Annotated in this window: 58 protein-coding genes (2 of these 58 only partly in view); 48 read left to right on the top strand and 10 right to left on the bottom strand. The window is 62.7% G+C overall.

Translation table 11 applies throughout. The features are described from left to right. Positions 1-393, bottom strand: partial view of an OmpW/AlkL family protein gene (locus M3484_RS10365; RefSeq protein ID WP_249496796.1) — the 5' portion only. It extends 204 nt beyond the left edge of the window; 393 of the gene's 597 nt are visible here — the first part of the coding sequence; the start codon lies at positions 391-393; its stop codon lies off the left edge, out of view. Positions 394-603: 210 nt separating this feature from the next. Here M3484_RS10365 and murD point away from each other — a divergent pair, with 210 nt between their 5' ends. After that, a complete protein-coding gene (gene murD, locus M3484_RS10360; protein ID WP_249496795.1) occupies positions 604-2,010 on the top strand; it encodes a UDP-N-acetylmuramoyl-L-alanine--D-glutamate ligase in 1,407 nt (468 codons plus the stop codon). Between the two features lie 21 nt (positions 2,011-2,031). Here murD and M3484_RS10355 read toward each other — a convergent pair whose 3' ends face one another. Together M3484_RS10355 and tldD are read right to left on the bottom strand one after the other, a co-directional pair. Further along, positions 2,032-2,472, bottom strand: a complete 441-nt coding sequence (locus tag M3484_RS10355; protein ID WP_249496794.1) for a hypothetical protein — start codon at positions 2,470-2,472, stop codon at positions 2,032-2,034. A 159-nt stretch (positions 2,473-2,631) separates the two neighbouring features. Next, positions 2,632-4,056 carry a metalloprotease TldD gene (gene tldD / locus M3484_RS10350; RefSeq protein WP_092896215.1) on the bottom strand — a complete coding sequence of 475 codons (1,425 nt, stop codon included), beginning with the start codon at positions 4,054-4,056 and terminating at the stop codon, positions 2,632-2,634. Between the two features lie 184 nt (positions 4,057-4,240). Here tldD and coxB point away from each other — a divergent pair, with 184 nt between their 5' ends. The 10 genes from coxB (at position 4,241) to M3484_RS10300 (ending at position 13,722) form a co-directional block, all read left to right on the top strand. Next, a complete protein-coding gene (gene coxB / locus M3484_RS10345) occupies positions 4,241-5,200 on the top strand; it encodes a cytochrome c oxidase subunit II (RefSeq protein WP_092896217.1) in 960 nt (319 codons plus the stop codon). Between the two features lie 81 nt (positions 5,201-5,281). Beyond that, positions 5,282-6,226 carry a heme o synthase gene (gene cyoE / locus M3484_RS10340; protein WP_249496793.1) on the top strand — a complete coding sequence of 315 codons (945 nt, stop codon included), beginning with the start codon at positions 5,282-5,284 and terminating at the stop codon, positions 6,224-6,226. Positions 6,227-6,229: 3 nt separating this feature from the next. Further along, on the top strand, positions 6,230-6,442 hold the full coding sequence (locus tag M3484_RS10335; RefSeq protein WP_249496792.1) for a cytochrome c oxidase system small membrane protein: 213 nt from the start codon (positions 6,230-6,232) through the stop codon (positions 6,440-6,442). Further along, entirely contained in the window at positions 6,439-7,047 is a 609-nt protein-coding gene (locus tag M3484_RS10330; protein ID WP_249496791.1) for a cytochrome c oxidase assembly protein, read from the top strand. The genes M3484_RS10335 and M3484_RS10330 overlap by 4 nt, the downstream gene beginning before the upstream one ends. A 96-nt stretch (positions 7,048-7,143) precedes the next feature. Continuing rightward, positions 7,144-8,010: a cytochrome c oxidase subunit 3 gene (locus tag M3484_RS10325; protein WP_092896225.1), complete on the top strand. Its 867-nt coding sequence runs from the start codon at positions 7,144-7,146 to the stop codon at positions 8,008-8,010. Between the two features lie 83 nt (positions 8,011-8,093). Next, positions 8,094-8,759 (top strand): SURF1 family protein, encoded by a 666-nt coding sequence (locus M3484_RS10320; RefSeq protein WP_249496790.1) that lies wholly within the window; start codon positions 8,094-8,096, stop codon positions 8,757-8,759. A 12-nt stretch (positions 8,760-8,771) separates the two neighbouring features. Next, positions 8,772-10,166: a threonine synthase gene (gene thrC / locus M3484_RS10315; protein WP_092896229.1), complete on the top strand. Its 1,395-nt coding sequence runs from the start codon at positions 8,772-8,774 to the stop codon at positions 10,164-10,166. Between the two features lie 171 nt (positions 10,167-10,337). Beyond that, the gene (locus M3484_RS10310) at positions 10,338-11,597 is read left to right on the top strand and encodes a M16 family metallopeptidase (RefSeq protein ID WP_249496789.1); all 1,260 of its coding nucleotides are present in this window, start codon (positions 10,338-10,340) and stop codon (positions 11,595-11,597) included. Further along, positions 11,597-12,187 carry a GNAT family N-acetyltransferase gene (locus M3484_RS10305; RefSeq protein ID WP_092896233.1) on the top strand — a complete coding sequence of 197 codons (591 nt, stop codon included), beginning with the start codon at positions 11,597-11,599 and terminating at the stop codon, positions 12,185-12,187. The genes M3484_RS10310 and M3484_RS10305 overlap by 1 nt, the downstream gene beginning before the upstream one ends. Before the next feature lie 122 nt (positions 12,188-12,309). Then, positions 12,310-13,722 carry an FAD-binding oxidoreductase gene (locus M3484_RS10300; protein ID WP_249496788.1) on the top strand — a complete coding sequence of 471 codons (1,413 nt, stop codon included), beginning with the start codon at positions 12,310-12,312 and terminating at the stop codon, positions 13,720-13,722. 17 nt (positions 13,723-13,739) lie between these two features. On the opposite strand, the gene M3484_RS10295 is transcribed toward M3484_RS10300, so the two are convergent. Together M3484_RS10295 and M3484_RS10290 are read right to left on the bottom strand one after the other, a co-directional pair. Further along, positions 13,740-14,273 carry an adenine phosphoribosyltransferase gene (locus tag M3484_RS10295; protein WP_092896237.1) on the bottom strand — a complete coding sequence of 178 codons (534 nt, stop codon included), beginning with the start codon at positions 14,271-14,273 and terminating at the stop codon, positions 13,740-13,742. Positions 14,274-14,305: 32 nt separating this feature from the next. Next, positions 14,306-15,202, bottom strand: a complete 897-nt coding sequence (locus tag M3484_RS10290; RefSeq protein WP_249496787.1) for an S-methyl-5'-thioadenosine phosphorylase — start codon at positions 15,200-15,202, stop codon at positions 14,306-14,308. A 273-nt stretch (positions 15,203-15,475) separates the two neighbouring features. Here M3484_RS10290 and M3484_RS10285 point away from each other — a divergent pair, with 273 nt between their 5' ends. From M3484_RS10285 to M3484_RS10270, 4 genes are all read left to right on the top strand, one after another. After that, positions 15,476-16,735, top strand: a complete 1,260-nt coding sequence (locus M3484_RS10285; RefSeq protein ID WP_092896239.1) for an aspartate kinase — start codon at positions 15,476-15,478, stop codon at positions 16,733-16,735. 69 nt (positions 16,736-16,804) lie between these two features. After that, a complete protein-coding gene (locus tag M3484_RS10280) occupies positions 16,805-17,224 on the top strand; it encodes a hypothetical protein (protein ID WP_249496786.1) in 420 nt (139 codons plus the stop codon). 176 nt (positions 17,225-17,400) lie between these two features. Then, on the top strand, positions 17,401-19,644 hold the full coding sequence (ptsP, locus tag M3484_RS10275; RefSeq protein ID WP_092896243.1) for a phosphoenolpyruvate--protein phosphotransferase: 2,244 nt from the start codon (positions 17,401-17,403) through the stop codon (positions 19,642-19,644). Positions 19,645-20,619: 975 nt separating this feature from the next. Then, the gene (locus tag M3484_RS10270; protein ID WP_249496785.1) at positions 20,620-21,030 is read left to right on the top strand and encodes a hypothetical protein; all 411 of its coding nucleotides are present in this window, start codon (positions 20,620-20,622) and stop codon (positions 21,028-21,030) included. A gap of 589 nt (positions 21,031-21,619) precedes the next feature. Here M3484_RS10270 and M3484_RS10265 read toward each other — a convergent pair. Then, positions 21,620-21,835, bottom strand: coding sequence for a hypothetical protein (locus M3484_RS10265; RefSeq protein ID WP_249496784.1), 216 nt, complete (start codon positions 21,833-21,835; stop codon positions 21,620-21,622). A gap of 169 nt (positions 21,836-22,004) precedes the next feature. On the opposite strand from M3484_RS10265, the gene M3484_RS10260 reads away from it, so the two are divergent. From M3484_RS10260 to M3484_RS10250, 3 genes are read left to right on the top strand one after another with little or no spacing between them, the layout of a single operon-like run. After that, on the top strand, positions 22,005-23,309 hold the full coding sequence (locus M3484_RS10260; protein WP_249496783.1) for a TCR/Tet family MFS transporter: 1,305 nt from the start codon (positions 22,005-22,007) through the stop codon (positions 23,307-23,309). Continuing rightward, positions 23,306-24,538 (top strand): DegT/DnrJ/EryC1/StrS family aminotransferase, encoded by a 1,233-nt coding sequence (locus M3484_RS10255; RefSeq protein ID WP_249496782.1) that lies wholly within the window; start codon positions 23,306-23,308, stop codon positions 24,536-24,538. The genes M3484_RS10260 and M3484_RS10255 overlap by 4 nt, the downstream gene beginning before the upstream one ends. Next, positions 24,535-24,858 carry an immunity 53 family protein gene (locus tag M3484_RS10250; RefSeq protein WP_249496781.1) on the top strand — a complete coding sequence of 108 codons (324 nt, stop codon included), beginning with the start codon at positions 24,535-24,537 and terminating at the stop codon, positions 24,856-24,858. Before M3484_RS10255 ends, M3484_RS10250 begins: the two co-directional genes overlap by 4 nt. Before the next feature lie 45 nt (positions 24,859-24,903). Here M3484_RS10250 and M3484_RS10245 read toward each other — a convergent pair whose 3' ends face one another. Next, positions 24,904-25,368, bottom strand: coding sequence for a hypothetical protein (locus M3484_RS10245; protein WP_249496780.1), 465 nt, complete (start codon positions 25,366-25,368; stop codon positions 24,904-24,906). Between the two features lie 374 nt (positions 25,369-25,742). On the opposite strand from M3484_RS10245, the gene M3484_RS10240 reads away from it, so the two are divergent. The 28 genes from M3484_RS10240 to M3484_RS10105 all read left to right on the top strand — a co-directional run bounded on the left by M3484_RS10240 (position 25,743) and on the right by M3484_RS10105 (position 48,750). Continuing rightward, a complete protein-coding gene (locus tag M3484_RS10240) occupies positions 25,743-26,108 on the top strand; it encodes an NADH-quinone oxidoreductase subunit A (protein WP_092896257.1) in 366 nt (121 codons plus the stop codon). Continuing rightward, complete coding sequence (locus M3484_RS10235) at positions 26,099-26,632, top strand: NuoB/complex I 20 kDa subunit family protein (protein WP_092896259.1); 534 nt, start codon at positions 26,099-26,101, stop codon at positions 26,630-26,632. Before M3484_RS10240 ends, M3484_RS10235 begins: the two co-directional genes overlap by 10 nt. A 5-nt stretch (positions 26,633-26,637) precedes the next feature. After that, positions 26,638-27,246 (top strand): NADH-quinone oxidoreductase subunit C, encoded by a 609-nt coding sequence (locus M3484_RS10230; RefSeq protein WP_092896261.1) that lies wholly within the window; start codon positions 26,638-26,640, stop codon positions 27,244-27,246. After that, a complete protein-coding gene (locus M3484_RS10225) occupies positions 27,243-28,499 on the top strand; it encodes an NADH-quinone oxidoreductase subunit D (RefSeq protein ID WP_249496779.1) in 1,257 nt (418 codons plus the stop codon). Before M3484_RS10230 ends, M3484_RS10225 begins: the two co-directional genes overlap by 4 nt. Beyond that, a complete protein-coding gene (locus M3484_RS10220) occupies positions 28,499-28,771 on the top strand; it encodes a hypothetical protein (protein WP_092896265.1) in 273 nt (90 codons plus the stop codon). Before M3484_RS10225 ends, M3484_RS10220 begins: the two co-directional genes overlap by 1 nt. Next, complete coding sequence (locus M3484_RS10215; protein ID WP_249496778.1) at positions 28,771-29,064, top strand: hypothetical protein; 294 nt, start codon at positions 28,771-28,773, stop codon at positions 29,062-29,064. The genes M3484_RS10220 and M3484_RS10215 overlap by 1 nt, the downstream gene beginning before the upstream one ends. Positions 29,065-29,175: 111 nt before the next feature. Continuing rightward, positions 29,176-30,246 (top strand): NADH-quinone oxidoreductase subunit NuoE, encoded by a 1,071-nt coding sequence (nuoE, locus tag M3484_RS10210; protein WP_249496777.1) that lies wholly within the window; start codon positions 29,176-29,178, stop codon positions 30,244-30,246. A gap of 10 nt (positions 30,247-30,256) precedes the next feature. Continuing rightward, positions 30,257-30,478, top strand: coding sequence for a DUF5337 domain-containing protein (locus M3484_RS10205; RefSeq protein WP_198837547.1), 222 nt, complete (start codon positions 30,257-30,259; stop codon positions 30,476-30,478). Positions 30,479-30,490: 12 nt separating this feature from the next. After that, entirely contained in the window at positions 30,491-31,789 is a 1,299-nt protein-coding gene (nuoF, locus tag M3484_RS10200; RefSeq protein ID WP_249496776.1) for an NADH-quinone oxidoreductase subunit NuoF, read from the top strand. A gap of 2 nt (positions 31,790-31,791) precedes the next feature. Then, the gene (locus M3484_RS10195) at positions 31,792-32,187 is read left to right on the top strand and encodes a hypothetical protein (RefSeq protein ID WP_249496775.1); all 396 of its coding nucleotides are present in this window, start codon (positions 31,792-31,794) and stop codon (positions 32,185-32,187) included. Positions 32,188-32,312: 125 nt separating this feature from the next. Beyond that, positions 32,313-32,723, top strand: a complete 411-nt coding sequence (locus M3484_RS10190; protein ID WP_249496774.1) for a DUF5333 domain-containing protein — start codon at positions 32,313-32,315, stop codon at positions 32,721-32,723. Continuing rightward, entirely contained in the window at positions 32,720-33,103 is a 384-nt protein-coding gene (locus M3484_RS10185) for a DUF3291 domain-containing protein (protein ID WP_249496773.1), read from the top strand. The genes M3484_RS10190 and M3484_RS10185 overlap by 4 nt, the downstream gene beginning before the upstream one ends. Positions 33,104-33,109: 6 nt before the next feature. Continuing rightward, entirely contained in the window at positions 33,110-35,152 is a 2,043-nt protein-coding gene (nuoG, locus tag M3484_RS10180) for an NADH-quinone oxidoreductase subunit NuoG (protein ID WP_249496772.1), read from the top strand. Between the two features lie 4 nt (positions 35,153-35,156). Then, positions 35,157-35,558: a YNQ4 family lipoprotein gene (locus M3484_RS10175; RefSeq protein WP_092896283.1), complete on the top strand. Its 402-nt coding sequence runs from the start codon at positions 35,157-35,159 to the stop codon at positions 35,556-35,558. 68 nt (positions 35,559-35,626) lie between these two features. After that, complete coding sequence (gene nuoH, locus M3484_RS10170) at positions 35,627-36,664, top strand: NADH-quinone oxidoreductase subunit NuoH (RefSeq protein ID WP_092896285.1); 1,038 nt, start codon at positions 35,627-35,629, stop codon at positions 36,662-36,664. Positions 36,665-36,669: 5 nt separating this feature from the next. Beyond that, entirely contained in the window at positions 36,670-37,164 is a 495-nt protein-coding gene (gene nuoI / locus M3484_RS10165) for an NADH-quinone oxidoreductase subunit NuoI (RefSeq protein ID WP_092896287.1), read from the top strand. Between the two features lie 35 nt (positions 37,165-37,199). Beyond that, entirely contained in the window at positions 37,200-37,730 is a 531-nt protein-coding gene (locus M3484_RS10160) for a collagen-like domain-containing protein (protein WP_249496771.1), read from the top strand. Further along, positions 37,727-38,176, top strand: coding sequence for a carboxymuconolactone decarboxylase family protein (locus tag M3484_RS10155; protein ID WP_092896291.1), 450 nt, complete (start codon positions 37,727-37,729; stop codon positions 38,174-38,176). Before M3484_RS10160 ends, M3484_RS10155 begins: the two co-directional genes overlap by 4 nt. After that, on the top strand, positions 38,173-38,775 hold the full coding sequence (locus tag M3484_RS10150; protein ID WP_092896293.1) for an NADH-quinone oxidoreductase subunit J: 603 nt from the start codon (positions 38,173-38,175) through the stop codon (positions 38,773-38,775). Before M3484_RS10155 ends, M3484_RS10150 begins: the two co-directional genes overlap by 4 nt. A 3-nt stretch (positions 38,776-38,778) precedes the next feature. After that, complete coding sequence (locus tag M3484_RS10145; RefSeq protein ID WP_249496770.1) at positions 38,779-39,309, top strand: hypothetical protein; 531 nt, start codon at positions 38,779-38,781, stop codon at positions 39,307-39,309. Further along, positions 39,306-39,818, top strand: a complete 513-nt coding sequence (locus M3484_RS10140; RefSeq protein ID WP_249496769.1) for a hypothetical protein — start codon at positions 39,306-39,308, stop codon at positions 39,816-39,818. The genes M3484_RS10145 and M3484_RS10140 overlap by 4 nt, the downstream gene beginning before the upstream one ends. A gap of 29 nt (positions 39,819-39,847) precedes the next feature. Then, entirely contained in the window at positions 39,848-40,156 is a 309-nt protein-coding gene (gene nuoK, locus M3484_RS10135) for an NADH-quinone oxidoreductase subunit NuoK (protein WP_092896299.1), read from the top strand. A gap of 4 nt (positions 40,157-40,160) precedes the next feature. After that, positions 40,161-42,518 (top strand): NADH-quinone oxidoreductase subunit L, encoded by a 2,358-nt coding sequence (gene nuoL, locus M3484_RS10130; protein ID WP_249496768.1) that lies wholly within the window; start codon positions 40,161-40,163, stop codon positions 42,516-42,518. Positions 42,519-42,533: 15 nt separating this feature from the next. Further along, entirely contained in the window at positions 42,534-44,093 is a 1,560-nt protein-coding gene (locus M3484_RS10125) for an NADH-quinone oxidoreductase subunit M (RefSeq protein ID WP_092896303.1), read from the top strand. A gap of 12 nt (positions 44,094-44,105) precedes the next feature. Further along, positions 44,106-45,563, top strand: a complete 1,458-nt coding sequence (gene nuoN / locus M3484_RS10120) for an NADH-quinone oxidoreductase subunit NuoN (protein WP_092896305.1) — start codon at positions 44,106-44,108, stop codon at positions 45,561-45,563. Beyond that, positions 45,553-46,281, top strand: a complete 729-nt coding sequence (locus M3484_RS10115) for a biotin--[acetyl-CoA-carboxylase] ligase (RefSeq protein WP_249496767.1) — start codon at positions 45,553-45,555, stop codon at positions 46,279-46,281. Before nuoN ends, M3484_RS10115 begins: the two co-directional genes overlap by 11 nt. A 22-nt stretch (positions 46,282-46,303) precedes the next feature. Further along, positions 46,304-47,077, top strand: a complete 774-nt coding sequence (locus tag M3484_RS10110; protein ID WP_092896309.1) for a type III pantothenate kinase — start codon at positions 46,304-46,306, stop codon at positions 47,075-47,077. After that, a complete protein-coding gene (locus M3484_RS10105; protein ID WP_092896311.1) occupies positions 47,074-48,750 on the top strand; it encodes a ribonuclease J in 1,677 nt (558 codons plus the stop codon). The genes M3484_RS10110 and M3484_RS10105 overlap by 4 nt, the downstream gene beginning before the upstream one ends. A gap of 1,057 nt (positions 48,751-49,807) precedes the next feature. Here M3484_RS10105 and M3484_RS10100 read toward each other — a convergent pair. Further along, positions 49,808-51,598, bottom strand: a complete 1,791-nt coding sequence (locus tag M3484_RS10100) for a DEAD/DEAH box helicase (RefSeq protein ID WP_249496766.1) — start codon at positions 51,596-51,598, stop codon at positions 49,808-49,810. Positions 51,599-51,966: 368 nt separating this feature from the next. On the opposite strand from M3484_RS10100, the gene M3484_RS10095 reads away from it, so the two are divergent. Further along, positions 51,967-52,413, top strand: a complete 447-nt coding sequence (locus M3484_RS10095; RefSeq protein WP_092896317.1) for a TFIIB-type zinc ribbon-containing protein — start codon at positions 51,967-51,969, stop codon at positions 52,411-52,413. A gap of 69 nt (positions 52,414-52,482) precedes the next feature. Here M3484_RS10095 and M3484_RS10090 read toward each other — a convergent pair whose 3' ends face one another. Next, positions 52,483-54,081, bottom strand: coding sequence for a peptide chain release factor 3 (locus M3484_RS10090; protein WP_249496765.1), 1,599 nt, complete (start codon positions 54,079-54,081; stop codon positions 52,483-52,485). Positions 54,082-54,234: 153 nt separating this feature from the next. Here M3484_RS10090 and M3484_RS10085 point away from each other — a divergent pair, with 153 nt between their 5' ends. Next, positions 54,235-55,167: a hypothetical protein gene (locus M3484_RS10085; RefSeq protein WP_249496764.1), complete on the top strand. Its 933-nt coding sequence runs from the start codon at positions 54,235-54,237 to the stop codon at positions 55,165-55,167. A 12-nt stretch (positions 55,168-55,179) separates the two neighbouring features. On the opposite strand, the gene M3484_RS10080 is transcribed toward M3484_RS10085, so the two are convergent. Then, positions 55,180-55,841: the 3' portion of a Hint domain-containing protein gene (locus tag M3484_RS10080; protein ID WP_249496763.1), read on the bottom strand. The gene runs 496 nt beyond the window's last position; 662 of the gene's 1,158 nt are visible here — the last part of the coding sequence; its start codon lies beyond the right edge, outside the window; it ends in the stop codon at positions 55,180-55,182.

Raw genomic sequence — 55,841 nt, 5'->3', positions numbered from 1 at the left:
GGATTTCTCTTCGAAGAATTTGGTGTAATTCACCCCGAGCCCGACAAAGGGCGTGAATTTGCTGGTGGTCGGGATATGCCAGTTGACGCTGAGGGTCGGCGGCAGCTGTTTGGTCGAGCCGATCTCGCCCAGCCCGGCCAGGCTGATATCATGTTTGAAAGGTGCTGCGGCCAGCAGCTCGATCCCGATATTGTCGCGGATGAAATATTCCAGTGTCAGGATCGGGCGGGTGTTCTTGCCGATGCTCGAATCCATCCCGGCCAGAGCGCCGTTATTGTCCTTTGGCGCGACGGTTCCGATCCCGAAGCCGAGGGTGATGGTACCGGCTTCCTGCGCAAGGGCAGGGGCGGCGGTGACGAGAGCGGCGAGAAGCGCGGCGGAGAGATGTTTCATACCCGTTACTTTCTGTTTTCAACACCAGCAGGACTAGCCTGTCGCAGCGATGGGGCATTGACGCAGGTCAAAATGGCGGTTTTCGGGGCTGCGACAGATTGGCTCACCGGGGCGCCATCTTGCGCCTGCCGGGGCACTGGCGCATTGTCGGATGCGGAAAATGGCGCCCTTCCGGCGACGGGGGCGGGGCAGAAATGGCAGGCGGCAGAAATGATTGCGGTACGTGGCTATCAGGGGCAGAAGGTTGCGGTTCTGGGGCTGGGGCGGTCTGGCCTTGCCACGGCCCGGGCCCTGATCGCGGGCGGCGCCGAGGCGCTGCTATGGGATGACAGCCCCGAATCGCGCGGGCTGGCCGAGGCCGAGGGCTTTGCCCTTACCGATCTGACGCGCAATGCGGCCCTCGAAGGTGTGGCCTGCCTTGTGACTTCGCCCGGGATCCCGCATCTCTACCCGCATCCCAATCCGATCATCGCCCGCGCGCTCGAGCTCGGGGTGCCGGTCGACAATGATATCGGCCTTTTCTTCCAGTCCTGGGGTGGGGGCGAATGGGAAGAATTCGACCAGGTCCCCAAAGTTGTCTGCGTCACCGGCTCGAACGGGAAATCGACCACCACGGCGCTGATCCATCATATTCTCGAAGTCGCGGGCCGCCCGACCCAGATGGCCGGCAATATCGGAAAGGGCGTGTTGTCGATCGACCCGCCACGTGATGGCGAGGTGCTGGTGCTGGAGCTTTCCTCCTACCAGACCGATCTGGCGCGCGCGCTGACGCCGGATGTGGCGGTCTTCACCAATCTCTCGCCCGACCATCTGGACCGCCATGGCGGCATGGGCGGCTATTTCGCGGCCAAGCGCCGGCTTTTCGCCGAGGGCGGGCCGGATCGTGCGGTGATCGGTGTCGATGAGGTCGAGGGGCGGTTTCTTGCCGGGCAGATGGCGCAGGGGTCGGGCGATGACCGGGTGATCCGGGTATCGTCGGGGCAAAAGCTTGAAGGCTTTGCCTGGTCGGTTTTCGCGCGCAAAGGCTTTCTGGCGGAATGGCGGCGCGGGCGGCAGATGGCATCCGTGGATCTGCGCGGCATTTCCGGCCTGCCGGGCGCACATAACCACCAGAATGCCTGTGCGGCCTGGGCGGTGGCGCGGACCCTGGGGCTTGCGCCGAAACTCATCGAGGGGGCTTTGCACTCTTTCGCAGGCCTTCCCCATCGCAGCCAGCTGGTGGGCGAGCGGACAGGGGTGAAATTCATCAACGATTCAAAGGCCACCAATGTCGACAGCGCCGCAATGGCGCTGCGCGCCTTCCCGAAAATTCGCTGGATCGCGGGCGGGATGGGCAAGGATGGCGGCATTGCGAGCCTCGCGCCGGATCTTGCCCCTGTGGTGAAGGCCTATCTGATTGGCCATTCCGCCCGCGATTTCGCGCTGCAGATCGGCCAGACCCCGCATGAGATCTGCGAGACGATGGAGCGCGCGGTCACCCGTGCGGCGGAAGAGGCAGAGCCGGGCGAGGTGGTGCTGCTTGCACCCGCCGCGGCGAGTTTCGACCAATATCCGAATTTCGAAAAACGCGGCGAGGATTTCACCCGGATCGTGCGGGCGCTGCCAGGGATCGCTTAGCCCTGATGGGCTTTGCCGCCCTCAGAACGCGTTTGGTCTGAGCAGCGCCAGCGTGAAGCGGTGAAAGGTTGCAAGAATCGCACCAATTGCGATCAGCGTCAGGATGCCCGTGGTCATTGCCGCGCCGCCGCCAAGGAATGCGCCCCAGATCACGGCGCTCAATGAGCCATAAGCCCCGTATTTGCATAACATCGCCGTGCCGATGCCGATGGCCACCCAGAAGGGGCCCAGGATCAGCGGTGAGAGAAAAAGCAGGTAAAACAGCATCTGGAGTGCGGATTGGTCCGGGCCGCCGCTCTGGCCGGGACTTTGACCGGCGCCTGGCCCTACAGCCAGATCCATGAGGATCCAGCCGATACCACCGACCAGGGACGGCACCAGGCACCAGGCCAGCGTGGTGAGGGTCAGCGTCTTCGCCCCGATAAGACGCATCCCGCGCGGGGCAGACACGAAAAGGCTCACGTTACGCTCTCCGAAATCACTGTCACTGTTACTGGCGCCCTGACCGATCCGCTGCACTGACAGTGCCATAACGGCCCGGCGATGTCAGGCCGGGTTTTTCGACGGGCGCAGATGGCCCGTCGCCGCATAGAGACGCCGCCGCATGATCCTGTCGCCGCTTCAGCCCGCCTTCTGGCCTCCGATTGTCAGCCCGCCGATCATCAGCGTCGGCTGCCCCACACCCACCGGCACCCATTGCCCGGCTTTGCCGCAATTGCCGATGCCGGGGTCAAGCTGCAGATCATTGCCGATGGCGCGGATGCCCTTCAGCGCGGTCGCCCCGTCTCCGATCAGCGTGGCCCCCCGGATTGCCTCACCGACCTGGCCATTCCTGACCCGGTAGGCCTCGGTGCAGCTGAACACGAATTTGCCGGAGGTGATATCGACCTGGCCGCCGCCGAACCCCACCGCCCAGATCCCGTCTTTCAGATCGGCCAGAACCGCCGCCGGATCATCCTTGCCCGAAAGCATATAGGTATTGGTCATGCGCGGCATCGGGATATGGGCATAGCTTTCGCGCCGCCCGTTGCCGGTGGGGGCCACACCCATCAGCCGCGCGTTCTGACGGTCCTGCATATAGCCGACCAGCACCCCATCCTCGATCAGCACGTTTTTACCCGAGGGCGTGCCCTCATCATCGAAAGTCAGCGAACCGCGCCGGTCCGGGAGCGTGCCGTCATCGAGCACGGTCACCCCTTTGGACGCGATTTGCCTGCCCATCAGCCCGGCAAATGCCGAGGTCTGTTTGCGATTGAAATCGCCCTCAAGCCCATGGCCGATCGCTTCATGGAGGAGGATCCCCGGCCAGCCCGGGCCGAGCACCACATCCATCATCCCAGCCGGTGCCGGCACCGCCGTCAGATTCACCCGCGCGATGCGGATCGCCTCGGTGATGGCCGCTTTCCAGTTCGCGGGCGCCAGCAATTCCGCCAGACCATGCCGGCCACCCCCGCCCGAAGATCCGCTCTCGCGCCGGCCGTTTTCCTCAAGGATCACCGAGACATTGAGCCGCGCCATCGGGCGGATGTCTGACAGCCGCAGCCCTTCGGGGCGCAGGATCTCGACCTCCTGCAGGCTCGCGGATAGCGAGGCTGAAACCTGGACGACACGTGCATCCTGGTCGCGGGCAAAAGCGTCGATCTCTTTCAGGATGTCGATTTTGCCGGCGAAGGAGGTGTCCTCCAGCGGGTCAACCGCCCGGTAGAGATGGTGATTGGTGCCCGGGGGAGGGGGGGCCAGCACACCGCCGCCATCCCCTACCGCCAGCCGTGCCGTGCCGACCGCGCGCCTGAGCGCATGTTCCGAGATTTCCGTCGAATGGGCATAGCCCGCGACCTCACCCCGGACGGCGCGCAGTCCGAACCCCTCGCTTGCATCATAGCTGGCATTGCGGATGCGGCCATCATCTAAAACGAGGCTCTCGCCCCGCCGGCGTTCCAGAAACAACTCGCCGTCATCGGCGCCGGCAGTGGCCTCACGCAAAAGGCCAAGCGCGGCAGACTCGTCAAGTTTTTCCTCGAAAGGGCGGAAAGGGGCGGTGCTCATTGGGTATGTCCTTGATTCAGGTCAACCAGGCCGGGCTGCGACATCATGGTTTCTCTTGTCGTCCTGCGCCCAATATGGTTTGAACGACAGCGGAAACAATGGGATTCCTCACCGCTTCGTGACAGGAGGGGCAGGGTTTCCTCAAGGCAGCGGCAACAGGCCGCACCCAGAAGCGGGACGAGACATGCGTGTGATCACCACTCTGAAGGGCGCTGCCCTTGCAGGTTTTGCGGCACTGGCCTCCGGGTCGGCCATGGCACAGACCCTTGAAATCATTGGACAGCCTGTCGACCGAGGGGTGAATTTCCAGACCGCCGCGACCGAGCTGGCGCATGACAAGCACTTCCTTGACGACATGGTTTTGTGGATCATCACGGTCGTGACCATCTTTGTGATGGCGCTTTTGCTGATCGTGATCCTGCGCTTCAACAGCCGGTCGAATCCGGTGCCGCGCAAATTCACCCATAACACGCCGCTGGAAATTGCATGGACCCTGGTCCCGATCATCATCCTGATCGTGATCGGCGTCTATTCGATGCCGGCGCTGAAAAAACAGCAGACCTTCCCCGAAGGCGATGTGGTCATCAAGATCACCGGCAACCAGTGGAACTGGAGCTATGAATATCCGCAGATCCTGGATGAAAGTGGCTCGGCCCTTGCCTTTGGCAGCTTCATGATCGGCGGCAATGCCTGGGATCAGACGCTGGAAGACGGGCGCAAGCTGGTCGGCAACGGTACCCTGACCGCCGATGCCATCGAAGGGCTGGAGCGCGCCGGCTATACCAAAGACCAGTTCCTTTTGGCGACCGATACCGCGATGGTGGTCCCGGTGAACAAAAAGATCCTGCTGCAGATCACCGGCTCGGACGTGATCCACTCCTGGACCATCCCGGCTTTCGCGGTGAAACAGGATGCTGTCCCGGGCCGTATCGCGCTGGCCTGGTTCGAAGCCGACCGCGAGGGTATCTTCTTTGGTCAGTGCTCGGAACTGTGCGGCAAGGACCACGCCTATATGCCGATCACGGTCAAGGTTGTCTCGCAGCAGGCCTATGACGCCTGGGCGAAAGAGGCGGCCGCGACGGGCGAAGTTGTGCTGGCCAATACGCCGGCGGCTGATGCCTCGGTTTCGCTCGCGTCGAACTGAGACGTCTGCGGCAGAATGAACCCCAGGGCAGGGGCCGGGCGACAGCCACGGCCTCTTTGCGCAAGGTGAAGGTGGAGTGGAATGAGCAATACCGGCTCATATGAGCGTGCAGACCGCGCGCCTGGTGAGGGCAGTTTCGGCGATTACGTGCAGCTGCTGAAGCCGCGTGTGATGTCGCTGGTGGTCTTTACCGCGCTGGTCGGGCTCCTGGTCGCGCCGGTGCATCTGCACCCGGTCGAGGCCTTTTCGGCCATTCTCTTCATCGCGCTTGGCGCCGGAGCCTCGGGCGCGCTGAATATGTGGTGGGATGCCGATATCGACGCAGTGATGCGGCGCACCCAGTCGCGCCCTGTCCCCTCGGGCCGGGTCGAGCCGGGCGAGGCGCTCGGGATCGGGCTGTCAATGTCGGTGCTTTCCGTGCTGATGCTGGGGCTTGCGACCAACTGGCTGGCGGCGGGGCTGCTGGCATTCACGATTTTCTTCTATGCCGTCATCTATACGATGTGGCTGAAACGCTGGACGCCGCAGAACATCGTGATCGGCGGCGCGGCGGGGGCCTTCCCTCCGATGATCGGCTGGGTGGCGGCGACGGGCTCGGTCGGGCTTGAGGCCGTGCTGATGTTCGCGCTGATCTTCATGTGGACGCCGCCGCATTTCTGGGCGCTGGCGCTGTTCATCAACAGCGACTACTCCAAGGCGAAAGTGCCGATGCTGACCGTGACCCACGGCAAGAAATCGACCCGCGCCCATATCATCGTCTATACGCTTCTTCTGACCCCGGTGCCGCTCTGGGCCGCGATGACGTCGATCGGGGGACCGCTGACGCTGGCGGTGGCGCTGATCCTGAACGCGATCTTCCTCATCGGCGCGGTGATGATCTGGCGTCGTGACGAGGCCACGGCCGAGGCCGATGGCTACCGCGTCGAGAAGCGCTTCTTCGCCTTCTCGATTCTTTATCTTTTCCTGCATTTCGGTGCATTCCTGGCCGAGGCGGCTTTGCGCCCCTATGGTCTCGGAGGCTGGTGAGACATGGCGCTGCAACCCACACATGAACTTCACAAACGGCGCTTTGGCCGCAATGTCGGCGTGGCGGGGCTGCTGCTTGCCTTCGTCGTGCTGGTCTTCGTTCTGACCATGGTGAAAATCCAGCGCGGCGAGCCGGTGCAGGGCTTTGACCATGTGCCGGTCGCGGAACGCGCGGCGGCTGCCCCCTCAGCCCCGGCAGGGGAGGCAGCACAATGAGCGGTCCTCAGCCCGGACGTCAGCATAAGAAAACCGGTCTGATCCTTGCGGGGGTGGTGCCGGTGATGCTGGGTCTGTCATTCGCCGCAGTGCCGTTTTACGACTGGTTCTGCCGGGTTACGGGCTTTGGCGGCACGGTGCTTGTGGCGCCTGAGCCGTCTTCCGCGATGATCGACCGCGAGATCACCATCCGCTTTGACGCCTCGCGCGCCTCGGGCATGCCCTGGGAGTTTCGCCCCGAGCTGACCGAGATGAAGGTGAAGATCGGCGAGAATGCGCTGGCCTTTTACGAGGCCTATAACCCGCTCGACACCGTCACCGCCGGGACTGCGAGCTATAATGTCGCCCCCTATGCGGCGGGTGGCTATTTCGTCAAAGTGCATTGCTTCTGCTTTGAACAGCAGGTGCTGAAACCCGGCGAGCGGGTGATGATGCCGGTGAGCTTCTATGTCGATCCGTCGATCATGGATGATCCCGAAGGCAAGGTGCTGAAAGAAATTACGCTGAGCTATACGTTCCACACGACGCCCGTACCCGACGGCTATGCGGCGTCAGAGGTCAGCCCGGCAGTGGCAGAGACGGCACCCGCCGTCGCAGCCAATTGAGACAGACGTGAGAGACGGCGCGCCCGGGCGGCGTGCTGAATTTACGAAACTGAAATAAGACGCCTGTTAAAGGATACGAGGGAACGGATACCGGCCATGGCCCACGCAAAGAACCACGATTACCATATTCTGCCACCGTCGATCTGGCCTTTCGCGCTTGCGGTCGGCGCCTTCATCATGCTGTTCGGCGGTGTGCTCTGGCAGGGCGCCCGGGTCGAGGTGCTTGAGACCAGCAGCGCGCTTCTCAAAGCCACCGCCCATAATCCCTGGGTCTTCCTGATCGGCCTTGCGATGGTGCTTTACTGCATGTTCGGCTGGTTCTCGGCGATGACCAATGAAGGCCAGACCGGCGACCATACCCCGGTCGTCCGCATCGGCCTGCGCTATGGCATGATCCTGTTCATCATGTCCGAAGTGATGTTCTTCTCGGCCTGGTTCTGGGCCTTCTTCAAGATCAAGCTCTTCCCGCTGACCGAAGGCTACCCCTGGGTCGATGGCACCTGGCCGCCCGCCGGCATCGAGACCTTTGATCCCTGGCATCTGCCCTTCATCAACACGCTGATCCTGCTTCTGTCGGGCTGTGCCGTTACCTGGGCCCACCATGCCCTGACGCATGAAAACAACCGCAAGGACATGATCAACGGGCTGATCATCGGGGTTGCGCTCGGGGTAATCTTCACCTTCCTGCAGGCCTATGAATACAGCCATGCCGCCTTTGGTTTCGCCAATAACGCCGAAGGCGCGCCCTCGGTCTATGGTGGCGCTTTCTACATGGCGACCGGCTTCCACGGCTTCCACGTGATCATGGGGACGATCTTCCTCTTCGTCTGCCTGATGCGCGCGGTGAACGGCCATTTCACCCAGGCGAACCATGTCGGCTTCGAGGCTGCGGCCTGGTACTGGCACTTCGTCGATGTGGTCTGGCTCTTCCTCTTCTTCGTGATCTATGTCTGGGGCCAGTAAGCCCCGCCATTGTGACTGATCCTGGCGCGGGCTCCCGGAACGGAGCCCGCGTTTTCCGTTCCGAAGACCAACAGGAGGCCCCGATGCGGCAGATCCTTTTCGCGCTGGTAATCGGCGTTCTCGGCACCGGGGTGCTTGTCCGGCTCGGGCTGTGGCAGCTGGAGCGGCTGGACTGGAAGGAGGCGATGATCGCCGAAGCGGCCGCGATGATGGCCGAAGCCCCGGTGGCGCTGCCGCAGCAGCCTGACCCCGCGCGTGACCGCTACCGTCCCGTCACGGTTGCAGGCAGCTTTACCCAGGATGAGGCGCATGTCCTGACCTCGACCCGAGATCAGGGGCCGGGCTACCGCATCATCACCGCTTTCGTGACCGAAGACGGCCGGCGGATCATGATCGACCGCGGCTATGTGCCGGAAACCGCGCGCAAGACCCTGCGCCCCGGTCACGCGGCCAGCATCACCGGCAATCTGAACTGGCCCGATGACATGACCTCTTCGACGCCCGCGCCCGATACAGTGGCCAATCTCTGGTTCGGCCGCGATGTAGAGGCGATGGCGGCGTATCTCGGGACCGAAAAGGTCATGGTGATCGCAAGCACGGATACCGGCGATGGCGTCACCGCGCAGCCGGCAACGGCGGCTTTCCGCAATGATCATCTCGGTTATGCGGTGACCTGGTTCGGTCTGGCCCTTGTCTGGGCGGGGATGACACTCTACTGGCTCTGGCGTATCAGGGCGCGCAAGGTCTGAAGGGCGGAACTCATGCGATATATCTCGACACGCGGCCAGGCGCCGGTTCTCGGTTTCGGCGAAGCGATGATGACGGGCCTCGCCCGCGATGGCGGCCTTTACGTCCCCGAGACCGTGCCGCATTTCACCCATGAGGGCATCGCGTCCTTGCGCGGCCTCTCTTACGAGGATCTCGCCTTTCGGGTGATGAAACCGTTCATCGGCGATTTCTTTGCGGATGATGAATTCCGTGCCCTGCTGGCAAAGGCCTATGCCGGTTTCGGCCATAATGCCCGCGCGCCGCTGGTGCAGCTTGGCCCGAACCATTTCCTGATGGAACTGTTCCACGGCCCGACGCTGGCGTTCAAAGATTTCGCGATGCAGATCATCGGCCAGATGATGCAGGCGGCTCTGGCCAAAACCGGCGAACGCATCACCATCGTCGGCGCGACCTCGGGCGATACCGGTTCGGCCGCGATCGAGGCCTTTCGGGGCCTGAAGAATGTCGATGTCTTTATTCTCTTCCCGCATGGCCGCGTCTCGGAAGTGCAGCGCCGCCAGATGACGACGCCGTCTGAGGCCAATGTCCATGCGCTCGCGGTGGAGGGCGATTTCGACGATTGCCAGGCCCGGCTGAAGGATATGTTCAACGATTTCGACTTCCGTGATGGCGTCCGTCTCGCGGGGGTGAATTCGATCAACTGGGCGCGGGTGCTGGCCCAGGTGGTCTATTACTTCCATGCTGCGCTCGCACTTGGCAGCCCGGATCGCGAGATCAGCTTCACCGTGCCGACCGGCAATTTCGGCGATGTTTTCGCGGGCTTTATCGCGCGCGAAATGGGGCTGCCGATCAAACGGCTGGTGATCGCCACCAATGAAAACGACATCCTGCATCGCTGCATGGAGACCGGCGCCTATACCAAACATGGCGTTGTGCCGACGATCAGCCCGTCGATGGATATCGAGGTCTCGTCGAATTTCGAGCGCGCGCTGTTCTGGGCGCATGGCAGGGATGGTGCCGCGATCCGCGAGCTGATGGCAGAGCTCTCGACCAATGGCGGTTTTTCCCTGTCGCAAAACGCTATGACGGCACTGACCAATGTCTATGACAGCGGCGCGGTGGATGAGGCGGGGACCTATGAGACCATCGCCACGATGCTAGCCGAGACGGGCGAGCTCCTCTGCCCGCATTCCGCCGTCGGTGTGAGTGTCGGAACAGTGCAGCAAAGGCACAACCCGGAGGTGCCGATGGTGACGCTTGCAACCGCGCATCCCGCGAAGTTTCCCGATGCCGTGGCAAAGGCAACCGGCATCCGCCCGGGCCTGCCGCCGCGCATGGCCGATCTCTTTGACCGGCCCGAGCGCGTGACTCGGGTGCCAAATGATCTTGAGGCGCTGAAAACCCTGATCCGCGCCAGGCTTGGCTGAATGCGGATGCCTCCGGCAGGAGTATCTGAGGCAGGAGGAGGCCGCGATTTCCTCCTGATGCAAATATTCCGGGGGAGGCTGCCGAAAGGCAGAGGGGGCAGCGCCCCCTTTTCTCATGCTTGCCCCGGGTGTAAGACGCCCCGATTGTCCCGCTTGTGAACGGAACCAGCCTTGACCGTCCAGATCCATACGCTTTCCAACGGATTTCGCATTGTGACCGAATCCATGCCTGGCCTGAAATCGGCCTCGGTGGGGATCTGGGTTGGTGCCGGGGGGCGGCACGAAAGCGTGGCCCAGAACGGGGTTGCGCATTTTCTGGAACATATGGCCTTTAAGGGCACCCCCTCGAGGTCCGCGCTGCGGATCGCCGAGGAGATCGAGGATGTCGGCGGCTATATCAACGCCTATACCTCGCGCGAAATGACCGCCTATTACGCGCGCTGCCTGTCGGAAGACGTGCCGCGCGCGCTGGAGGTGATCGCGGATATCGTCCTCAATCCGCTGTTCAACCCGGATGATATCGAGACCGAACGCCATGTGATCCTGCAGGAGATCGGGCAATCCAATGACACGCCCGATGATGTCATTTTCGACTGGCTGCATGAGGTCAGCTATCCCGGTCAGGCGTTCGGGCGTACGATTCTGGGGCCGGAAGAGCGGGTCTCGGCCTTCGGGCGCGAGGATTTCCTTGGCTTTGTCGCGCGCCATTACGGCCCGGACCGGATGATCCTTTCGGCTGCCGGGGGCATCAGCCATGCTGAGATCCTGCACCGCGCCGAGGCCCTCTTTGGCGGGCTTGCCCCGGTCGGGGCCGACGCGCCCGAGCCCGCCCGGTTTACTGCCGGCGAAAGACGGGAAGAAAAAGATCTCGAACAGGCGCATTTCGCGCTCAACCTCGAAGCGCCGGGCTTTCGCGATCCCGAGGTCTGGGCCTCGCAGGTCTGGACCACGGCGATGGGCGGCGGCATGTCCTCGCGTCTGTTCCAGAAGATCCGTGAGGAGCGCGGGCTTTGCTATTCGATCCACGCACAGCCGGCCGCCTATGAGGATACCGGCCATGTCACCATTTATGCCGGGACTTCGGCGGCCGAGATCGGGGAACTGGCCGAACTGACCGTTCAGGAACTGAGGCGTTCGGCAGAGGATATGTCAGAGGCAGAGGTCGCGCGGGCAAAGGCGCAACTGACGGCGGGGCTGGTGATGGGGCTGGAAAGCCCGTCCTCGCGCGCCGAGCGCAATGCCCGGCTGCTCGCGATCTGGGACCGGGTTCCCGACCTAGACGAAGCGGTTTCGAAGATCGGAACGGTCAGCCTTGAGGCGGTGCGCGCGCAGGGCGCGCGGGTCTTGCAGGGGCAGGCGGCGGTGGCGGTCTATGGACCGATTTCCCGTGCGCCCTCGCTTGCGGATATGATGGCAGGGATGCGGGCATAATGCTTGGCCTGGCGCGCAGGGTCAGGATCGAGACCGAGAGGATGACGCTGCGCCTGCCGATCCATGATGACTGGCGGCAATGGAGCGCGCTGCGCGCCGAAAGCGAGGGGTTTTTGAAACCCTGGGAGCCGGTCTGGTCGGATCAGCATCTGTCGCGGCGCAGTTTCTCGGGCAGGGTATACTGGGCGCGGCGCGCTGAGGCGCAGGGGAGCGCGCTGCCCCTTGTCATGCTGCGGCGCGAGGATCAGCGCATCGTCGGCTCGATCACGCTCGACAATATCCGCCGGGGACCGGCGCAGACCGGGACGCTGGGCTATTGGGTGGGCGAAGCTTATGCGCGCCAGGGCCTGATGCGGGAGGCGATCCTGGGTGTTGTGCATCACGCCTTCACCCGGATGGATCTCAGCCGGATCGAGGCGGCCTGCCTGCCGGAAAACCTTGCGTCCAGGGGCGTGCTGGAGAAGACCGGCTTCAAATATGAGGGTGTGGCGCAGGCCTATCTGCAGATCAACGGGCGCTGGCGCAACCATGTGCTTTATTCCGCTCTGCGCGCGGACCGGCGCGGACGGACAGATGTGGGGCCAGCCTGAGACTGGCCAATACCGGCCCGCTGCCATGACGCGATGCCGGAGTTTTTCAAAAACTCCGGACCGATTTCTGTACAGAAATCGGGCGCGCGACGGGGGCGCCGGAGGGAAGAGGAGACGGGGTTTTGCTCAATCCGGCGGATGAGGCTTTTATCGGGCAGCTCAGGTCGCATTTGCCCGAGGGGCGCCTGCGTGCGGCAGAGCCGCGGCATCTGACCGAGCCGCGCGGCAAATGGCAGGGCCGGCCCGGGCCGCTTGCGGTCCCGAAAAGCCGCGAGGAAGTCTCGCAGATCCTTGCTGCCTGCAATGCGGCTTCGGTGCCCGTTCTGCCCTGGGGGGGCGGCACCGGGCTGGTGTCGGGTCAGGTCATGCCCGAGGGGCCTGTGCCGCTGATCCTGTCCCTTGAGGCGATGGCGGGCCTGCGCGGTCTCTGGCCCGATGAGAACAGCATCACCGTTGAAGCCGGGATGACGCTCGCTGCCGTTCAGGAAGCAGCCCGCGCCGCCGGCCGGATCTTCCCGCTCTCGCTGGCCTCCGAAGGCACGGCCACGATCGGCGGCAATCTTGCGACCAATGCCGGCGGCACCCAGGTGCTGCGCTATGGCACCGCCCGCGAACTGTGCCTCGGGATCGAGGCGGTGCTGGCCAGTGGTGAAGTGATTTCTGGGCTCAGGCGGCTCCGGAAGGACAATACCGGCTATGATCTGCGCGATCTGATCGTGGGTTCGGAAGGCAGTCTTGCCGTGATCACCGCCGCCAGTCTGCGCCTGTTCCCGACCCCGAAAAAGCGTGTGGTCGCCATGCTGGCCGTGTCATCCCCCGAAGCGGCGCAGGCGCTGCTCCGGCTTTCCGAGGCAGATCTGGGCGGTCTGGTATCCGGATTCGAACTGATGTCACGTGCAGGGTTCGATTTTCTTGCCGAAACCGGGTTTGATCTGCGCGCGCCCTTTGATCCGCTGCCTGACTGGCTGGTGCTGATCGAACTGGGCCTTCCCGGCGCAGTTGACGCAGAGGCCGCAATGGCGGGCCTGTACGAACAGGGCGCCGAACTCGGACTTGTGCTCGATGGTGTGATCGCGACGTCCGAAGCCCAGGCCGACCATCTCTGGGCCCTGCGCGAGACCATTCCCGACGCAAATCGCCGCCTTGGCTCGATTTCCAGCCATGATGTGTCGCTGCCGCCCGGAGCAATCCCGGATTTCATCCGGGAGGCCAGCGGCCGCCTGACAGGACTGGCGGATGTAAGGATCAATTGCTTTGGCCATCTCGGCGATGGAAATCTGCATTTCAACCTGTTTCCCGCCAAAGGCCGCAGCCGCAGTGACTATGCGGGGCAGGCGCCGGCGCTGTCAGATCTGGTACATCAGATGGTTGACGCGGCCGGGGGCAGCATATCGGCCGAACATGGCATCGGGCGGCTGAAAACCGGAGACCTGCAGCGTTACGGCGATCCCGGCCGACTGGCGGCGATGCGCCGGATCAAGACGGCGCTTGACCCGAAAGGCATCCTCAATCCTGGTGCGGTGCTGCCGCTCTGAGCGCGCGTCGGCCCGCGTCACAGACCCTCAAAGGCGCAAAGGCAGCGGACATCCATCCCGAGCGCCTCGAGCTTTTTGCGCCCGCCCAGATCGGGCAGATCGACCACGAAAGCACAGCCGATCACCTCGGCGCCGAGCCGTTCGATCAGCGAAATCCCGGCCGCCGCTGTGCCGCCGGTGGCCAGAAGGTCATCGACCACCAGCACCCGCTCGCCGGCCAGAAGCGCATCCTCATGGATCTCGACCACCGCCTCGCCATATTCCAGCTGATAGGCCTGACTTATGGTCTGCCCGGGCAGTTTGCCCTTTTTGCGCACCGGGACAAAACCGGTCGACAGCTGATGCGCCACCGCGCCACCAAGGATGAAGCCGCGCGCCTCAAGCCCCACCACCTTGTCGATCCGCATCCCGGCCCAGGGCGCGAGCAGCTGATCGACACACATGCGAAAGCCGCGCGGATCGGCGAAGAGCGTGGTCACATCGCGAAACAGGATCCCTTCATGCGGGAAATCGACAATGGTGCGGATATAGTCGCGGACGGTTTTTTGCATCTCTGGTCTTCCGGTTACAGCAGGCGACCCGCTTACAACAGGCGGCCGGCGACCGCGTCAAGCTTCGCCACCAGCTTTGGGTCACGTTTCGCAGGGGCCGTCATCAGCGCGATCTGCAGCGCCTGGTCACAGCCGCAGGGGCAGGGCGCCCGCCCGGTGCCAAGCGCCGCCGGCAATGCGGCCACGACCTCGCGCGCTTTGGCGGCATTGCCGGTCAGCGTCGCGATCACCGCCGCCACATCCACCGCATCATGGTCAGGATGCCAGCAATCGTAATCGGTCACCATGGCGAGGCTCGCATAGCAAAGCTCTGCCTCGCGGGCGAGCTTTGCCTCGGGCATCGCGGTCATGCCGATCACATCGGCGCCCCATTGCCGGTAAAGCCGGCTTTCGGCCAGGGTCGAGAATTGCGGTCCTTCCATCGCGATATAGGTGGCACCGCGATGGAGCGTGATTCCCGCAGACAGCGCCGTCTCCGCCACCAGATCGCCAAGCCGCGCACAGGTCGGATGGGCAAAGCCGACATGGGCCACGAGCCCTTCGCCGAAGAAGCTTTTTTCGCGGGCGAAGGTGCGGTCGATGAACTGGTCCACCAGCACAAACTCCCCCGGTGCACGGTCCTCGCGCAGTGATCCCACCGCCGAGACGGCCAGGATATCGGTGCAGCCGATCCGCTTAAGCGCATCGATATTGGCACGATATGGCACCGAGGACGGGCTGTGGACATGGCCGCGCCCGTGCCGGGGCAGGAAGGCAATCGGCAGCCCGCCGAGCCGCCCGACCAGGATTTCATCCGACGGCGCCCCCCAGGGCGTTGTGACGGTGACCCATGAGGCGCCCTCGAGCCCGTCGATCTGATAGACACCCGAGCCGCCGATGACGCCGATCATGGTGTGACCGGTTGTGGTCTGCCCGGGAATATCCTGCATATCTTTGTCCTTCCTGATGCCGGCCAAAAGCTAGCGCCCCTGCCGCATTGCGGCAAGAGATCCTGCACAAGGGATCCGGGTATTCGGGTCAGCGGAAGATCAACTTCCTCCTGAAGAAAATAGTTCCGCCGGAGGCATCCGACGATTCCCATCGGGAAATGCCGCCAGCCCCTTGCGCCTGGCGCGCCCGGGTTATAGGAAACCGGCGATTTTGGCGGGTGATTGTGACCCCGCCTTTGGGCAGAGCCCCAAAAGGGCCTCGGGGGGGTGCAGATGCCGCTTCTGGTAATGAAATTCGGGGGCACATCCGTCGCCGATATCGACCGTATCGCGAATGCCGCGAAGAAGGTGCAAAAAGAGGTCGAGCGCGGCTATGACGTGATCGTCATTGTCAGCGCGATGTCCGGCAAGACCAATGAACTGGTCGGCTGGGTCGAGGGTACTTCAAAGCTTTATGACGCGCGCGAATATGATGCGGTTGTGGCTTCGGGCGAAAATGTCACCGCCGGTCTGATGGCGCTGCGCCTTCAGGAAATGGGCGTGCCTGCGCGGTCCTGGCAGGGCTGGCAGGTGCCGATCAACACCACATCGGCGCATAGCTCGGCGCGGTTCGTTTCGATCCCGCGCGAAAACCTTGATGCGAAATTCGCCGAAGGTTTCAAAGTTGCCGTGGTTGCGGGCTTCCAGGGGATCTCGCCCGAGGGGCGGATCACCACGCTGGGCCGGGGCGGCTCGGACACGACTGCTGTTGCCTTTGCCGCCGCTTTCGGGGCCGAGCGCTGCGACATCTATACCGATGTTGATGGCGTCTATACCACCGACCCGCGCGTGAGCTCGAAGGCGAAGAAGCTCGACAAGATCGCCTTTGAGGAAATGCTGGAACTGGCATCTCTGGGCGCGAAAGTCCTGCAGACCCGTTCGGTTGAGCTGGCGATGCGCTACAAGGTGCGCCTGCGTGTGCTGTCCTCCTTCGAGGATACCGACGAGAACTCTGGAACCCTGGTCTGTGACGAGGAGGAAATCATGGAATCGAAAGTCGTAAGCGGCGTCGCCTTCTCGCGTGAAGAGGCGAAAATCACCCTGTTCACCATCGAAGACCGTCCGGGCGTAGCCCAGGCGATCTTTGGCCCGCTGGCCGAGGCCGGGGTCAATGTGGACATGATCGTCCAGAATATCTCGGAAAAGGACTATGACGAGCGCCATAGCGGTGCCGTCACCGATATGACCTTCTCCTGCCCGATCAACCAGGTCGAGCGCGCCAAAAAGGCGATGGAAGAGGCGAAGGCACGCGGCGAGATCGCCTATGACGAGCTGATCATCGACACCGATGTGGCCAAGGTCTCGGTCGTGGGTATCGGGATGCGCAGCCATGCCGGAGTTGCCGCGCGCACCTTCAAGGCGCTGGCGGCGGAAGGGATCAATATCAAGGTCATCGCGACCTCTGAGATCAAGATCTCGGTGCTGATCGACCGGAAATATCTGGAGCTGGCCGTTCAGGCGCTCCATGACGCTTTCGAGCTGGAAAAGGCCTGAGGCATCAGGCAGGAAAGAGTTACTGAAGCCGCACCGGTCCGGTGCGGCTTTTTCATATATGGTGAATTTATGAAGAAATTCTCAGGGATTGCAGCCGTTTTGACGCTTGCGGCCTGTATCGGCCCGGATGGAAGCTCCGGTTTGGGTGCTGATCGCAGCCAGCAGGTCTTTACCTTTACCATGAATGGCGGCGGCAAAGGCAGCAGTTGCAGCGTAACCGGTGCAGGCGGTCAGGTTTCCAGCGGCACCAATTATCTGGGCGCACCCTATGTGACGATACGCGGCAATGTGCGCCAGGGCGTGATTTTCTGCCAGGACGCGGCAGGTGGGCGCTATAGTACTATGGTCAACCAGCAATCCCCTGCCGGTCTGCGCAATGTGGAGGCAAGCGCCTCTGTCATTGGGATGCGCCGGGATGCCTATCCGGTGCGGATGCTGGTCAGCGGTGGCGCGCAGAGCTTTTATCGCGCCTTTGTCAGGCTGCGCTGACGCCGGTCGCCGCGCGGGTCTGCCCGGCTGCACAGCCTGTGATCTGCCCCTTCTTCAGGCTCTCCCGGTCAATCGCTGCGCTGCGGCGTCGAGCAACCGTTCCGTTTCCCGCAATCATGTGGTCTAAGGGGCGCAGACGCTTCGCAATTCCTGAAACCGGAGGTCGCGCCCCGATCATGCCCGAACGGACCGAGAGTGAGAGCCGCAGGCTGCTGCGGCGGTTGCGCGATGTGCTGGCCATGCCTGGAAAAGGCCAGGACAGGCTGGATCGCATCACCCATCTGATCGCCGATTCTATGGCGACCGAGGTCTGTTCGATCTATCTTTTCCGCGATGAGGAAACGCTTGAACTGTTCGCCACCGAAGGGCTGAAGAAATCCGCCGTCCACAAGACGCGGATGCGGCTGGGCGAGGGGCTGGTGGGGCGCGTGGCGCGCACCGGTCTGCCGGTGAACACCGCCGATGCGCCCGCGGAAAAAGGCTTCCGTTTCATGCCCGAGACCGGCGAAGAGATCTTTTCGTCTTTCCTCGGCGTGCCGTTGCAGCGGGTGGGTGAGAAGCTGGGCGTGCTGGTCGTGCAGTCGAAAGAGGCGCGGGTGTTTTCCGAGGACGAGCTGGATGCGCTGGAAGTGGTGGCCATGGTGCTCGCCGAGATGACGGAACTGGGCGCCTTTGCCGGCGATGATGGCGGCGGGCGTCCGATCCACCGCCAGTCGTTGATGTTTCGCGGCACCTCGGGCCAGGAGGGCGCTTCCGAGGGCAGGGTCTGGCTGCATGAGCCGCGGGTGGTGGTGACCAACCCGGTCGCCGATGATCCTTTGCTGGAAATCGACCGGATCCGCAATGCGGTGGGGCAGCTCCGCATTTCGATCGATGATCTGCTGGAGGCCGAGCAGCTTGACAAGGACCAGAAGCAGGTCCTGGAAGCCTATCGCATGTTCGCCCATTCGCGCGGCTGGCTGAAGCGGATGGAGGAAGACATTACCCTTGGCCTTTCGGCCGAGGCGGCGGTTGAAAAGGAACAATCGGCGGCGCGGGCGCGGCTGGAACAGGTGCCGGATGCATATTTGCGCGAACGCCTGCAGGATCTTGATGATCTGTCGAACCGGCTTCTCAGGATCCTGACCGGCCAGGGCGCGGATACCGGGGCGGCGATGCCGGAAAACCCGATCCTGATTGCCCGCAATATCGGCCCGGCGGAACTGCTGGAATATGGTCGCCGGCTGAAAGGCGTGGTGCTGGAGGAAGGCTCGGTCGGCTCTCATGCCGCGATTGTCGCGCGCGCTCTGGCGATCCCGCTGGTGATCCATGCCGAAAGGATCAGTGCCGAGGCACTTAATGGTGATAACATCCTGGTGGATGGTGATCAGGGTATCGTGCATCTTCGGCCCGATGAGACCGTTTCGCGCGCCTTCCGGGACAAGATTGCCATGCAGGCCGAAGCCCAGAAACGTTACGCCTCGCTGAAAGGCCTGCCGGCCCAGGCGAAATGTGGTGCGGTGATCTCTTTGCATATGAATGCCGGGCTGATGGCGGATCTGCCGAGCCTTGAGGGATCGGGTGCCGAAGGGGTCGGGCTGTTCCGCACCGAATTGCAGTTCCTGATCCGCAACAAGATGCCGAAACGGGCCGAGCTCGCCTCGCTTTATACCCGCGTGCTGGAGGCGGCCGGCGGACGGCGGGTCGCGTTCAGGACGCTCGATATCGGGTCGGACAAGGTCCTGCCCTATATGAAGCCGAATGACGAGCCGAACCCCGCAATGGGCTGGCGCGCGATCCGGGTGGGGCTGGATAAGCCGGGCGTTTTGCGTATGCAGATGCAGGCGCTGATCCGGGCGGCGGCGGGGCGGCCGCTGACCGTGATGTTCCCCTTCGTCGCGGAATATGGCGAGTTCATGCAGGCGCGCGCCCAGGTCCTGGGCGAGATCCACCGTGAGAAATCGCTGGGTCATCCGGTGCCGGAGACGCTTGAGATCGGCGCTATGTGCGAGACGCCTTCGCTCGCCTTCGCGCCGAGGGCGTTTTTTGATCAGGTGGATTTTGTCTCGGTCGGGGGCAATGACCTGAAACAGTTCTTCTTTGCGGCAGATCGCGAGAATGAACGGGTGCGCAAACGCTATGACACGCTGAATGTCAGTTTCCTGACCTTCCTCGAGCAGATCATCGCGCGCTGCGCCGAAACTGCGACGCCCTTGTCATTTTGTGGCGAGGATGCCGGGCGGCCGGTTGAGGCACTGGTTCTGGCGGCGCTTGGTTTCCGGTCGCTGTCGATGCGGCCGGCCTCGGTCGGGCCGGTCAAGGCGCTGATCCGCAGTGTCGATCTGGGCGAGGTGCGGGCAGTGATCGAGGCGGGGCGTGCGGCGGGGGATGAAACGATCCGGCCGCGGCTGATGGCCTGGCTGGCGACGCAGCCGACCTGACCAGAAGGGTTGAGCAGGCAGCACCCGGGAAAGGGAGGGGGCCAGCCCCCCTCGCGGCCAGGGCCGCTCTCCCCCCGGGATATTTAAGGACAGATGAAAATGGCTGCGGGGAAGCCGGAGCCGCAATGGCGCGGGATGCAGGTTCAGGACTATTGTGGCTGATCATAAGAAGGTCCTGCCGCACCTGGGCGTGTGCCCGTCGAATTCCGTGATAAGCTGCGGCATGGTCTTGTGGCGGAGTGGTTTCGCGAAACGCTGGCCTGGACTTTCTGCTCCCCCGTGCCGGGGACAATGACGGCATCCGGACCGAGGCGGCCAGTGCCCCGCTGTAAGCGGCGCGCGATATATAGCCGGCCCGGGGGAGTTCCTCCGGCACTCTCCCTTTGGTTAAGGCGATGCGGCAGCAGGCTTCTCGCTGCCTGAGCCGAGGTGGTTCGAATGAGGAAGATCGGTTTCACCGAGCCGCAGATCCTTGCAGGGCTGCGCGAGGCCGAGGGCGGCGGAGCTGTGTCGTGGGCAAGAGATCAGCAGCGGGAGCTCTTGCATGTGGCGTGCGAGCTATGGCGGCATGAACGCTTCCATGAGGATCCGGATGATGGCATCGGAAGACGAGCACCGGCGGCTCAAACGCATGGTCTGTGGACCTCGCCATGCCGACGGACCTGCTCTGGGAGGCCCCTCGAGGAAAGGGGAAGCTGCCGGAAAAACAACACGCGGCCCGCTCAACGCCAAGATGAGGCAGCGCGGCGCCATCAGTTCGAGGCCGCTGGCGAAGGCTGCGGGGGGCGAGGGAAGGTGGACTGCATTGCGCTGGCCTGCCGATGGTTCGCCTTCAGTGAGACCTGCTTCCGCGCACTGCGCATTGTCTGCGGGCCTGTCAGGCCCAGAAGCGGTTGCGTAGGATCTTGTGCGAGATGGAATTAACCGCGGCCGGATCAGGCCGGGGCAAGGCATCAAACGGGACAAGCCGGACATGTGCAGCGTGCCGCAAGCACCAAACCCTATGTCACCGATGGTTTTGCTTCGCGGGCCTGCGCTACGTGGGGGATCGCCATCGGTGATGGGCGTCGATTCAGGTCGCCGGACGGTCTGGACATCGTCAACAGCGTGAGTCAGAGGATCGAAGCCGACGTTTCACGGCCCGCTGATCGGATCATCGGCTGGCGCATCAAGCCTGCCACAAAACGTGGCACCAAGGGGCGGGAATACATCAGTGGCAAATTGCTGATCCGGGCGTCGGCACAGGGTATCGCCATCCGACCTGTCCGACCAGGACTGCCCTGGCTGAACGCCTGCACCGAGCGCTGCAACCGCATTGTCCTCCAGGAATGGCCGGAACACTACGTCATCGAAAGCAGCGGTGCGGTACAGGGTTTTGCCGCGTAACGACCCTGGGCCTGCACCCTATGTTACCGCCCATGCGGCAGGTGGGATTAGCAAGTTCGGATTGGCGCGTCGTCGGGTGCAGAGACAGGCCCGGTGTAAAGATGCGACCTTACAGATGTCGCGGCCCCGTTTGATCTTCGCGGATCAGATTCCCAGCCAACGTGGCCTGCGCGGTAGCACTTTGTTGTAATCGGGTTCTGAGATCCCGGCTCACCATCGTAGCGCCAGACCTCTCTCTGCCTTCTTTCACCCCAGAGCCTTGCGGCGAATGCCCGGCTTTGCGCTGTTGCTGCCGGAGCACGGTATGTCCCGCTTTTCACCATCATTGCCCAGACACTACGCGCCATCCGGCTGACCAGAGCGACACGACCTCGCCCGCTGTCGCTCCCGGCGGTTGAAAGACCTGTTTTCCGGGGGCAACGCGGAGGGTTGAGACCTCGTTCTTATTGGTTCCTCCCGATCCCGTCCGGATCACTATGGTACAAAACTGCCGTCAGGAGGGGGGGCAACCCATGACCAATGATCGGTCGAACATTGGACGCGGCGGCACTACACCTCTTCGGGACAACTGAAGATGACGGCGTGAAGTTTACGCCGGAATCCCGCTAGAATGGGGGGAATTACCTTCCTGGGCGATGCACAGGAGTGCGGCGCAATGCGGTGCCCGGGCGGCACGGCTCTGGATCACCAGGCCGGCTTTGACCGGCACGGCAAAGCCCAGCATCAGCGAAGACGCCATCGCCAGGGCGAGAAGGCGGAGAAAGCCGCGATGGCGGCGCGCGGGGCGGGAACGGGCGAAGCGCATCGGGGAGAACCTTTCCTGTATTCTGGCCGCAGATCTCGCAGGGCGGGCGGAGACGTGTCCAATGACGAAAACCGTCATCCTGCGGTGATTTGACAAAACAGAGGCGTGGGGGCAGGGTCTGGCGCCTGCGCCTGGCCCTTTCCGGCGCCCTCTCTCGCCCTGGTGTGATATGCCTGCCGACAGCCAGAATTCTGCCGCCGAACCCGCGCCCGCCCAATCCTCGCAGCCATTGCCCGGATCCGCATCGAAACATGCGGTTACCTTTGTTCTGATCACGGTTTTTCTGGACATGATCGGCTTTGGCATCATCATGCCGGTTCTGCCGCGGCTGATCGAAGAGGTGGGGCATGTCGGCCTTGACCGCGCCTCAGAGATCGGGGGCTGGATGTTTGCGGCCTTTGCGGTCTCGCAATTCATCTGCTCGCCGCTGGCGGGGAATCTGTCCGACCGTTTTGGCCGAAGGCCGCTTCTGTTGCTGGCGGTGTTCGGGCTGGGGGCCGATTTCCTGCTTTCGGCCTGGGCGCCGACCCTGTTCTGGCTCTTTGTCGGGCGGGTGCTTGCCGGGGTCTGCGGCTCAAGCTGGGTCATCGCCAATGCCTATATCGCCGATGTGACCGCGCCCGAAGACCGCGCCCGTGCCTTCGGGCTGATGGGCGCAGCCTTTGGTGTGGGCTTTGTGATCGGGCCGGCGATCGGCGGTCTGCTGGGAGAGATCGGCACCCGCATTCCCTTTATCGTGGCCGCCTGCGTCTCGTTCCTGAATTTCACCTATGGCTGGTTCGTGCTGCCAGAAAGCCTCGGCCGGGAAAAACGCCGCCGGTTCGAGCTGGCGCGCGCCAATCCCTTTGGCGCCTTCCGGGTCTTTCGCACCTATCCGGGGGCTGTGCCACTTTGCGCGGTGCTGTTCGTCTTCTTCTTCGCCTCTTCGGTCTATCCCGCGATCTGGACCTTCTGGGGCATGGCGAAATTCGGCTGGACCGAGGGCATGGTCGGGCTGACCCTGGCGGTGTTCGGCCTTGTGATGGCGGGGTTCCAGGGCGGGCTGACCGGGATCTTCGTGCGCCGGTTCGGCGAGCATCGCACGGCGCTGATCGGCCTCGTCTGCGCCACCATCGCCGCGACCGGCTATGGGCTTGCAGGCGGGCTGGGCGTGGTCGTGGTGCTGATGTTCGTCCATGGCCCCGAGGGCTTTGTCCATCCGATGATCATGGCGATCATGTCCCGCCAGGTGCCCGAAAACGCGCAGGGCGAACTGCAGGGCGGGATTTCGGCCATCACCAATATCGCCATGCTCTTCGGCACGGTTTTCTTCTCGCAGATCTTCGGACATTTCATGGCCGGGGGCCGCGAATGGCAATCGCCGGATGTGGCCTATTGGGTGGCCGGCGGCTGCCTCTCGCTTGCGCTTGTGCTGTTCATATGGCTGACAGGGACAACGGTGCGGAGTGCCACAGGGAAGGCAGCGGAAAAATGAGCGAGCGGTTCAGCGGCAGTTTCACCCAGCAAGAGCCGATCCCGGAGGCGGGTATCGAAGCGGCGCTGGCGGTTTTGCGCCACGGGCGGCTGCATCGCTATAATACGCTGGGCGATGAGATCGCCGAAGCCGCGCTGCTTGAGGAAGAATTCGCGGCTTTCACCGGCGCGCGTTATTGCCTCGGGGTGGCGTCCGGCGGCTATGCGATGGGCTGCGCGCTTCGCGCCGCGGGGCTGGAGCAGGGCGCGGCGGTTCTGACCAATGCCTTCACGCTCGCGCCGGTTCCAGGCGCTGTTCAGGCGGCAGGGGGCCATCCGGTTTTTGTCGAGATCACCGAAGACCTGGTGCTGGACTTCGACGATCTGGCTGCGAAGGCCCGGGCGACCGGCGCGCGCATCCTGCTTTTGTCGCATATGCGTGGCCATAGCTGCGATATGGAGGCGCTGATGGCGCTTTGTGGCGAACTGGGCCTGATCGTGATCGAGGATTGCGCCCATACGATGGGGGCGGAATGGAACGGGGTCGCCTCGGGGCGGCATGGCCTGATCGGCTGCTATTCGACCCAGACCTATAAGCATATGAATTCCGGCGAAGGCGGGCTCCTGATCACGGATGACGCGGATATCGCGGCAAAAATGATCCTGCTGTCAGGCAGTTACATGCTTTATGCCCGGCACCGCGCCGCGCCCGGGCCCGAAGCGTTCAAGGATATCAGGCTTGATATCCCGAATGTCTCGGGGCGGATGGACAATCTGCGTGCAGCGATCCTGCGGCCCCAGGTCGCGCTGCTGGCAGAACGCCGCGCCCGCTGGACCGCGCTTTACGAGACGATGGAGCGGGGCCTTGCCAATACGCCCGGCCTCAGACTGATCCGGCGCCCCGCGGCAGAGCGCCATGTCGGATCATCCTTTCAGTTCGCGCTGCCCGGCTGGGAGGCCGCGCGGATCGGGATGCTGCTTTCGCGTTGCGTCGCGCGGGGGGTGGAGCTGAAATGGTTCGGGGTGGAAGAGCCGGTCGCCTTCACCTCGCGCTATCCGCATTGGCGCTATGCAGGCGAACAGCAGTGCCCGAATACCGACCGCATCCTTGCCGGCCTTGCGGATATGCGGCTGCCGCTGACTTTTTCGGTGGAGGACGCGGCGCTTATCGCCCGCATCATCCGCGAAGAGGTGCTGATCACCGGCCAGGCCGGGCATCTCGACGCAGGCGAGGCCCCGGTCATCGAATGAGGGATCCTGACCATCTCGTCTGGCTTGCCAACTGGTACGGGTTGCAATGTGACGGCGACTGGGAACATCAGGACGGCATTCGCATTGAGACGCCCGACAATCCCGGCTGGATGGTGACGGTCAGCCTGACGGGGACAGAGCTGGAGGCGCGGGCCTTCACAGCGACCCGTTCCGGCGAGACGGGCGGCGATGGAGACCCGAAGACGCGCTGGCATGACTGCCAGGTCGCTTCCGGCGAATTTCGCGGCGCCTGTGGCGTCTTCGATCTCGGCCGGGTTCTCGGGATATTCCGCGACTGGGCCGAAAGCCGCCCCGGCTGATCGGGGCGCCAGTGATCCGGTGACCCATGTCCCGTTGCCCCTGCCTTACCGCAGGTAGGGGCTCTCGCCGCCAAGTGAGGCATTGGTGTGCCCGATCAGCGCCTCGCACAGGCAGGCTTCGGTGGTGCAGGCATCGCGGGCGGCGATAAAGGTCTCATCGCGCGACGGATTGCCGTGATCGGTCTCGGTGCCGGTTGCGTTTTCCAGCGCATAAACCCAGGCCGCGTCATCGAGATTGCCCATGAGCCAGAGCTCCTGCTCGTCCTCATAGAGGCTGTCGCACATCAACCGGTGCGCGGGCAGCGTAGCCTCGGTCTCGCAATCAATATCGGGGGCGATCTGATAGCTTTCGCCAAAGAGCACCAGGCTCTCCTGCAGCGCCCTGATGCTGATCCCGCAAATCCCCTGAGCGAGGGCCGGCGAGAGGCTGAGGGCAAAGCCTGTCAGCAGGGCCATGACGGGGGCGGCACGATGTAGCCGCAGGGGACGGTTCCGGAGAGGGGAAGACATTGCGATGCTCCTCTGTTGATCGGGACCAAGCCAATGCGACCGGGGCGTTCCGGTCAAGGTCAGGAATAGCGTCGGATAATTTCCTACTGTTTTTCATGGGAATACAGGGGGTAATTGCTTTTGTGATTCCTTTGCCTGCGACTTTCTGACGCCGGGGACGACAACCCCGCCGCGATGCAGCACCGGCAGAGATTCTTTTTGAGAGGCGGCCTGAAGCAACACAGCAAAACAAGGGGGAACCCCCTTCGGAAGGGTGGGAAAACCCCTCTCCCTCGGTTGACCCCGGGCGGGGGCAGGGGTAAAGCGAACCAATGAGTGCAAGCGGGTCGAAAAAGGGTCCGCAGGCTCGCTGACGCCAGCTGAAGGAGCATCTCGTGGACACGCTTCTCCGAGAGTATCTTCCGATTGTCATTCTGCTCGTGATCGCGGTGGGGCTCGGCCTCGTCCTGATCCTCGCTGCTGCGGTGATCGCAATCCGGAATCCGGACCCTGAAAAGGTTTCGGCCTATGAATGCGGATTTAACGCATTCGATGACGCGCGGATGAAATTCGACGTCCGGTTCTACCTCGTGTCGATCCTGTTCATCATCTTTGACCTTGAAGTCGCTTTCCTCTTTCCCTGGGCGCTTGCGTTCAGCGAGATCTCGATGACAGCGTTCTGGTCTATGATGGTGTTCCTTGGCGTGCTGACCATCGGCTTCGCCTATGAGTGGAAGAAGGGAGCTCTCGAATGGGAGTGATGACCGGTTCCAATACGGTAGGGCTGGACCGCGACGGCGATGTCGCGGCCTTCTCGCGTGATCTGCAGGATAAAGGCTTCCTGCTGACCTCGACCGAGGATGTGATCAACTGGGCCCGGATCGGGTCTTTGCACTGGATGACCTTTGGTCTGGCCTGCTGCGCGGTCGAGATGATCCAGATGTCGATGCCGCATTACGATGTGGAACGATTTGGCATGGCGCCGCGCGCTTCGCCCCGGCAGTCGGATCTGATGATCGTCGCCGGAACGCTGACGAACAAGATGGCGCCCGCGCTTCGCAAGGTCTATGACCAGATGCCCGAGCCGCGCTATGTCGTGTCGATGGGCAGCTGCGCCAATGGCGGCGGCTATTACCATTACAGCTATTCGGTGGTGCGCGGCTGTGATCGCGTGGTGCCGGTCGATGTCTATGTGCCGGGCTGCCCGCCCACGGCCGAGGCGCTGCTCTATGGCTTGTTGCAATTGCAGCGGAAGATCCGCCGCACCGGCACTCTGGTGAGGTGAACAGGATGTCTGACGCGCTGAACGAACTCGGAGCCACCATTGCCCTGCGCCAGCCCGACGCGGTGCTGTCGCATGCCGTGGCCCATGGCGAGCTGACGCTGCTGGCGACGCCGGCGCATCTTCTTGCGCTGATTGAATATCTGCGGGACGAGGCGACCTGTCGCTTTTCGACGCTGATCGACATCACGGCGGTCGATTACCCGGAACGCCCGGCGCGGTTCGATGTGGTCTACCACTTCCTGTCGATGTACCGGAACCAGCGCATCCGCGTGAAGGTTGCGCTGCGCGAAGAGGAAATGATCCCCTCGCTGGTGAGCCTGCATCCCGGTGCAAACTGGTTCGAGCGCGAAACCTTCGATATGTTCGGGATCATCTTCCAGGGTCATCCTGACCTGCGCCGCATCCTCACCGATTACGGCTTCCGTGGCCATCCGCTGCGCAAAGACTTCCCGACCACCGGCTATGTCGAAGTGCGCTATGACGAAGTGCAGAAGCGCGTCGTCTATGAGCCGGTGAAACTGGTGCAGGAATACCGCCAGTTCGACTTCATGTCGCCCTGGGAAGGCGCGGAATATATCCTTCCGGGCGATCAGAAAGCGGAGGCACCGAAATGATGGACGGCTCCAACTCGCAGGATATGCGCCGGAATTTCTATGATGACGGCTCGATGGATATCGAGACGTCCGAGCAGCGGATACGTAATTTCAACATCAACTTCGGCCCGCAGCACCCTGCGGCCCATGGCGTGCTGCGTCTGGTGCTGGAGCTGGATGGCGAGATCGTTGAACGCGCCGACCCGCATATCGGCCTTCTGCATCGCGGCACCGAAAAGCTGATGGAAAGCAGGACTTACCTGCAGAACCTGCCCTATTTCGACCGCCTCGACTATGTGGCGCCGATGAACCAGGAACATGCCTGGTGTCTGGCGATTGAAAAGCTGACCGGCACTGTGGTGCCGCGCCGTGCGAGCCTCATTCGGGTGCTCTATTCGGAAATCGGCCGCATCCTGAACCATCTGATGAACGTCACCACCGGCGCGATGGACGTTGGTGCGCTGACGCCGCCGCTCTGGGGCTTTACCGCGCGCGAAGAACTGATGCAGTTCTATGAACGCGCCTGCGGTGCACGTCTGCACGCGGCCTATTTCAGGCCGGGCGGCGTCCACCAGGATCTGCCGGCAAAGCTGATCGACGATATCGAGGCCTGGTCGCAGACCTTCCCGAAACTTGTCGATGACCTTGACGCGCTGATCACTGAAAACCGCATCTTCAAACAGCGCACTGTCGATATCGCGACCGTGTCGGAGCAAGACGCGCTGGACTGGGGGTTCTCCGGGGTGATGGTGCGCGGATCGGGCCTTGCCTGGGATCTTCGTCGTGCGCAACCCTACGAATGCTATGACGAATTCACCTTCCAGGTACCGGTCGGCAAGAATGGCGACTGCTATGACCGCTATCTCTGCCGGATGCTGGAGATGCGGGAATCCGTCAAGATCATCCAGCAGGCCATCGCGAAACTGCGTGAGCCGGCGGGGCAGGGCGATGTGCTGGCGCGCGGCAAGCTGACGCCGCCGAAACGTGGTGAGATGAAGACCTCGATGGAGGCGCTCATCCACCATTTCAAACTCTATACCGAAGGCTTCCACGTCCCCGCGGGCGAGGTCTATGCTGCGGTTGAAGCCCCGAAGGGCGAGTTTGGCGTCTTCCTGGTGGCGGATGGCACGAACAAGCCTTACCGCGCCAAGATCCGGGCGCCGGGCTATGCCCATCTTCAGGCGATGGATTACCTTGGCAAGGGCCACCAGCTGGCCGATGTCTCGGCGATCATCGCGACGATGGATATCGTGTTTGGTGAGGTGGACAGATGATGGCACGTTTCGCGACGGCTCTTCTGGCCCTTGCTCTGCCGGTGGCGGGCTTTGCCCAGACCAGCGAACTCGGGGAAGAAGCAAAGCAGCTTGCCGCCGCCATCGCGGCAGAGGGCTGTGTGCTGACCCAGGCCAATAATGACGCCGTTCAGAACCGCCTGACGGGGATGAATGACGAAAGCGCCATGGCCGCTTCGGTTCAGCTGATCATTGGCGGATATCTTGTGGAAGAGGGGCAGGGCGCCTTCCGCCTCAAGGGGCTTGGCTGCTGATGCTGTACCGTCTTGCCCCCCTTGCCGTGATGCTGCTGGCCGGGCCCGCGCTTCTCCCGGCGTTTGCTCAGGAGGCGCCGCCCGCCGGCACCGACTGGAAGGCGCTTCTGACCGAGACGCTCGAAGCCCATGGCTGCACGATGACCGAAGAAGAAGCGGCAACCCTCTTGCCGCCGCTTGGGTTCAGCGAAGACTGGACCCCCGTGGTCGTCGAGGAAATGCTTGCCGACGGGTCGGCGGAGCTGGACGAGAATACCTGGGCCCTGACCGTGAAAACGGAGAAATGCCCCTGATGCTGCTGGTCGGGCTCATCCCTGTTTTGGTCCTGACCCCCTTCTTTGTGCATGGTCCCTTCGGGCTCCTGTACATCAAAGCCGTTTTTTCTTTCGTCGGGATCATCTGACATGCTGCGCCGCCTTTACCACGAGCAACCTGCGAGTTTCGCCTTCACGCCCGCCAACCTGGCCTGGGCCGAGGGGCAGATCAGCAAATATCCCGAAGGGCGCCAGGCCTCGGCGGTCATCCCGCTGTTGTGGCGGGCGCAGGAACAGGAAGGCTGGCTGACCAGGCCCGCAATCGAATATATCGCGACCATGCTGGGTATGGCGAATATCCGCGTGCTTGAGGTCGCGACCTTCTACTTCATGTTCCAGCTGCAACCGGTTGGCTCTGTTGCGAATATCCAGATCTGTGGCACCACGTCCTGCATGATCTGCGGCGCAGAAGAGCTGATCGAGGTCTGCAAAGAGCTGATCGCACCGGCGCCGCATACGGTTTCTGCCGATGGCAAGTTCAGCTGGGAAGAGGTCGAATGCCTCGGCGCCTGCGCCAATGCGCCGATGGCGCAGATCGGCAAGGATTACTACGAAGACCTGACGCCCACGGTGCTGCGCGGGCTGATCGCGCGCTTCCGCGATGGTGAAGTGCCGCAGCCCGGCTCGCAAAGCGGCCGCTATTCGTCTGAACCGGTCACCGGCCTGACTTCGCTTGCCGAATACAAGGGCAAGGGCGCGGGCCTCAATGGCTCGGTGCAGCGTGCGGTGGATATCGGCGAGACGGTGAAGCGGATCGATGGCACCGAAGTGGCGCTGAACCTGTCCTGGATCCGCAATCGCGAGGGCGGTATGGCGCTGGCCGAAAAGCCCGCCGTAAAACCGGCTGCGAAAACGGAGGAGCCGGTGGCGGCAGAGGGCAAACAGCCCGAAGCGCTGCAGGGGCCGCGCGGCGGCGCGGCGGATGACCTCAAGGAAATCGAAGGTATCGGCCCGGTGCTGGAACGGCTCTGCCATGAGCTTGGCTTTTTCCATTTCGACCAGATTGCCGGCTGGAGCGAAGACGAAGTCACCTGGGTTGACCAGAATCTCAAGGGCTTCAAAGGCCGCGTGACCCGTGACAAATGGGTGGCGCAGGCGAAACTGATTATGGCTGAAGGTCTGGACGCATTCCGCATCCGGGCAAAGACCAACGATTACTGAGGGCGGGGGCATGACAGGGCCATCGGCACATGACATCAAGCGCGGGCGCCAGGTGCGCCTTGTGGCTGTTGTCATTGCGGCGACGATGATCCTGTGGATGGGCGGGCAATGGCTCGGCGGGCATTTCGGCTGGGAGACGCGGTTTGTCTTCCTTTTCGATCTCGCAGCGATTGCCGGTTTCATCTGGGCTCTGGCCGTGACGTATCAGATCTGGCGCGGGCGCCGGGCGTAAGGAGAGCGAGCGATGCTCAAGGATCAGGACCGCATCTTCACGAACCTCTACGGGATGCATGACCGCTCCCTCAAAGGGGCAATGGCGCGCGGCCATTGGGATGGCACGGCGGATATCATGTCCAAAGGCCGTGACTGGATCGTGGATGAGATGAAAAAGTCGGGCCTGCGCGGGCGCGGCGGTGCGGGCTTCCCGACGGGGATGAAATGGTCCTTCATGCCGAAGGTCTCGGATGGGCGTCCGGCCTATCTGGTGGTCAATGCCGACGAATCCGAGCCTGCGACCTGCAAAGACCGCGAAATCATGCGCCATGATCCGCATACGCTGATCGAAGGCTGTCTGATCGCCGGTTTCGCGATGAATGCGGTTGCTGCCTATATCTATATCCGCGGCGAATATGTCCGCGAGAAAGAGGCGCTGCAGGCTGCGATCGACGAGGCCTATGACGCCGGTCTGATCGGCCGCAATGCCTCGAAATCCGGTTATGATTTCGATGTTTACCTGCATCACGGCGCAGGGGCCTATATCTGTGGCGAAGAAACCGCGCTCTTGGAAAGCCTTGAAGGCCGCAAGGGTATGCCCCGGATGAAGCCGCCTTTCCCGGCGGGGGCGGGCCTTTATGGCTGCCCGACCACGGTGAACAATGTCGAATCCATCGCTGTGGCACCGACCATCCTGCGCCGTGGCGGCGAATGGTTCGCGGGCTTTGGCCGTCCGAACAATGCGGGCGTGAAGCTTTTCGCGATGTCGGGTCATGTGAACGCGCCCTGCGTGATCGAGGAATCGATGTCGATCCCGATGCGCGAGCTGATCGAGAAACATGGCGGCGGCGTGCGTGGCGGCTGGAAGAACCTGAAAGCGGTGATCCCGGGCGGCGCATCCTGCCCGATCCTGACTGCCGATATGTGTGAAAACGCCATCATGGATTATGATGGTATGCGCGAGCTGAAATCGTCTTTCGGCACCGCCTGCATGATCGTGATGGATCAGTCGACCGACGTGATCAAAGCGATCTGGCGCCTGTCGAAATTCTTCAAGCACGAAAGCTGCGGTCAGTGCACGCCGTGCCGCGAAGGCACCGGCTGGATGATGCGGGTCATGGACCGTCTGGTGACCGGCGATGCAGAGGTCGAAGAGATCGACATGCTGTTCGAGGTCACCAAACAGGTCGAAGGTCACACGATCTGCGCCCTTGGCGACGCAGCCGCCTGGCCGATCCAGGGTCTGATCCGCAATTTCCGCGAGGAAATCGAGGACCGTATCAAAGCAAAGCGCACCGGCCGCATCTCGGCCGCGCTGGCTGCGGAGTAATCATGGCCCTTCGCGCAACCCTCAGCATGACGGCACCCGCCCGCGGCCTTTCGGTCGTGGCGCTGGCGCTTGTCCTGTCGGGCTGTGCGGTGATCCATACGCCGCTGCCGGAAACGGTGACACCCGGCCTGCATCAGGTACAGGTCGATGGCCATGCGATCCAGGGCGAGGTTCGCCCCGGCCCGACCGGGGTGCAGCTGACCGTGGTCGGCGCGCGGCCGATTGGTGGCCAGGAGATCCGGGTCACCACCGCCGGGGGCCTTCGCAATGATCAGGGCGCGCTGGCCAAGAAAGCCGCCCGCGCGACCTGTGCCGCCGCAGGCGGCCAGTTCCGTGAAAAGGCCATCGGGAAATATGATCGGGCAGGCGCCTGGCTTTTCGCCGGAGGCTGCGCATGATCACGGGATGTTTCAGCCGGCACGGATCACGGAAACGCCACGAAGCCGTGCGTTTTGATGCGCCTGTCGCTCTGGCAGGATGGGGGGCCGGTCAGATGACCGCTGCAACCTGTGGAGCATCCGTTATGACATCCGTGAAAATTCTTGCTGTATCGCTGGTGATTGCTGCGAGCGCCGGCGCCGCTTTGGCGCGCACGCCGATCAACCAGGAAGCGCATATCAACGACACACTGCGGCAGGGCTTCATCGCTGATGCGATTGCCGATAATTGCCCGACGATGCGGCCGAGAAAGCTGCGCGCGCTGAACGAGCTGACCAAGCTCAGGGATTACGCGCTGAAACAGGGCTATACCCGCAAGGAAGTCACCGCTTTCGTCGAGAGCAAGACCGAGAAGAAGCGCGGCAAGGCCGAGGCTGCGGCATGGCTGAAAAAGGCGGGGGCTGAACCGGGCAAGACCCAGGCCTATTGCGCCGTGGGCGAGGCGGAAATCGCGAAGAAAAGCCTGATCGGCTATTTGCTGAGGTCGACCAGATGACCGCCCGAATGGCCCATGGCAAAGCTTTGCACACGCGTGACGGTTGTCACCTTGCCGCGCTCAATTTCGGCCTGTTGCGTCACGATTGGGACGCGCCCGAAGTCGTGGATTTCGTGGCCGGACTGGATCTGGTGAACGGGGTCGCCGAACGCGCAGCGGGCTTTGTCTGGCGGCTCGATGACGCGGCGATGGATGCGGCGCAGGCCGATCCGGCCTCGCCGTCCGAGGGCAGTCCGCGTATGGCGGACATGGCCGAGGGCTATGCGCGGTGGCAGCATCGCAATGAATTTGGAGACAGCGACCAGGCCTTCGGCTGGTCGTATCTGGAAGAGGCCGCGACATGGACAGCCCATGCATGCGACCGGATCGCGGCGGAGTAGGCGCAGATGTCGAATCTGAAAAAAATCAACATCGACGGGACCGAGCTGGAGATTGACGGCTCGATGACGATCATCCAGGCGGCGGAAGTGGCCGGGATCGAGATCCCGCGCTTCTGCTATCACGAGCGGCTGTCCATTGCGGGCAATTGCCGGATGTGTCTGGTTGAAGTCGTGGGCGGCCCGCCGAAACCGGCGGCCTCCTGCGCGATGCAGGTGAAAGACCTGCGCCCGGGCCCGAATGGCGAGGCGCCGGTGGTGAAAACCAGGTCACCGATGGTCAAGAAGGCCCGCGAAGGGGTGATGGAGTTCCTCCTGATCAACCATCCGCTGGATTGCCCGATCTGCGACCAGGGCGGCGAATGCGATCTGCAGGACCAGGCCATGGCGTATGGCGTGGATTTCTCGCGCTACCGCGAGCCGAAACGCGCCTCTGACGAGCTGGACCTTGGCCCGCTGGTCAAGACCGCGATGACGCGCTGCATCTCCTGCACCCGCTGCGTGCGGTTCACCTCGGAAGTTGCGGGCATCACCCAGATGGGCCAGACCGGCCGCGGGGAAGACAGCGAGATCACCTCGTATCTCAACCTGACGCTGGACAGTAACCTTCAGGGCAATATCATCGACCTCTGCCCGGTTGGTGCGCTGACCTCGAAACCCTATGCCTTTACCGCCCGCCCCTGGGAGCTGACCAAGACCGAGACCATCGATGTGATGGATGCGCTCGGAAGCAATATCCGGGTCGATACCAAGGGCCGTGAAGTGATGCGCATCCTGCCGCGCAACAATGACGCGGTGAATGAGGAATGGATTTCCGACAAGACCCGGTTCATCTGGGACGGCTTGCGCCGTCAGCGCCTCGACACGCCTTATGTGCGGGTGGATGGCAAGCTGCGCAAGGCGACCTGGGGCGAGGCGCTTGAGGCGGCTGCAGCGGCGATGAAGGGGAAGAAGATCGTGGGTCTGGTGGGTGATCTGGCCCCGACCGAAGCGGTTTACAGCCTGAAAAAGCTGATTGAAGGCCTTGGCGGCAAAGTGGAATCGCGCACCGATGGCGCGCGTCTGCCGATTGGCAATCGTTCTGCCTATGTCGGCACCGCGACGATTGAAGACATCGACAACGCAAAGATGATCCAGCTGATCGGCACCAATCCGCGTGTCGAAAGCCCGGTTCTCAATGCAAGGATCCGCAAGGCCTGGACCAATGGCGCGACCGTGGGTCTGGTCGGTGAAGCGGTCGATCTGACCTATGACTATGTGCATGTCGGCTCTGACCGCGCGGCGCTGGTCGAGCTGTCGGGCAAGGAAATCTCGGATGCGACCCGTGAAGCGCCGTCGATTGTGATCGTCGGTCAGGGTGCGATCAATGAGGCTGATGGCGAGGCGGTTCTGGCCCATTCCATGAAGCTCGCCGAGAACTCGAATTCTAAGCTTTTGATCCTGCATACGGCAGCAAGCCGCGTTGGTGCGCTGGATGTCGGTGCCGTGACCGATGGCGGCATGGCGGCGGCGGTTCTGGGCGCCGAGGTGATCTTTAACCTTGGTGCGGATGAGGTCGAGATCGCGCGCGAATGGACCGATGCAGGCGCGCCGCCCTTCGTGATCTATCAGGGCAGCCATGGTGACCGCGGTGCGAACCGTGCCGATGTCATCCTGCCGGCTGCTGCTTTCACCGAGGAAAACGGCCTGTTCGTCAATACCGAAGGCCGGCCGCAACTGGCGTTCCGCGCGGGCTTTGCGCCGGGCGAGGCCCGTGAGAACTGGGCGATCCTGCGCGCGCTTTCGGGTGAGCTGGGCGCGAAACTGCCCTGGGACAGCCTCGCGGGGCTTCGTGCCGCGCTGATCGCCGATCACCCGCATCTGGGTCTGGTGAATGAGGTCGTGGAAAACGAATGGCAGCCGCTGGAGCTCCGGATGCCGGCGCGTGCGGGCTTCCGCAATGCGATCCGGGATTTCTATCTGACGAACCCGATTGCCCGTGCAAGCCAGGTCATGGCCGAGCTTTCCGCTCAGGCGCTCGCGCGTGCCAACGCGCCGCTGGCGGCTGAGTAAGCCGATGCGTCACCTCGCCACCCTCACGCTGTTCCCGGCCGCCCTGGCGGCTCTGGGGGCCTGCGCGGGGGATGGAGAGGGCGCGCCCATGCCGGGCAAGAAGGAATATCACGGCATCCAGACCGTGCTTCTGGATGGCGATATGGTCAGTTTCCGCGTCGCCATGAAGGGGACGCAGAATGGCAAGGACATCGAGGATTATGCCCGTTGCGCAGCCGCGCAATATGCATTGATCCGGGGCGCCGGTTTCGCCCGCCATGTGCGGACGAATGTTGCAAAATCCGGCGATACGCTGCGGGGGGACTCGGTCTGGCTGGTTTCAGCCGCCTTGCCCCGCGGCGTGAAAACGATTGACGCCGAAGTGACGGTGCAGGATTGCGGCGCATTGAGGATCCCGACGGTCTGAGGGGCAGCCCCCGGACAAAAGGCATAAAGACAGCGGTCCGGAAAACGGACTGAGAGGACGGTAGGAAGATGGACGGATTTTTCTCGACGGGGCTTGGCACGGCGGTCATTCTGATCGCGCAGTGTCTTGCGGTGGTCGCCTTCGTCATGATCTCGCTGATCTTCATGGTCTATGGCGACCGGAAGATCTGGGCGGCGGTGCAGGTGCGGCGCGGCCCGAACGTGGTCGGCCCCTGGGGGATCCTGCAGACCTTTGCTGATGCGCTGAAATATGTGCTGAAGGAAATCGTGGTCCCGGCAGGTGTGGACCGCCCGGTCTATTTCCTTGCACCGATCCTGTCTTTCGTGCTGGCGCTTCTGGCCTTCGCGGTGATCCCGTTCGATTACGGCTGGGTACTGGCCGATATCAACGTCGCGATCCTGTTCGTCTTCGCCGTCTCCTCGCTCGAGGTTTACGGCGTGATCATGGGCGGCTGGGCGTCGAACTCGAAATACGCCTTCCTCGGGGGCCTGCGCTCTGCTGCGCAGATGATCTCTTACGAGGTTTCGCTGGGCCTGATCATCATCGGTCTGATCATTTCGTCCGGTTCTATGAACATGTCCGACATCGTGCGGGCGCAGGATACCGGCTACGGACTTCTTGGCTGGTACTGGCTGCCGCATTTCCCGATGCTGGTTCTGTTCTTCGTCTCGTCGCTGGCGGAAACCAACCGTCCGCCCTTCGACCTGCCGGAAGCTGAATCCGAACTCGTCGCGGGCTTCATGGTCGAATATTCCTCGACGCCCTATCTTCTGTTCATGGCGGGCGAGTATATCGCCATCTTCCTGATGTGCGCGCTGATCAGCCTCTTCTTCTTCGGTGGCTGGCTCTCGCCGATCCCGGGCATCGCCGATGGCTGGTGGTGGATGGTCGCCAAGATGTGGATGTGGTTCTTCATGTTCGCGATGGTGAAGGCCATCGTGCCGCGCTACCGCTACGACCAGCTGATGCGGATCGGCTGGAAAGTCTTCCTGCCGCTGTCCCTTGGCTGGGTCGTTCTGGTGGCATTCCTTGCAAAATTTGAAGTGCTTGGCGGCTTCTGGGCCCGCTGGGCGATCGGGGGCTGAGGCAAATGGCCAATATCGACTGGAACCGCGCCACGCGCTATTTCCTGATGATGGATTTCATCAAGGGCTTTGCGCTTGGGATGCGCTATTTCTTCAAGCCGAAGCCCACCATCAACTACCCGCATGAAAAGGGGCCGCTTTCGCCCCGTTTCCGCGGTGAGCACGCTTTGCGCCGTTACCCGAATGGCGAAGAACGCTGCATCGCCTGCAAGCTTTGTGAGGCGATCTGCCCGGCCCAGGCCATCACCATCGATGCCGAACCGCGCGAAGACGGCTCGCGCCGCACCACGCGCTACGATATCGATATGACGAAATGCATCTATTGCGGCTTCTGCCAGGAAGCCTGCCCGGTAGATGCCATCGTTGAAGGCCCGAATTTCGAATTCTCGACCGAGACCCGCGAAGAGCTGTTCTACAACAAGGATAAACTCCTTGAGAATGGCGCGCGGTGGGAAGCCGAGATTGCCCGCAATCTCGAACTCGACGCACCTTACCGTTAAGCCAGACCCACCCCAACCGGAGACCCGGCCAGGCCATGAGCAGACTTGAATCAGCAATTACCGGAGCGGCGGGCGGGGCAATCACCTTTGCCCTTGTCGCTCTGTTTGCTGGCGGGATGCTCAGAGGTGATCAGGGGGTTCCCGGCCCGGCCGGTGTCGCAGGCCCGGCAGGGGCGGAAGGTCAGCCCGGCCCCCAGGGACCCGGCGGCGTACAGGGTCCCGTTGGTCCGGCCGGCCCGCAAGGTGTTGAAGGTGTCGCCGGCCCGCAGGGGCCACAGGGCGAGATCGGTGTTCAGGGGCCTGCCGGCCCGCAGGGCGTGGCGGGCGAAGGTGATCCCGGCCCGGATGCACTTCTTCTTGTGCGCCGCGTGGGCGGTTGCCCCACCGGCTGGAACCCGGCAGGAGAGGTTGTGCTGAACGCGTCTCCCGATTATGCGGGCAGCGCTGACCAGGAACGCTCGAACCCGGGGGTCGTGACTTCGGCAACAACGGGCTTTGCCAATGTCAATTTCTTCCTCTGCCAGCAGGGGAATGCCGGCGGGTCCGATGGGGAGGGCGCGGAATGAACGAAGCCTATACCAAAATGCTGAGCCAGATGATGGAAAGCAGCCAGGAGATGCTGAAAAGCTTCAACCCGGGCCTGGCATCGGTGACGGAAAGCATGAGCGAAGGCATGAAAGCGGGCGGTTTTGACAAGCTGTTCCCGACCATGCCGGCGGATCTGATGGAAATGTGGTTCGGCAAGACCTTTAACCGCGAGGGGCTCGACAGCCGCACGCGGCTTCTGGTGACGCTGGCCGGGCTGACGGTGCAGGGGGCGCTGCTGCCTGCAGGCATCGCTGAGCCGCAGATCAGGGTGACGGTCCGGCATGCGCTGGAAGCCGGCGCCACGGAACGCGAGATCGCCGAGGTGATCTGGCAAATGAGCATGTTCGGCGGTTTGCCCGCCATGAGACAGGCGCTGGACATTGCCCAGTCCGTCTTTGACGAGAGGAAGGAAGCTAGCAAATGACCGTCGCGGTTTTTGCCTTTTATGTCTTTGCGGTTGTGACGGTGGGGTCGGGCCTGATGGTCACGGTCTCGCGCAATCCGGTTCATGCGGTGCTCTGGCTGATCTCGGCCTTTGTCGGCGCGACCGGGCTTTTCGTGCTGCTCGGCGCCGAGTTCATCGCGATGCTCCTGCTGATCGTCTATGTCGGCGCGGTGGCGGTGCTGTTCCTCTTTGTCGTGATGATGCTTGATGTGGATTTCGCGGCGCTGAAGGGCGAGATGGCGCGGGCCATGCCACTGGCGCTCCTGATCGGCGTTGTGCTTCTGATGCAGATCGGGATCGCCTTCGGCTCCTGGCGTGTGTCTTCGGGCGCGAGCCTCACGAACCCGACGCCCACGGATATCGACAATGCGCGCGCTATCGGTCTGCTGATCTATGACCGTTATATCTACCTCTTCCAGGCCGCAGGCCTTGTGCTGCTGGTCGCGATGATCGGTGCGATCCTTCTGACCCTGCGCCACCGTACCGGCATCAAGCGCCAGAACGTGCTGCATCAGATGTGGCGCGACCCGGCCCAGACCATCGAAATGAAAGACATCAAACCGGGGCAGGGGCTCTGATCCATGATCCGCGCGGGCATCATCTTTGCGGCTTTCGCAGCCACGCTGGCGGTTTCGCCGGCGCGGGCCTGTGAGCCTGCGGAAATGAAGCCCAAAGCGGGTGTGCTGCGCGGTGACCTTTGCGAGACCTCATGGATTGTCTCGCCTTCTGACCAGGCGCGGGTTTCTTCTGCCCGGGCGCTGGCACCGGGTCTGGTGCTGCAAGGCCTGAGGCGCGGCAATGCCTGTATGGGGGCGACCTCTTACGTGATCCATGACTGTGCCCGGGGCGAAAGTCTTGTGATGGCGGCGCGTGGCTATGATCTCTACGCGCCTGAGCGCGCAGCGAGCGACAGCCGGCTCGAAGAAAAGCTCTACCGGGCTGCAGGCCGCAAAGCAGTGGATCTTCCCGCGCTGCGTAAAGTTGCGCTGCGCCACGGCGTGAGCGATTTTCAGACCGTTGCGAAGGGCGCGAGTTTTGCTTTCGGCGGGCGGAACATCAGCTTTGAATGTGGCTGCAAGACGCTGTTTCCTGAGATGGAGGGCAAGGGATGAAGCTTTGCCTTTCCGGTATGATGCTGCTGGCGGCCGGTTCCGCGCAGGCTCTGACCCCGCTGCCGCCCTGTGGTGGCGTTGAGGCCGGGATGCGGACCGGGTTTCCGGCGCAGATCTCAGGCACCGGCATCGTGGTCGAGGAATATCGCCACAATATCGTGAGCCATGGCGATCTTGCCGAGGCCGATACGCCTGCGGCAGCTGCGCTTTCTGGGTTCAATGGTCTGCGGATCACCCATTGCGCAAGTGGTCGCATGGTCGCAGTTCCGGGGCAGGGGCGCAGCTATGACACCGCCGATGCGCTGGCCGCGACGACCTTCCTGCGCGAGGCGGCAGCCAGGAAACAGCCCGCGACAGCGGCACGGATGAAACAGGCGGTGAAAGCCGTTCTGGGCAAAGGGATCGAGCTGCGTGAAAACGCCGAGACCTGCGCCTGCAACACTTACTTTCCGGAACTGCGCGCCAAAGGGATGACCCCTTACAAAGAGCGCAACGATCTGGGGCAATAACGGGCGAGAGCGCCTGAGGGACGGATGAGATGGCAGTCGGAATTGAACATTACATCATGGTGGCGGCGACTTTGTTCGTCATCGGGATCTTCGGTCTCTTCCTCAACCGGAAGAACGTGATCGTAATCCTGATGTCGATCGAGCTGATCCTCTTGTCGGCCAATATCAGCTTTGTGTCTTTCTCGTCTTTCAACGGCGATCTGACCGGGCAGATCTTCACGCTCTTCGTGCTGACGGTGGCCGCAGCTGAGGCCGCCATCGGCCTCGCCATCCTCGTCGTCTTCTTCCGCAACCGCGGAACGATCGACGTCGAAGACGTGAATGTGATGAAGGGCTGAGAGAATGGTTCAGATTGTCTTTTTCGCTCCGCTGATCGGGGCCATTCTGTGCGGCTTCGGCTGGCGGTTCATCGGTGAGAAACCGGCACAGGTTCTGACCACGGCGGCGGTTTTCCTTGCTGCGGCTTTGAGCTGGGTCATCTTCCTCGGCTTTGACGGCGAGACCTATAAGGTCACGCTGCTCCGCTGGGTGGAATCGGGCACGCTTTCGACCGAATGGGCGATCCGTGTCGACCGGATGACCGCGATCATGCTGGTCGTCGTCAACTCGGTCTCGGCTCTCGTTCACCTCTACTCGTTCGGCTATATGGCCCATGACGAGAACTGGACGGATGACGAGCCTTACCGCGCGCGTTTCTTCGCCTATCTCTCGTTCTTCACTTTCACCATGCTGACGCTGGTGACCGCCGATAACCTGCTGCAGATGTTCTTCGGCTGGGAAGGGGTGGGGGTCGCCTCGTACCTGCTGATCGGTTTCTACTGGAAGAAACAATCCGCCGGTGCTGCCGCGATGAAGGCCTTCATCGCGAACCGGGTCGGTGATTTCGGGTTCATCCTTGGCATCGCCGGTCTTTACCTGCTGACGGATTCGATCCAGTTCGACCAGGTCTTCGCCGCGATCCCGGGCAAGTCCGAAGTGACGCTGCGCTTCCTCTGGACCGACTGGAATGCGGTGAACCTGATCGCCTTCCTGCTGTTTGTCGGCGCGATGGGGAAATCGGCACAGCTGTTCCTGCACACCTGGCTGCCGGACGCGATGGAAGGGCCGACGCCCGTCTCTGCGCTGATCCATGCCGCAACCATGGTGACCGCAGGCGTCTTCCTTGTCTGCCGCATGTCGCCTGTCTTTGAATATGCGCCCTATGCGACGGGCTTCATCACGGTGTTGGGGGCAACGACCGCCTTCTTTGCCGCGACCGTGGGTCTGGTGCAAAACGACATCAAACGCGTGATCGCTTATTCGACCTGTTCGCAGCTGGGCTATATGTTCGTCGCCGCCGGCGTCGGGGCCTATCCGGTCGCGATGTTCCACCTCTTCACCCACGCATTCTTTAAGGCGATGCTGTTCCTTGGCGCCGGTTCGGTGATCCATGCGACCCATCACGAACAGGATATGCGCTGGTATGGTGGCCTGCGCAAAAAGATCCCGTTCACCTTCTGGATGATGATGATCGGGACACTGGCGATCACCGGTGTCGGTATTCCGCTGACCTATTACGGTTTCGCAGGCTTCCTGTCGAAAGACGCCGTGATCGAGAGCGCCTATATCGGGTCGAACTATGCTTTCTGGCTGCTTGTCATCGCCGCCGGCATGACCAGCTTCTATTCCTGGCGCCTGATGTTCCTGACCTTCTACGGCACCAGCCGCGCCGATCAGAAGCCGCAGGATGACCATTCGCATGATCACGGGCATGACCATGGTCACTCCCATGGCCATGATGATCACGGCCATGGCCATCACCACGAGCCGCATGAAAGCCCGCTGGTCATGCTGATCCCGCTGGCGGTCCTGTCGCTTGGTGCGCTTTTCTCGGGGATGATCTGGTACAAGGTCTTCTTCGGAGATGAAGAAAAGATGCGGACCTGGTTCGGGATGGAGCAGCTTGCGGCCCATCACATCGAAGAAGGTCACGCAGAGCCAGCCGCCGATCACGCCACAGCCGGTGAGACCGCAATGGGCGAGGCGGGTCACGCCGAACCTGCAGCTGATGCGCCGACCGCTGAGGAAGCGGCCAATGCAGCGGCGCAGGCCGGGGCGCTTGCCACTGCTGATGCCGGTGTGACCGATCCGGGTGAAGCGGTCGAAGCCGCAGATCACGGCGCAGATCACGGTGTGGCGGCCAAAGGCGCGCTTCTGATGCTGCCTTACAGCGCGGAAGAGCAGGCCGTGGTCGACACCCGTGTCGATGCTGCAAAGGTCGAAGCCTCGGGCCATGCGCCGAACACCATCATTGCGGCGGCCCATATGGTACCGTCCTGGGTCAAGGTCTCGCCCTTTGTCGCGATGCTGATCGGTCTGGTTCTGTCCTGGCTCTTCTACATCAGAAACCCGTCCTGGCCGCGCCGTCTGGCAGAGCAGCAACGCCCGCTCTACCTGTTCCTCCTGAACAAATGGTATTTTGACGAGGTCTATACCTTCGTCTTCGTCAAAGGCTCGAAAGCCCTTGGCCGACTGTTCTGGAAGAATGACGTCAAGGTCATTGACGGAACCATCAACGGGGTGGCGATGGGGATTATCCCCTTCTTCACCCGCCTCGCAAATCGTGCCCAATCGGGCTTTGTCTTCCACTATGCCTTCGCCATGGTGCTCGGGATTGTTGCCCTGGTCACCTGGATGACGCTTTTCGGTGGCGCCAGGTAAAGGGGCCCGGGATCCATGGCACAACAACTTCTCAATATCATCCTCTTCCTGCCGCTGGTGGCGGCGCTGATCATGGCGCTTTTCCTGCGCGGCGATGACGAGGCCGCACGCGGCAACGCCAAATATCTGGCGCTGTTCGCGACCATCGCGACCTTCCTTGCCAGCCTCTTCCTGCTGGCCGAGTTCGATCCGTCGAACACGGATTTCCAGTTCGTCACAGAACGTGACTGGATCCTCGGTCTGAAATGGCGGCTTGGCGTCGACGGGATCTCGATCCTCTTCGTCATGCTGACGACCTTCCTCATGCCGCTGGTGATCTGGTCGGCCTGGGATGTGACGAAGCGCGTCAAGGAATATATGATCGCGTTTCTGATCCTTGAAACGCTGATGATCGGCGTGTTCTGCGCGCTGGATCTGGTGATGTTCTACCTCTTCTTCGAGGCAGGGCTGATCCCGATGTTCCTGATCATCGGGGTCTGGGGCGGTGTGAACCGGATCTATGCCGCGTTCAAATTCTTCCTCTACACCTTCCTCGGCTCTGTGCTGATGCTGGTGGCGATGATCTTCATGTATATGGATGCGGGCACCACCTGTATCGGCGCCTGTGGCGACGGCCAGGTCTCGCTCCTGACGCATGTATTCAGCTTCGAGAGCTTTGATCTCCTGGGGATCCATGTGGTCGGCGGCGTGCAGACCATGCTGTTCCTTGCCTTCTTTGCCTCCTTTGCGGTCAAGATGCCGATGTGGCCGGTGCATACCTGGCTGCCCGATGCCCACGTTCAGGCACCGACAGCGGGGTCTGTGATCCTGGCGGCGGTGATGCTGAAGATGGGGGGCTATGGCTTCCTGCGGTTCTCGCTGCCGATGTTCCCGGTGGCCTCGGATCTGCTGGCGCCCCTGGTCTACTGGATGTCGGCGATTGCGGTGGTTTACACCTCGCTGGTCGCGCTGGTGCAGTCGGATATGAAAAAGCTGATCGCCTATTCCTCGGTCGCCCATATGGGGTACGTGACCATGGGGATCTTCGCGATGAACCAGCAGGGCGTTGATGGCGCGATCTTCCAGATGATCAGCCACGGCTTCATTTCGGGCGCGCTCTTCCTCTGTGTCGGCGTGATCTATGACCGGATGCATACCCGCGAGATCGACGCTTACGGCGGTCTTGTGAACCGCATGCCGGCCTATGCGATGGTCTTCATGTTCTTCACCATGGCCAATGTCGGCCTTCCCGGCACCTCTGGTTTCGTGGGCGAGTTCCTGACGATCATGGGCATCTATCAGGTCAACACCTGGATCGCCTTCTTCGCGGCTTCGGGCGTCATCTTCTCGGCCTCTTACGCGCTCTGGCTGTACCGCCGGGTGGTCTTTGGCACGCTTACGAAAGACAGCCTCAAGCTGATCACCGACATGACCGCGCGTGAGAAACTGATCTTCGCGCCCCTGGTGGCGATGACCCTGTTCCTCGGCATCTATCCGAGCGCGGTCACCGATATCATCGGCCCGTCCGTGACCCATCTGATCGAGAACTACCGTGCCGCTCTGCCCGTTCTGGCTGAGCAGGCGGCAATGCACTGAGGAAGCGCGACAATGACCGCAGTTGATTTCAACACCGTTCTGCCCGAGGTGATCCTCGCGCTTTACGCGATGGCCGCGCTCATGTTCGGTGTGTACACCGGCAAGGACAAAGTGGCGGTGCCGCTGGTCTGGGCCACGGCGGGGCTTTTCGTGGCGCTTGCGCTGTGGATCGGCCTGGGGGGTGAGGGCAGCCGGACGGCTTTCCACGGCATGTTCAACGATGACCCCTTTGCGCGTTTCGCCAAGGTGGTGATCCTGGTCTCTTCGGCGGCGGTGCTGGTGATGAGCCAGGACTATATGCAGCGCTACAATATGCTGCGCTTTGAATATCCGGTGATCGTGACGCTGGCCGTGACCGGCATGATGATGATGGTCTCGGCCGGTGATCTGATGGCGCTCTATATGGGGCTGGAGCTGCAGTCGCTGGCGCTTTACGTGACCGCCGCAATGCGCCGCGATTCCGCGAAATCCTCGGAAGCCGGGCTGAAATACTTCGTCCTCGGCTCGCTGTCTTCCGGGATGCTGCTGTTCGGCGCCTCGCTGGTTTACGGCTTTACCGGCACGACGCAATTCGACGGCATCTTCGTAGCACTTCAGGCCGATGTCTCGCTGGGGCTGCTGTTTGGCCTTGTGTTCATGCTGGCGGGCCTTGCCTTCAAGATCTCGGCCGCGCCCTTCCATATGTGGACGCCCGACGTCTATGAGGGCTCGCCCACCCCGGTGACCGCCTTCTTCGCCACCGCGCCGAAAGTCGCCGCGATGGCGCTGATCGCACGCCTCGCATGGGATGCCTTTGGCTCGATCCCGGCGCAATGGGGCCAGGTGCTGGCGGCGATGTCGGTTCTGTCGATGTATCTCGGCGCGATTGCCGCCATCGGCCAGAAAGACATCAAACGCCTGATGGCCTATTCCTCGATCGCCCATATGGGCTATGCGCTGATCGGTCTTGCCGCCGCGACCACTGGCACTGCCGACCAGGCCGTGCAGGGCGTCCAGGCTATGCTGATCTATATGGTGATCTATGTCACCATGGGGGTCGGCTCCTTCGCCTTCATTCTCGGGATGGAGCGCAATGGCCGCCCGGTCACCGATATTGCCAGCCTGAAGATGCTGTCGAAATCGGAACCCCTGAAGGCGTTGGCGCTTCTGATGCTGTTCTTCAGCCTTGCAGGTGTGCCGCCCTTTATCGGCTTCTACGCCAAATTTGCGGTGCTGAAGGCAGCGGTGGATGCGGGCATGGTCTGGCTCGCGGTGGCGGGCGGGATCGCCTCGGTCATCGGCGCCTTCTACTATCTGCGCGTCGTCTATTTCATCTATTTCGGCGATACCGAAGATCCGGCCGAAAGCCGTATGTCGGCGGTGCAATGGGTGCTGATGATGGCGGTTGCCGCGATCCTTGTGCTGGGGGCGATCAACCTTTTCGGTATCGAGGAGCCGGCTTTGACGGCGGCAAAAGCGCTTGTGCTCTGATCCCGTCACCCGGGTGGAGCTGGCTTCGGTCGACTCCACCAATCTCGAGGCCTTCCGCAGGGCCCCCGATCTTCGGGGGCCTCTGTGGATTCTGGCAGGCGAGCAGACGGCGGGGAAGGGCAGGCGTGCGCGGCCCTGGACCAGCCCGCCGGGCAATTTCTATGGCAGCCTTGCCCAACGCCTGGATGAACCCCCGGCGCGGCTGGGGCTGCGCAGTTTCATCGCGGCGCTGGCGCTTTATGACGCCTTTGTCGCGGTTGTGGGGAATGGCACGGGTTTCGCGCTGAAATGGCCCAATGATGTGCTCCTGAATGGCGGCAAGCTGACGGGGATCCTGCTTGAGGCCTCCGGCCAGATGCTCGTCATCGGGATGGGGGTGAACCTCCTCCATGCGCCGCCGGCATCGGCGGTGGAGCCGGGCGCGGTGGCACCGGTCTCACTGCTTGGGGAAACCGGGGTGCGGGTGACGCCCGCGCGGTTCCTCGATGCGCTGGCACCCGCTATGGCGCATTGGGAAGCCATTTTCCGCGCCGAGGGGTTTGCGCCTATCCGCACCGCCTGGCTGTCGCGCGCCGCGCGGATTGGTGAGAAGATCATCGCCCGCACCGGCTCCGAGACCCGCGAGGGCATATTCGAGACCATCGACCAGGACGGCAATCTGGTCTTGCGCATGGCCTCTGGCACCGTTGCCATTCCGGCAGCGGATGTGTTTTTCTGACACGAACCCCAGGGAGCCCCCGATGCTTCTCGCCATCGATTGCGGCAATACCAATACCGTCTTTGCTATCTGGGACGGGGCCAGGTTCATTGCCACCTGGCGCATTGCGACCGATCACAAGCGCACGGCGGATGAATATTTCGTCTGGCTGTCCTCGCTGATGTTGCTGAACCGGCTTGAGATTGAAATCGCTGAGGTGATCATCTCGTCTACCGTGCCGAGGGTCGTGTTCAATCTGCGCGTGCTGTCGAACCGCTATTTCGACTGTCGCCCGCTGGTGGTGGGCAAGCCTGAATGCCTGTTGCCGCATCAGCCGCGCGTCGATCAGGGCACGACCGTCGGCCCTGACCGGCTGGTGAACACCGCTGGCGCCTTTGACCGGCACGGCGGTAATCTGATCGTGGTCGATTTCGGGACCGCGACCACCTTTGACGTCGTCGATACCGATGGCGCTTATATCGGCGGTGTGATCGCCCCGGGGGTGAATCTGAGCCTGGAGGCGCTGCATATGGCGGCGGCCGCGCTGCCCCATGTCGACGTGACGCGGCCCGCGCAGGCGATTGGCACGAATACTGTGGCCTGTATGCAGTCAGGGGTGTATTGGGGCTATATCGGCCTTGTCGAAGGTATCGTGCGCGCCATCCGCGAGGAACGCGACCGCCCGATGAAGGTGATCGGCACCGGCGGCCTCGCGTCGCTCTTCGCCCAGGACACTGAAATTTTCGAGTCGATTGAGGATGATCTGACCATGCATGGCCTCGTCCTGATCCATGAGTACAACAAGGAAAACGCATGAAGAGTGAACGGCTGATCTACCTTCCGCTGGGTGGTGCCGGCGAAATCGGGATGAATGCCTATGTCTATGGCTATGGCGCCCCCGGGAAGGAGAGGCTGATCCTCGTGGATATGGGGGTGACTTTCCCCGATATGGACGGGGCTCCGGGGGTCGAGGTGATCATGCCCGACATCACCTGGCTGGAAGAACGCGCAAGCAGACTTGAGGCGATATTCATCACCCACGCCCATGAGGACCATATCGGCGCGCTTGGCCATCTCTGGCCGAAGCTGAAGGCAAAGGTCTATGCGCGCAAATTCACCGCCGCCATCGGCAAGCTGAAGATGGATGAACAGGGACATCCGGCCGATGCGATCGTGACCGTGGGCGCACGGCCTGATGTGGTCGAGGCGGGGCCCTTCCGCGTGCAATTCGTGCCGCTTTCGCATTCGATCCCGGAATCGGCGGCTTTGATCATCGACAGCCCGGCAGGGCGCGTGGTGCATTCGGGGGATTTCAAACTCGACCGTTCGCCGGTCGTGGGCGAGGCCTGGGATGATGCGCTCTGGCAATCGGTGGCCGATGAAGCGCCGGTCAGGGCGCTGATGTGCGACAGTACCAATGTGTTCTCGACCCATCCGGGGCGATCCGAGGCGACTTTGGCTGAGCCTTTGGCCGAGCTGATCAAGGCTTCCGAGGGGATGTTCGTTGCGACCACCTTCGGATCGAACGTGGCGCGGCTGAAGACGCTCGCCGAGGCGGCTGTGGCGGCGGATCGCACGATCTGCGTCATGGGCCGGTCGATGAAGCGGATGCTTTCGGTCGCCGAGTCCACCGGGGTGCTGACCTCCTTCCCGCGGGTAGTTTCGACCGAAGACGCGCTGGAAGTGCCGCGCCGTAACCTGATGCTGCTGGTCACAGGCAGCCAGGGCGAGCGGCGGGCGGCGGCGGCGGCTTTGTCACGCGGCAAGTATCTCGGTCATGAGCTGAAGAAGGGCGATACGTTCCTGTTTTCCTCGCGCACGATCCCGGGGAACGAAAAGGGCGTCTACAAGATCTGGAACGAGTTTTCCGAAAAGGGCGTGCGGGTCGTCGATGATGCCGGCGGGCTGTACCATGTTTCGGGCCATGCGAACCGTCCGGATCTGGAACATGTGCATCGGCTGTTGCTGCCGGATATGCTGATCCCGATGCATGGTGAACACCGGCATCTGACCGAACATGCACGGATCGGGGCCGAAGGCGGTATCGCGACCCAGGTGGCAGTGAACGGGATGATGGTCGATCTGACCGGTGAGCATCCGAAGGTTGTCGAATATGTCGAGACCGGGCGGCTTTATCTGGACGGGACCGTGCTGATCGGGGCGCTGGACGGGGTGATCCGCAACCGGATCCGCATGGCGCTGAACGGGCATGTGCTGGCGACGGTCATTCTTGATGAGGCAGGCGAGCCGCTGGGCGAGCCCTGGGTCGAGATCATGGGGCTGACGCCGACCGGCAAGGGCGGGCGCGATCTTGCCGAGACGATGGAGGCCGAGCTTGATGAATGGATGGGCCGGGCCGGGCGCAAGGTTCTGAAGAACGATGATAAGGTCGAGGATGACATGCGCCGCATCATCCGCCAGGTCGCGGTGGAAGAAATCGGCAAGAAGCCGGAAGTGACCGTGGTGGTTTCGCGTCTTTTGCCTGAATGATGCCAGGCGGGGCAGGGTTCGACCCTGACCTTCTGCGTCCGATCTTGCTTTTCGGGGTTCTCCTCACCCGGGGGCCGGACCAGAGGCCCGGCCCCCGGGTGAGGAGCGGAGGAGCCCGGCCTTTGGCCGCGCGATTTTGGCAGCATAGCAAAGCCCGCCACAGGCGGGCTTTGCTATGACTGCTGCGGCCCTGATGGCAGTTCTCGCGCAGATTTTGACGGAAGAAGGCAGAGTTTTCGGTCCTGAAATGCGGGTGTCTCAGCTTTGCTCGGCGCAGTGGACATAGGGCGTTTTTGCACGAGGCGTGTCCCGGACGGGAAGCTGTAGCAAAGCGCAATCCTCGCCACCCGGGTTGCGATTATCCTGGGGCAGTGCCTGGGGTCACGCTCATGACCAAGCGGGCGGATCGTCTGAGCGGCATCACCATCGGAGCAGGCCCGGGGGCAGATGACGCGCTGCCGTGTCATACCGGATCGCAGGTATATAGTTCTCCGCTGCTGCGTCAGCCCGGCCAGCAATCAGATCCCGCCAAAACAGCCGATGATCTCTGTCTTCGGAGATAGCGGCAGGGGCGTGCGCATACCCGACATGCCCTTTTCCGTAACCTGCCGGCCTGGTCGCGATCACGCTCCGGACGAGCTGACCCGGAAAGATCACAGCACCTGTCTCAGCGCCGCGGCAAAGTCCGTCGCGCCTTTTGGGGCAGCGGCCCCGGGCGGAAAGATCCGGATCGCCGTCTGAGAGCGCACCCGGCTAGCCAGAATAGCTTTTGCGTTCATCACAGCCTGTGCCCCGGATCATGTCCTGCGGCATGTGATCATAGCCTGATTGCGCTGACAGATCGTGGACAGCGGCCCTACATCGGCGACGGCGGCGCCTTCGAAGCTGCAGTGATGGCTGGGATCAGGATCAGCCGGAGATTTATCGAGGGTCGTGGGTGGGCCTGTGCGATCTCTGCCTTTGCGAAGGCTGGCAGTCCTCCTGCGGGAGATCGGGGCCTGCTCTGTCAGGTCTGTCTGCGCGCATCGGATACCAGGCCCGATGCGCGCAGACGGGGTCAGGCAGGCTGAGCCCGCTCTTCGCTTTCGCCAGACTCATCTGCGGCCTCCGGAGCCACAGCGGGTGCCTCTGCGGAAACCGGGATGCTTTCCGGGGCGCGGGCAGCGGCCGGAGCCGCAGCCAGGGGTGCAGCGTCCTCTTCCGGGCCGTGGTCCGGGGCGATATGATCCTCGGCTGCGCTGTCTTCGGCGGGGGAGGGCGTGCTGATCCGGAAGCTGCGCAGCAGGAAGTCGGGGACATGGTCGCCCATGCCGATCACAGCGGGGCCATCGTCACGGCGGTCGCGGCGGTCGTTGCGGCGGCCACCTGCATCACGGCTGCCAGCTTCACGGGCGACCGGATCGCGGCGGGGTTCACTGTAGGAGGAGCTGCGAGAGCCACCCTCACGCCCTGAGCTGGCCCTGGCCTCTTTCTGGGGGGCCTCGCTGCGCTCGGGCTGCGCCTTCGGCGCGACGGGTTCGGCCTGGGGGGGGGCGGCGGCACGGTCTTCGTCCTGAGCGCGCTCGCGCCCGCCGCGGGTACGTTCGCGGCCCTTGCCACCGCGCGAACGCTCGCCACGCTCTGAGCGTTCCCCACGTTCGGACCGATCGCCACGCGGTTCGCTGCGCGTGCGCGACGAACCGGCGTTTTCAAGATCGAGCCCTTCGGGCAGCTCTGCGCGCGGGATTTCCTGTTTCACGAGGCTTTCCACAGCCGCCAGCTGCTTGGCGTCGGACGGCGTGGCCAGGGTGAAGGCTCGGCCATGGCGGCCGGCGCGACCGGTGCGGCCGATGCGGTGCACGTAATCCTCGGGATGGCCGGGCACGTCGAAGTTGAACACATGGCTGACCGCCGGAATATCCAGCCCGCGCGCCGCCACATCGGAGGCCACAAGGATATGCAGCGAGCCGTCGCGGAAGGCGTCGAGCGTCTTCGTCCGCTGCGACTGGTCAAGGTCGCCATGGATGGGGGCCGCGTTGAAACCGTGCGATTTCAGCGATTTGGCGACAACATCCACATCCATCTTGCGGTTGCAGAACACGATGCCATTGGTGCAGGCGGCGCCTTCTGCCGCGATCAGCGCGCGCAGCACGGCACGCTTTTCGGTGAAGGACCGGTCTTTGCGCGACGGCGTGAAATACACGACCTTCTGGTCGATATTCGTATTGGTGGTTGCCTGACGCGCAACCTCGATCCGCGCGGGGGCGGTCAGGAATGTATTGGTGATCCGTTCAATCTCGGGCGCCATGGTGGCCGAGTAGAACATGGTCTGGCGGGTGAAGGGTGTCAGCTGGAAGATGCGCTCGATATCGGGGATGAAGCCCATGTCGAGCATCCGGTCGGCCTCATCGACCACCATGATCTGCACGCCGGTCAGCAAGAGCTTGCCGCGTTCAAAATGGTCGAGCAGCCGGCCCGGCGTTGCGATCAGCACGTCGACGCCGCGATCGATCAGCTTGTCCTGTTCGCCAAAAGCCACGCCGCCGATCAGCAGCGCCTTGGTCAGTTTGGTATGTTTGGCATAGATGTCGAAATTCTCGGCCACCTGGGCCGCGAGTTCGCGCGTCGGCGCCAGCACGAGGCTGCGCGGCATCCGCGCGCGCGCCCGGCCCTGGCCGAGCAGCGTGATCATTGGCAGCGTGAAGCTGGCGGTTTTGCCGGTGCCGGTCTGGGCGATCCCAAGTACATCGCGGCCCTTCAGAGCTTCGGGAATGGCTTCAGCCTGGATCGGCGTGGGCGTCTCATACCCTGCTTCGGAAACGGCCTGGAGAACCCGGGGATCAAGGGCGAGGTCGGAAAATTTGGTCATATGCGTCCAATAGTGGCGGAAAGGGTCATAAGGACCGGCCGCGAGTGGGGGCGGGACGCAGGATTTCAGGCGCCCCATCGGAACAGCCCGCCGGATTGCGGGTTCCGGCGCGAGATAGCGCGATTTTGTACAATGGTCAATCTGAGGCACCTTTTTGTGCCGGATTGTGACCTTCTGGTTGCGAGTGCGGCGTGTTTTCGGCGGATTGGTTCCGCTCTGGCAGCGGCGCAAAAAAAAGGGGCGCCCCCGGGGCAGGCAGCGGATCTGCGCCTGTTTCGCCGGCAGGCCGCAAATTGCGGACGCGCGGGGCTTGTGCGGGAGAGCTGCTATCCCGACATGCGCAAAAGATAACCAGTTCGGAGACGAGAATGAAATGTCCGGTCGACAACGAGACGCTGCTTATGACAGAGCGCCAGGGGGTCGAGATCGACTACTGCCCGAAATGCCGGGGCATATGGCTCGACAGGGGGGAGCTGGATAAGCTGATCGAGGTTGCCGCCAGCAAGGCGATGCCGGCTGTGACCCAGGCCGAGCCGCAGCGCGCAAGCCCGCCGCCGCCGCCTCCGGTCAGCGAAGCGGCCAGGTCGCACCACGCGCAGGACCGCTCTGTCTCGCACGGGGGCCGTGCGCCAGAGCGCGGGGGCTTTGACCAGAGCGTGCGACACACGTCCGTGCCGGACCCGAGGGATCAGGACATGTCCGGCAACCGCAGCCGCAAACGCTATGATGACGATGACGATGATTATGATGACCGTGGCCGGGGGCGCCGCAAACGCGGAATGGGCAGTATCCTCGGCGATATATTTGATTTTTGATAAAAAAAGGCCGGGAGAGGGATCTCCCGGCCTGTTCCGATCTGAGCCCGTGATGAAGCGTTCTCGCGCTCAGGCCATCATTTCTTTCGTTGCCGTCAGCCGCAGCGCCGGATAGTCGCGCACCACCCGGTCAATGTCCCATTGCAGGCGGGTCAGGAACACGAGGTCGCCGTCATTATCGGTGGCGATATGCTGCTTGTTCAGGTTCACCATCTTTTCGATCTCGGCCTTGTCGCCCGAAATCCAGCGCGCCGAGGTGAATTGCGAGGGTTCGAACCGCACCGGGATCTGATATTCCAGCCCGATCCGCGAGGCGAGCACGTCGAATTGCAGCGCGCCCACGACGCCCACGATAAAGCCGGATCCGATGGCGGGCTTGAAGACCTTTGCGGCACCTTCCTCGGCGAATTGCATCAGCGCCTTTTCCAGGTGCTTGGCCTTCATCGGGTCGGTCGCGCGGATGTTCTGCAAGAGCTCGGGCGCGAATGACGGGATGCCGGTAAAGCGCAGCGTCTCGCCCTCGGTCAGCGCGTCGCCGATCCTCAGCTGGCCGTGATTCGGGATGCCGATGATGTCGCCGGCCCAGGCCTCATCGGCCAGCTCGCGGTCAGCGGCAAGGAACAGCACAGGATTGGTCACCGCCATCAGCTTTTTCGAGCGCACATGCGTCAGCTTCATGCCGCGTTCAAAATGGCCAGAGGCGAGGCGGACAAAGGCCACACGGTCGCGGTGTTTGGGGTCCATATTGGCCTGGACCTTGAAGACAAAGCCGGTGACTTTCGGCTCGTCTGCCCCGACGGCGCGTTCAGCGGATTTCTGCGGCTGCGGTTCGGGGCCGAAATTGCCGATCCCTTCCATCAGCTCTTTCACGCCGAAAGAGTTGATCGCAGAGCCGAACCAGATCGGCGTCATCGCGCCCTGCAAAAACGCCTCGCGGTCAAAGGCGGGCAGCAATTCCCGCGCCATGGCGATTTCCTCGCGCAGCTGCGCCAGCTGGTCTGCGGGGATATGGTCGGCAAGGCGCGGGTCATCCAGCCCGTCGAGCTTGACCGATTCCGCCACCTTGTTGCGGTCGGCGCGGTCCATCAGCTCAAGGCGGTCATTCAGCAGGTCATAGGCGCCGAGGAAATCGCGCCCAGAGCCGATCGGCCAGGAGGCCGGCGCCACATCGATCGCCAGGTTCTCCTGGATCTCGTCAATGATCTCGAATGTGTCGCGCGCCTCGCGGTCCATCTTGTTACAGAAGGTCAGGATCGGCAGATCGCGCAGCCGGCAGACCTCGAACAGTTTCCGCGTCTGGCTTTCCACGCCTTTCGCCCCGTCGATCACCATGATCGCGGCATCGACGGCTGTCAGCGTGCGATAGGTGTCTTCGGAAAAGTCCGAGTGGCCGGGCGTGTCGACCAGGTTGAACCGGAACTCGCGATATTCAAAAGACATTGCCGAGGCCGAGACCGAGATGCCCCGGTCCTGTTCCATCTTGAGAAAGTCCGAGCGCGTGCGGCGGGCTTCGCCCTTGGCGCGCACCTGGCCCGCCATCTGGATCGCCCCCCCGAACAGGAGGAACTTTTCGGTCAGTGTGGTTTTGCCCGCATCCGGATGCGCGATGATCGCGAAGGTCCGGCGGCGGGAAATCTCGGGCGGAAGGGTGGGGGCGTTGTCCAGCATGGCCGGGCTTTTAGCGCCTGTCGCTGTCGCCGTCTATCGCGCAGGCGGGCCGGGGGAAAGATCCGCCCCTGAAACCGGTCAGGCGTTGCCGGCTGGACAAAGCTGGGCCTGCATGTTTGCCTTTTGCTCAGGTGTGTTACGGGGATCTGGTCGATGCGTCTTCTGTCTGTTGTTTTTGCGCTGTTGCCGGCCCTTCCGGTGCAGGCGGCCTGGTTCACCGATAATGGCACGCGCGAAGCGATGTCGGTTCTGCGCGCGAAGCCTGTCGCAGATCTCAGCCCGACCGAACGCGAGATCCTGACGGCGGCGAACCGCATCGGCTGGATTGCTGTTCCTGACTGTGGCTGGGGTTCGAATGCGGTTCTGGTCACGGTGGAGGGCCAGGATTACGCGGTGACCTCACTGCATCTTCTGACCGGAAGGGGGCCGGGCCAGGTGCATTGCGACCCGGGTCTTGACGCGATTTTCCTGCCCAATGCCTCTTACATCTTGCCTGACATTTCGTACCAGTCCGGCGACGAGGCTGTCCGCCGCATGGAATTCGAAAACAGGATTGTCGATCTGGAGCCGGATCCGGTGAATTTCACCCGCTCTGGTGCGGGGATGCCCTGGGTCGGAGACTGGGTCGCCTATCGGCTGACCGAGACCGTCTCGGATGATATCATGCCCGATTTTGCCTGGGGGGCAGGGGGCCTGCGCGGGGCGATGCCCTGGTCCGCGCGGCAGAACCCGGCCGGGCCGGTCTGGGTGATCGGCTATGACGGGCGGTTCGAGCAGGAAAACGGCTGGGAGTTTTCCTGGCAGGGGTGTGAACAGCGCAAGACGCGGCCCGATAATGGCATGATCTATTTCACCTGCGATGCCGCGCCCGGGGCAAGTTCCTCGCTGATTGCGGTGATGGAAGACGGGCGGCTGACCTTTCAGGGCATTGTGACCGGGATCATGGATCCGGCAATCGGCACGGATATTCCGGTTCCGAAAAGTGCGCTGTTGTGGAACATCGGCACGCAAAGCGCGGGGATTCAGGCGAAACTCGACCCCCGATCCCTGCCGGAACCAGATGGCTGGCGCGGCCTCTGGCGCTGAGTTGCGCGCGGCTCAGCCGGGCCTGGTGCGGTCTTCGCTGCTTTGTCCGGAGACGCCGGGCGCTGTGTCCCGTTCTGCGCCCGCATCGTTTGTGACAGCACCGGCCCGGCTTTTGCCGCCTGCGCCACGGCTGCGCCAATGTGTCGGGCCGCCGATGGAATCGAGGAATTGCCGCCCGGCCTCGGTCCCGAAATGCTGCAGATGCGCAAGGCCGGGAAACTGTGCCCGCACCTCCGAGGCGAATTGCGGTGGCAGACGCGAGATGGTGGCGTCATTGACCATCAGGCTTTCGACCGGAATACCCTCGGCATAGATGATCTCATGCTGGTCGAAGATCAGGCTGAACCAGTCGGTCACACCCGCTTCTCGGATGAAAACATGTTCTTCATCAACAAGATGACGGGCCTGGACCAGCAGTTCCGACGTGGCCAGCCCCGGCAGCTTATGACGCTGATAGAGGAACATCCTGTGATGCTGGCCGACGAACAGATCGCCGGAATTCCCAAATGTGCCGGCCAGGATCACCACCGGCGCGAAGGCCCCGATGGCGCGCAGGCTTGCCCGCCCGATATGGCGCAATTCCTGCGGGCCATGATCGCGGGTCAGAAGCTTCATCCCCGGGCGCAGCGTCTCGATCGCGACCATGCGGCCGCTGGCGAGCGAGATCCTGGTGC

Source organism: Pseudomonas sp. GX19020 (assembly GCF_023371075.1).
In the GTDB taxonomy this organism is placed as follows: Bacteria; Pseudomonadota; Alphaproteobacteria; order Rhodobacterales; family Rhodobacteraceae; genus Pseudogemmobacter.
Note: the sequence above shows the minus strand (reverse complement) of the source record. Positions and strands in the feature narration are given on the sequence as shown.

Bases quoted from the DNA above. Each gene is read 5' to 3' on its own strand.
- murD (WP_249496795.1), top strand. From the start codon at position 604: ATGATTGCGGTACGTGGCTATCAGGGGCAGAAGGTTGCGGTTCTGGGG.
- tldD (WP_092896215.1), bottom strand. From the start codon at position 4,056: ATGAGCACCGCCCCTTTCCGCCCTTTCGAGGAAAAACTTGACGAGTCT.
- coxB (WP_092896217.1), top strand. From the start codon at position 4,241: ATGCGTGTGATCACCACTCTGAAGGGCGCTGCCCTTGCAGGTTTTGCG.
- cyoE (WP_249496793.1), top strand. From the start codon at position 5,282: ATGAGCAATACCGGCTCATATGAGCGTGCAGACCGCGCGCCTGGTGAG.
- M3484_RS10335 (WP_249496792.1), top strand. From the start codon at position 6,230: ATGGCGCTGCAACCCACACATGAACTTCACAAACGGCGCTTTGGCCGC.
- M3484_RS10330 (WP_249496791.1), top strand. From the start codon at position 6,439: ATGAGCGGTCCTCAGCCCGGACGTCAGCATAAGAAAACCGGTCTGATC.
- M3484_RS10325 (WP_092896225.1), top strand. From the start codon at position 7,144: ATGGCCCACGCAAAGAACCACGATTACCATATTCTGCCACCGTCGATC.
- M3484_RS10320 (WP_249496790.1), top strand. From the start codon at position 8,094: ATGCGGCAGATCCTTTTCGCGCTGGTAATCGGCGTTCTCGGCACCGGG.
- thrC (WP_092896229.1), top strand. From the start codon at position 8,772: ATGCGATATATCTCGACACGCGGCCAGGCGCCGGTTCTCGGTTTCGGC.
- M3484_RS10305 (WP_092896233.1), top strand. From the start codon at position 11,597: ATGCTTGGCCTGGCGCGCAGGGTCAGGATCGAGACCGAGAGGATGACG.
- M3484_RS10295 (WP_092896237.1), bottom strand. From the start codon at position 14,273: ATGCAAAAAACCGTCCGCGACTATATCCGCACCATTGTCGATTTCCCG.
- M3484_RS10290 (WP_249496787.1), bottom strand. From the start codon at position 15,202: ATGCAGGATATTCCCGGGCAGACCACAACCGGTCACACCATGATCGGC.
- M3484_RS10285 (WP_092896239.1), top strand. From the start codon at position 15,476: ATGCCGCTTCTGGTAATGAAATTCGGGGGCACATCCGTCGCCGATATC.
- M3484_RS10280 (WP_249496786.1), top strand. From the start codon at position 16,805: ATGAAGAAATTCTCAGGGATTGCAGCCGTTTTGACGCTTGCGGCCTGT.
- ptsP (WP_092896243.1), top strand. From the start codon at position 17,401: ATGCCCGAACGGACCGAGAGTGAGAGCCGCAGGCTGCTGCGGCGGTTG.
- M3484_RS10265 (WP_249496784.1), bottom strand. From the start codon at position 21,835: ATGCGCTTCGCCCGTTCCCGCCCCGCGCGCCGCCATCGCGGCTTTCTC.
- M3484_RS10260 (WP_249496783.1), top strand. From the start codon at position 22,005: ATGCCTGCCGACAGCCAGAATTCTGCCGCCGAACCCGCGCCCGCCCAA.
- M3484_RS10255 (WP_249496782.1), top strand. From the start codon at position 23,306: ATGAGCGAGCGGTTCAGCGGCAGTTTCACCCAGCAAGAGCCGATCCCG.
- M3484_RS10250 (WP_249496781.1), top strand. From the start codon at position 24,535: ATGAGGGATCCTGACCATCTCGTCTGGCTTGCCAACTGGTACGGGTTG.
- M3484_RS10245 (WP_249496780.1), bottom strand. From the start codon at position 25,368: ATGTCTTCCCCTCTCCGGAACCGTCCCCTGCGGCTACATCGTGCCGCC.
- M3484_RS10235 (WP_092896259.1), top strand. From the start codon at position 26,099: ATGGGAGTGATGACCGGTTCCAATACGGTAGGGCTGGACCGCGACGGC.
- M3484_RS10230 (WP_092896261.1), top strand. From the start codon at position 26,638: ATGTCTGACGCGCTGAACGAACTCGGAGCCACCATTGCCCTGCGCCAG.
- M3484_RS10225 (WP_249496779.1), top strand. From the start codon at position 27,243: ATGATGGACGGCTCCAACTCGCAGGATATGCGCCGGAATTTCTATGAT.
- M3484_RS10220 (WP_092896265.1), top strand. From the start codon at position 28,499: ATGGCACGTTTCGCGACGGCTCTTCTGGCCCTTGCTCTGCCGGTGGCG.
- M3484_RS10215 (WP_249496778.1), top strand. From the start codon at position 28,771: ATGCTGTACCGTCTTGCCCCCCTTGCCGTGATGCTGCTGGCCGGGCCC.
- nuoE (WP_249496777.1), top strand. From the start codon at position 29,176: ATGCTGCGCCGCCTTTACCACGAGCAACCTGCGAGTTTCGCCTTCACG.
- M3484_RS10205 (WP_198837547.1), top strand. From the start codon at position 30,257: ATGACAGGGCCATCGGCACATGACATCAAGCGCGGGCGCCAGGTGCGC.
- nuoF (WP_249496776.1), top strand. From the start codon at position 30,491: ATGCTCAAGGATCAGGACCGCATCTTCACGAACCTCTACGGGATGCAT.
- M3484_RS10195 (WP_249496775.1), top strand. From the start codon at position 31,792: ATGGCCCTTCGCGCAACCCTCAGCATGACGGCACCCGCCCGCGGCCTT.
- M3484_RS10190 (WP_249496774.1), top strand. From the start codon at position 32,313: ATGACATCCGTGAAAATTCTTGCTGTATCGCTGGTGATTGCTGCGAGC.
- M3484_RS10185 (WP_249496773.1), top strand. From the start codon at position 32,720: ATGACCGCCCGAATGGCCCATGGCAAAGCTTTGCACACGCGTGACGGT.
- nuoG (WP_249496772.1), top strand. From the start codon at position 33,110: ATGTCGAATCTGAAAAAAATCAACATCGACGGGACCGAGCTGGAGATT.
- M3484_RS10175 (WP_092896283.1), top strand. From the start codon at position 35,157: ATGCGTCACCTCGCCACCCTCACGCTGTTCCCGGCCGCCCTGGCGGCT.
- nuoH (WP_092896285.1), top strand. From the start codon at position 35,627: ATGGACGGATTTTTCTCGACGGGGCTTGGCACGGCGGTCATTCTGATC.
- nuoI (WP_092896287.1), top strand. From the start codon at position 36,670: ATGGCCAATATCGACTGGAACCGCGCCACGCGCTATTTCCTGATGATG.
- M3484_RS10160 (WP_249496771.1), top strand. From the start codon at position 37,200: ATGAGCAGACTTGAATCAGCAATTACCGGAGCGGCGGGCGGGGCAATC.
- M3484_RS10155 (WP_092896291.1), top strand. From the start codon at position 37,727: ATGAACGAAGCCTATACCAAAATGCTGAGCCAGATGATGGAAAGCAGC.
- M3484_RS10150 (WP_092896293.1), top strand. From the start codon at position 38,173: ATGACCGTCGCGGTTTTTGCCTTTTATGTCTTTGCGGTTGTGACGGTG.
- M3484_RS10145 (WP_249496770.1), top strand. From the start codon at position 38,779: ATGATCCGCGCGGGCATCATCTTTGCGGCTTTCGCAGCCACGCTGGCG.
- M3484_RS10140 (WP_249496769.1), top strand. From the start codon at position 39,306: ATGAAGCTTTGCCTTTCCGGTATGATGCTGCTGGCGGCCGGTTCCGCG.
- nuoK (WP_092896299.1), top strand. From the start codon at position 39,848: ATGGCAGTCGGAATTGAACATTACATCATGGTGGCGGCGACTTTGTTC.
- nuoL (WP_249496768.1), top strand. From the start codon at position 40,161: ATGGTTCAGATTGTCTTTTTCGCTCCGCTGATCGGGGCCATTCTGTGC.
- M3484_RS10125 (WP_092896303.1), top strand. From the start codon at position 42,534: ATGGCACAACAACTTCTCAATATCATCCTCTTCCTGCCGCTGGTGGCG.
- nuoN (WP_092896305.1), top strand. From the start codon at position 44,106: ATGACCGCAGTTGATTTCAACACCGTTCTGCCCGAGGTGATCCTCGCG.
- M3484_RS10110 (WP_092896309.1), top strand. From the start codon at position 46,304: ATGCTTCTCGCCATCGATTGCGGCAATACCAATACCGTCTTTGCTATC.
- M3484_RS10105 (WP_092896311.1), top strand. From the start codon at position 47,074: ATGAAGAGTGAACGGCTGATCTACCTTCCGCTGGGTGGTGCCGGCGAA.
- M3484_RS10100 (WP_249496766.1), bottom strand. From the start codon at position 51,598: ATGACCAAATTTTCCGACCTCGCCCTTGATCCCCGGGTTCTCCAGGCC.
- M3484_RS10095 (WP_092896317.1), top strand. From the start codon at position 51,967: ATGAAATGTCCGGTCGACAACGAGACGCTGCTTATGACAGAGCGCCAG.
- M3484_RS10090 (WP_249496765.1), bottom strand. From the start codon at position 54,081: ATGCTGGACAACGCCCCCACCCTTCCGCCCGAGATTTCCCGCCGCCGG.
- M3484_RS10085 (WP_249496764.1), top strand. From the start codon at position 54,235: ATGCGTCTTCTGTCTGTTGTTTTTGCGCTGTTGCCGGCCCTTCCGGTG.